The organism is Rhizobium mayense (assembly GCF_030272705.1).
Lineage (GTDB): Bacteria > Pseudomonadota > Alphaproteobacteria > Rhizobiales > Rhizobiaceae > Rhizobium > Rhizobium mayense.
The window spans coordinates 1-56,397 of the sequence record NZ_JARFYM010000009.1 but is presented as its reverse complement, the minus strand read 5'-3'; the positions used below and the strand labels follow the sequence as shown (position 1 = coordinate 56,397).

Below are 56,397 nucleotides of genomic sequence, written 5' to 3'. Positions count from 1 at the left end.
GGAGAGGGCCGCGCGATAGCGCGGGGTGAGGGGGCAAGGCACCGTAAGGAGCGTTGTCCTTTGTTCAAATGATCGTCGGTTCGCGACTAGCCCCTCATCCGCCCCCTGAGCTTGTCGAAGGGCGGGTACCTTCTCCCCGGCGGGGAGAAGGTAGGGATCGCTTACTTGGCGTTCAGGAAATCACCGACTTCGAGAATGCTGAACTCGTTGTCGTCGGCCTTGTTGACGGCACGACCGGCCGAGAAGGGCAGGTTGTTGTCGTTGCCGATGATGATGTGAGTAGCATCGACGCGGTCGACGTTTTCGATGGTGACGAAGGGCATATTGTAGAAGCCGTCGCCGCCGCCCTGGCGCCGCTTGTGATCGGGATCTTCGATGTGCAGCAGATCGATGTAGCCGATCTTGCGGACAGCCTTGCCGACATTGGCGTCGTTGAACTCGATCTTGTAGACGCGCTTCAGCTCCGCCGGGGCTTCGAAGCAATCCGGCTTTGGCTGCTTCGGATCGGTGCAGGCCTTGTCTTTGATGCCCGCGCCGTTGTCGCGCTCGATCACCATGGCGGTGCTATCGTCCAGCATGTTGAAATCACCGATGGAGACGCCCTTGTCTTCGAAGGGGTAGAGCCAGCTACGGCCGGTCCAGCTTTTCGAGGCGACGTCGAATTCGATGACGCGGATCGCGGTGTGACCGTCGACGCTCTCCATCTGGCCGTCATCCTTATAGATCGCGCCTTCCAACAGGCCATAGAGCTTGCTGCCGTCCTTGGACATGGCGAGGCCTTCGAAGCCGCCGGAGCGCTTCAGGTTGAAGGCCGGCATCTTCTGCGTCGGATTGCCGGGCAGTTGCAGCAGCGCGTTGTCGGGAGACATGACCGGCTTGCCGTTGAGCGTCGTCGGGAAGACGTCGGTGAGGTGGCCGTTCGTATCGAACTTCAGCAGGTAAGGGCCGAATTCGTCGCCGAGCCAGAAGCCGTCGGCGACCGGCTGGACCGACTCGATATCGAAGTCGGCACCGGTCAGATAACGTGTATCCGTGCCCTCGAGAACGATCGGGAAGGGCGCCTTCTTGTTCGGGTCGGACAGGAACAGGTTCTTGACGACATCGACCTTGCCGTTGTCCCAATCGAATTTGAGTTGGTGCAGGAACAGCATGGAGTCGCTGGAATTTTGCTTCGAGCCGAAGCCGTTGTCCGAAAGCGACCAGAAGGTGCCGTCAGGCATGGCCTTGATGCCGGAGAAGCCCTGTATCGGCTGGCCGTTGAAAGGCAGCTTCAGGTCGGTCACGCGGGCGCCGTCCATGCCGGGAACCGTGCCGAGGGCTTCAGTGCGTTTGCGGTCAGGCGTCGTGAACTTGCCGGAGGTCTTCAGAAAATCCGGCGCATCGGCCGGTGCCGCGACAATTGTGTTGGCCGGCAGAATGGCCTGCGAGGTCAGCTTGGCGGGAAACTGGGTCTGATCGGCCTGGGCCGCAGTGGCAATCAGAGCAAAAAGTGCCGTGGAAGCGAAAAGAATTCGGGTCATCGTGTCACCTTGTTGACGGGGATTGGCAAAAAACAATCCTCGCTTAACAGGCGAGCTATGTCGCTGAATTAACGCTTAGGTGAAGCTTTGGTGACTGTGGACAACTCATAGGGTGTAAAACTGGGCAATAGTAGCTGTCGCTATTGCCCATTGCCGATGGCCTTCCGCACATGTTCTCTCGGCATATGCAAAGCAATCACCCCAAGCGTCTGGTCGCGGCCGCGAACGGCGTGATCGCCCAGATCTTCCGTTGCGATCTCGTCCGGAAGCTCTATCCGTCTTGCAAGGTCGGCCGAGATCAGCACCTGGCGTTCCAGTGTCTTGCAGAGGGATTCCAGCCTGGCAGTGGTGTTCACCGTGTCGCCGAAATAGGCAATCTTGTGGTGGTCGACGCCGATTTCGGCGGTAACGATGCCACCGCCATGCAATGCTGCCCTGAGGCGCGGCACTCTGCCGTAGGATTTCAGCCAGGTTTCGGCATTCGCCTCGATATCGGCAAGGATGTCGAAAACGCAGCGAACGCAGCGGGCATTCTTCACGCCACGCTCAAGCGGCCAGGTGATGATGGCGGCATCGCCGATATAGTCGTCGATCGCGCCCTTGTGCCGCCGCACCGGCTCGGCAATCGCGCCAAATATGGAGCCCAGATATTGCTGTGCCTTGAGGTCGCCGCGCTCCTCGGCGAAGGCAGTCGAGCCGACGAGATCGATGAAGAGAAACACGCGCTCTTCCTGCACCGGATTGCGATAACGGCCGGTCAGCAGGCTGAGAAAGACGTCGCGGCCAAGCAGCTCCCGCACACGTGCGACGAAAACAACGATAGCGGTCACAACGACGGCGTAGATGTAGACGTCGACCTGGAGCAGCATGACGTCTGCCCAGGTGTCGGTGAGCAGGTGCAGGGATTTCAGCAGAGCGCCGGCCACAGCAAAGCCGATAGCGATCAAGGCGAAATCGGCAATCAAGGCCGACACGATAAAGGCTGGCGTGGGCAGGCGGTGCATCCAGCGGTTCAAGCGCGGCAGGATCATGCGGCGTTCGAAGGCCAGCGCCGGCATGCCGCAGAACAACGCATAGACTGCGCCGATATAGAACGGTGATGCATGGAAAAATAGCTTGCCATAGACGACGCCGCTTGCGGCGACGAAGATCATGGTCACAATCCAGTTGAGCGCCGAAGGGAACCTTCTCATGCTGCCGATCCGCCAAGAGCCGGCGCATGTCCCCAAACCGGAATTGGTTTGGCAAAAGATCCGTGCGCCATCAACTATATGATTGCGCTAAGGGCCCATCCGGGCGGATGTGCGGCACAATCGCGTTCGAAACTAACATCGCGATTTTTGGAAGATGCGCAACCGCCAAACGTTCGGGATCGCTGACGCTTAGCCAAGGCCGCGCGGTTACAGGCTGACCGTCTCGACCCGCTTGCCGACGAAGCGCAGGGCCACCTGGCCCTGGATAAGCTGCAGCGCCGTCTCGCCGAAAAGATCCCGTCGCCAGCCGGTGAGCGCGGCCACGTCGGCCTTCTCGCCTTCGGCAGCGATCTTATCCAGATCTTCGCTGTTGGCGATGACCTTCGGGGCGACGCCGTGTTTTTCAGCGATGAGCTTCAGGAGAACCTTCAGCAGTTCAGCCGCAGCCGCGGTACCCTCCGGCGCCTGCTGGTGACGCGGCACATGCGGCATCTCGGCCTTGGGCAACGCTAAGGCCTGGCTGATTGCGTCCAACACGGCCGTGCCAGAGGCGGATCGTTCCCAACCCTTCGGGATCGTCCGCAGCCGGCCAAGCGCTTCCATGTCTTTAGGCTGCTGCTGGGCGATTTCGTAGATGGCGTCGTCCTTGAGTACGCGGGCCCGAGGCACATTGCGGGCGCGAGCCTCGCGTTCGCGCCAGGCGGCGACGTATTTCAACACCGCCAGCTCCTGCGGCTTGCGCAGCCGCATCTTCAGTCGCTGCCAAGCGTCATCCGGATGCAGATCATAGGTTTCGCGCGCTTCGAGGATCGCCATTTCTTCCAGCAGCCAGGAGGCGCGGCCCTCGCGCTCGAGCTGCTCTTTCAGCGAAAGGTAGACATCGCGCAGGTGGGTAACGTCGGCGAGCGCATAGTCGAGCTGTTTCTCCGACAGCGGCCGGCGGCTCCAGTCGGTGAAGCGCGAGGACTTGTCGATATGAACGCTCTTGATGCGGCTGACGAGCTGGTCGTAGGAAACCGAATCGCCGAAGCCGCAGACCATGGCGGCGACCTGTGTGTCGAAGATCGGATGCGGGATCAGGTTGCCGCGATTGAAGATGATTTCAATGTCCTGGCGGGCCGCGTGGAACACTTTCATGACGGCGGAATTGGCCATCAGCTCAAAAAAGGGTTTCAGGTCCAAACCCTTGGCCAGCGGATCGACCAGCACTTCGGTCGTCGGGCTCGCCATCTGGATCAGGCAAAGCTCCGGCCAGAAGGTCGTCTCGCGCAGGAATTCGGTGTCGATGGTAATGAATTCTGACTTGGCCAGCTCTTGGCAGGCCGCCTCCAATTGGGCGGTAGTTTCGATCATATCAACACATTCATCGGTAAAATAGTCCGTTAACCTTCCTTCTCCTTTCGATCGGATATGTCAATACGTCGAAAGCCTAAGCCTCGGGCGGAGGCCGCTTTTAAGTGGAATCGCCCGAGGCGCATAAGTCGCCCTTAACGAGCGTGGCGCAGGTTTCTTATTCCTGCCTAGGCCACGCGCACATAGCTGGTCATGCCTGTCTTCTGATGTTCGATAATATGGCAATGGAGCACCCAGTCGCCGGGATTGTCGGCAACGAATGCGAGCTGCACCTTCTCGTTCGGCTGGATGAGGTAGGTGTCGGAGACGAAGGGCTGCACCTGACGCGTCGAAGAGGAGAGCACGGTGAAGCTCATGCCGTGCAGATGGATCGGATGCGTGTGCGGCGTGACGTTTTCCATGTCGATGACATAACTCTTGCCGAGCTTCAGTTCGGCGAGCGGCGCGGTCGGATCGGACGTGTCGCCCGGCCACGGCACCTTGTTGATCGCCCAGAAACTGTAGCCGAGCGAGCCGCAAATGCTGTTGTCTGCGGTGTTTTCCGCCGTGGCGCTGAGGATCAGCGGAATATGCTGGGCAGAGCCGATATCGGCCTTTGCGACCGGATTGTCCTCGAGAGAAGCCAGATCGCGAATATCGCGCTTGAGCGAGCTGCCGACCGACCGCAGCGTTGCGAGCACCTTCGGGTCGGTACCCCTGATATCCTTGAGCTTGACGACCGCACCTTCGTCGTCGGGCATGCGCACCGCCAACTCCAGGCGTTGACCAGGCCCTAGCTGCAGCAAATCGAGCGGAAAGCGCTGCGGCACCGGATTGCCGTCGATGGCGATCACCGTTGCCTCAGCCCCTTCCATGCGGAAAGAATAGATGCGCGTAACGTCGGTGATGGCGAGGCGCAGCCGCACCAGGCCGCCGGAAGGCGCGTCATATTGCGGCTGCTGCTGCCAGTTGGCCGTCCGCACCGTCCCGTAGGTACCGGATTTGGCGGAATCGCGCGGGCGGAACTGCGCGATGAACTGGCCGTCGCCGCCGAGCCGCCAGTCGCGCAGATTGAGGACCACTTCCGAATCGAATGTCGGATCTTTCGGATTTTCCACGACAATGACGCCGGTCATGCCGTGCCCCATCTGGATCAGAGTGTTGCAATGCGGATGGTACCAGAATGTGCCGGCGTCGGGCGGGGTGAAAGCGTAGTCGAAATGATCGCCGGTATAGACGTAAGGCTGCGTCAGGAAGGGCACGCCGTCCATCTTGTTCGGCAGGCGGATGCCGTGCCAGTGGATCGTCGTCGGATCGTCTATGCCGTTTATGAGGCGAGCGGCGAAGGGTTCGCCTTTTTTCATCCGCACAACCGGCGGCATGCCGGCGTCTCCATAGGTCAAGACATCCTTGGTCGCTCCCGCGTCCATCAAATTGGCTTGGATCTTCGTAGTCTTCAAGGTCTGCGGTTCCGGCGCCGCCATCGCGCTGCCGCCAAATCTGCCGGCGATGCCAAGCCCTACGCCATAGGCACCGGCAACTGCGGAGGCTCTCAGAAGATTGCGGCGGGTGAGGATGGGCATGCGGGGGCTCCGGAATACGGGGATATGCATGCCTGTTTAAAGTTGACTGCGATATTCAGCAATAGCATTGGGGTAGCTGAATTGGCGCATCCGCTATTGGGGGTTGCGTGAACTATTGGCTCGCAATTCCCGCGATGCTAGAAATCTGGCTGGCCTCATGCTTTTCGCGATAGTGATAACGGAAACGAGAAAACTCTTGCATCGCAATGTTCCTGATCGACATCGGCAATTCGCCAAAGCGATGCGCGGTGATGCCACCAAGGCTGAGAATTTGCTTTGGCAAGCTCTGCGGCGTAGTCAGCTTGGGGGGAAATTCAAGCCGCAGGTTCCGATCGATGGCTATATCTTGGATTTCGTATGTTTCGAGGCGCGGCTGATTGTTGAGGTCGATGGCGCACAACATGCGGAAAGCATGACTGACCGCAAAAGAGACGTGTATTTTTTAAATCAAGGCTTTCGCATTTTGCGGGTCTGGAACCACGAGGTCGTCACGAACCTTGATGGAATCTGTTTGACGATTCTGGCGGGGCTGAAAAACACTGGAGAATAGGCCGGGGAGCGCGGCACGCTCGAAGCCCATCTCGCCCTTGGCGGGCGAGAAAGCAATTTCACTGGTTTAGGAATTGCACTACAGGAAGTTCCACACTCTCAAAAGCTTGGCGCAATTTCTAAGCCATTGAAATTGCAAGAGCGGGGGTCCGTTTCTTGTTCAATCCAGTTCAAGAGCTCTGTGCGTCCCTGCCTGCCCCCTCTCTTGCAAAAACTAAGACTTAGAAGAGGGACAAGCCCTCATCTAAGCCTAAGTTTTTGCTTTCTTGCCCGCCCGGGGCGAGATAGAAGCGGCGTTCGAGCCTTGACAAATCGGGCGCACCATGCGCTTTTCCGCCCGATTTTCTCGTCGGCAGGCGAGGGGCTTTTGTCCGCATTCGCCGCCGTCCGCCAAGTCCAGGATATATACTATGCATCGCTATCGCAGCCACACATGCGCCGCCCTGCGCAAGTCCGACGTCGGTTCGACCGCCCGCATCTCCGGCTGGGTTCACCGCGTCCGAGATCATGGCGGCGTGCTGTTCATCGATCTGCGCGATCACTACGGCATCACCCAGGTTGTCGCCGACCCGGATTCACCCGCTTTCAAGCTGGCCGAGACCGTACGCGGCGAATGGGTCATCCGCATCGACGGCCTGGTGAAGGCTCGTACCGAAGACACCATCAACAAGAACATGCCGACCGGCGAGATCGAGCTTTATGCGCAGGAGATCGAAGTTCTCTCCGCCGCCAAAGAATTGCCGCTGCCGGTCTTCGGCGAGCCGGACTATCCGGAAGACGTTCGCCTGAAATTTCGCTTCCTCGATCTGCGCCGCGAAACGCTGCACAGGAACATCGTCAAGCGCACGCAGGTTATCTCCTCCATGCGCCGCCATATGGGCGAAGTAGGCTTCACCGAATATTCCACGCCGATCCTGACGGCCTCGTCACCGGAAGGTGCGCGCGACTTCCTGGTGCCGAGCCGCATTCATCCCGGCACTTTCTATGCCCTGCCGCAGGCACCGCAGCAGTATAAGCAGCTCCTGATGGTTGCCGGCTTTGACCGCTACTTCCAGATCGCGCCGTGCTTCCGTGACGAAGACCCGCGTGCCGACCGTCTGCCAGGCGAATTCTACCAGCTCGACCTCGAGATGAGCTTCGTGACACAGGAAGACGTCTGGAACACCATGGGGCCACTGATGACCCAGGTGTTCGAGGAGTTTGCGGACGGCAAGCCCGTCACCAAAGAATGGCCGCGCATCCCCTATGATGAAGCCATCCGCAAATACGGTACGGACAAGCCCGACCTGCGCAACCCGATCGTCATGGAAGCGGTGACCGATCATTTCGCCGGCTCCGGCTTCAAGGTCTTCGCCAACATGATTGCGTCGAACCCGAAGGTTCAAGTCTGGGCGATCCCGGCCAAGACCGGCGGCTCCAGAGCTTTCTGCGATCGCATGAACGCCTGGGCGCAGAGCCAGGGCCAGCCCGGCCTCGGCTATATCTTCTGGCGCAAGGAAGGCGAAAAGCTCGAAGGCGCCGGCCCGCTTGCCAAGAACATCGGCGAGGAGCGCACCGATGCGATCCGCACCCAGCTCGGCCTCGGTGATGGCGACGCCTGCTTCTTCGTCGCCGGCGATCCGGACAAGTTCTACAAGTTCGCCGGGGAGGCCCGCACCAGAGCTGGCGAGGAGCTGAACCTGGTCGACCGTGACCGTTTCGAGCTGTGCTGGATCGTCGACTTCCCGTTCTTCGAATGGAGCGAGGAAGAAAAGAAGGTCGATTTCGCCCACAACCCGTTCTCGATGCCGCAGGGCGGCCTTGAGGCGCTGCAGAGCCAGGATCCGTTGACGATCAAGGCCTTCCAGTACGACGCCGTCTGCAACGGCTTCGAAATCGCTTCCGGTTCGATCCGTAACCAATCGCCGGAGATCATGGTTGCCGCCTTCGAAAAGATCGGCCTCAGCCAGTCTGACGTCGAGGAACGCTTTGGCGGCCTCTACCGCGCCTTCCAGTACGGCGCGCCTCCGCACGGTGGTGCTGCTTTCGGTATCGACCGCATCATCATGCTGCTGGTCGGCGCCAAGAACCTGCGCGAGATCTCGCTGTTCCCGATGAACCAGCAGGCGCAGGATCTGCTGATGGGCGCTCCGTCGCCGGCAACGCCGACGCAGCTGCGTGAGCTGGCAATTCGCCCGGTGCCGCCGGTCAAGAAGGATTGAGGCTTTTCACAAGCTTCCAGCTTTCATAAAAATGCAAAACCCGGCGACCGAAATCGCCGGGTTTTTGTTAGTCTTGGGAGGGAACTAAGGGGCGGCATAAATCGCGTCGCGAAGATCGATGGTGAATTGCCCCCACATGCCCTCGATCGCCGTGTTGGTCAGCGCCACGACCGTCAGCTTTTTCTGGGGGTCGACGAACCAGCTGTGGCCATAGACGCCACCCCATTTGATCGTGCCCTTGGAGAATGGAGCCTGCGCCGCAACGGGGTCGGTGACGACGGACCAGCCATAGCCGAAGCCGAAGCCGGCCTGTTGCGTCTGCATGTGGCCGCCCGCCTGATCGGTCACCATGGTCTTCACCGTATCGGCATTCAGCAGCGGTGTGCCGTCCTTCCGTATGGCTTCCAGAATGGCAAGGATGTCACTTGCCGTTCCGGCCATGCCTGCGCCGCCGGAATGATAGGAACCAGGATTGAACATTCTGTCCGGCGCGAAACGTATGAAGTTATCGAGGATCGGAACGAGCGCCTCTTGTCCCATTGGCTGCGGCTCCGATGCACCATTCATGTAGGCGACTGCCAGGCGGCTGCGGTCGCGGACCGAGAAGGCCGTATCGGAAAGCCCGAGCGGCTTCATCACCAGCTCCGCGACGACCTCGCCGAGAGCACCGCCGGTTTCCTTTTCAAGGATGCCGCCGAGCACATCCATCGCCAGCGAATATTGCCAGCCTTCGCCGGGCGGAAAGAGAAGCGGCGCGCTGGCGACACGCTTGAGGTTATCTGCCAGCGACCGGCCGGGAGTGTCCAGGCCGTCCGATACGCCGGCGCGGTGATACGGACCATCCTGCGCCTCCGCGAATGTGTATCCTAGTCCGGACGTGTGCGTAAGAAGATGCCGGATACGGATAACGGCCTCGCCTCCATTCGGCAGCCGCGGCCGGAAGTCCGGCAGCCATTTGGTGATCGGATCTCCGAGCCCGATGCGGCCCTGCTCGACTAGCCGCATAGCGGCAATAGTGACGATCGGCTTGGTGATGGAGGCCAGGCGGAAGATGGCATCTTCCTTCATCGCCACCTTGTTTTCCCGATCCGCCAGGCCGGCAGCGCGGCTGTAGACCAGCTCTCCATTCCGGGCGATCAGGACCACGGTCCCGACCAGCCTCTTGTTCGCCAGGGCGGAATCAATCGCAGCATTGACGCCTTCAGAAAGGCTGCCGTGGCTTGGGCGCGTGGAATTTTCCAGGGGAAGACTCATGGGGCAAAACCTTCTATAATCACAATGACCATTCCTGAATAAACCAGATCGGGAAATAATTCTAGAGTGACCATTGTGAAAAATATGGAAGAGACAGAAAATTCCTCGCCGCGCAAGCGTGGGCGCCCGCCGGCCTTCGATCGCGAGACCGTTCTTGCCGCCGCGCGGGATACATTCTGGAAGCATGGCTATGATGGTTCCTCCATCGCCGATCTGACGGCTGCCATGGGGATCACACCGCAAAGCCTCTATGCGGCCTTCGGTTCCAAAGCCGAGCTCTACCGAGAAACGCTCGAGCAGTATCGGCGCATGCCACGAGCGGAGCCCGGCAATCCGTTTGCGGACAGGGTGGATACGGTGACCGCCTTCGAGCGCTTTTTGACGAATTCCGCCAAGATCTTCACGGCGCCGGAGCATCCGAAGGGCTGCATGATATCGACGGCGGTGCTGAATTGCGCGGAGGAAAACGAACCGATCGCCTATCACGTCGCTTCGATGCGCCTGCAGTCGCTGGTCATCTTCACGGCACGGATCGAGCGCGGTATCGCGGAGGGCGACATGCGGTCGGATGCCGACGCCCGATCGCTTGCACGCTTTCTGGGCGCAATCGTGCAGGGCATGTCCGTCCAGGCGCGCGATGGTGCAACCACGGATGAATTGCTTGCCCTATTATCCCATGGTCTCAGCGAGCTGAAAAAATACCAGTTGCGGCCGGAGCTCTAACCGGCGGCAACAAAAACCCGGCGACCTAATGAACAGACCCCTGAAAGTTGTCGTGCAACTTTCAGGGGTCTGTTCGCGGGATCGCCGGGTTGCTGAACAGCTTGGAGAACGGCCGCTTAGTCGTTGGACGAAACCTTGAGGCCGATGACCTGAGGGATCGACTGCGGAGCGCCCATGGCGGCGCCGATGATCATCGGCAGCGGCACCGGCTTGTCCGGCGAAGCCTTGACCGTCAGGCTTTTCGGATTGTCGAGATAGGCGCTGACGGCCGCAGAGACGGCGTTCTGCAGCTCCGGAATGTTGAGCTGAGCCATCATGATCGGCGTCATCGCCTTCAGCGTGTCGGCGAGCTGCTTGCCGGAAACACCCTGCTGCTTGCCGGCAAATTCGAGTGCGCGGGACGTGATCGAACTATCGTCGAAGCGGATTTGCGCGCTGTTGAAGGTCAACTGCTGCAGAAGACCGAGCATGGCAAGACCGGCAGATTGCTGGGCATCCTGTTGGTTCGGATTGGAGCGGACGGTCTTGAGCGTATCCTGCAGCGACTTGGCGAAGGCGGGCGTGTAGCCGGAGAGGCTGAGCGCAATGTTCAGCTTACCGACATCCTTGAAATCCAGCGAATATTCGGTGATGTCGATCTTGCCTGGAGCAATCTCCCAACTGCCCTTCATGGCGATCCTGCCGCTCAACTGCTGCAGATCGAGCTGGTTGATGGCCTCCTTGGTCTGCGGATCGTCGACCTTGCTGAGATCGGCCTTGATGCCATCGACATTGGCATTGAAGTCGAGACCGGACTTGTCGGCTCGCTTGCTCATCGTGGCGTCGGCGTTGGTGAATGAGAAGACCTGCGTGCCGTCCTTGGTGAAGGAGACGGAGCCGGCATGTGCGGTCTTATAGAGCAGCAGGGAGTCGAGATCGCCCTTGGTCGCATCGGCCGGGATTTCGACGCCGCTCAACTTGAGGTCGGAGGCTGCGATGGTAACGTCGTCCTTGGTCGTGGCAACGTTGGGAAACGCGATCTGATCGATCGTGTAGCCGCCGCCTGCTTCCGCTACGCCGGTCAAAGTGATATCGCCCACCTTAACGCCATCGGGCGTCCCAGCCGCGTTGATGGTCACGCCTTTCAGCGTCACCGTCGTGCCACTGACATCGATGCTTTGGGCTGCAACCGAGCCGCCTTGCAGAGCGTAGGCGTCATTGATCTTCTTCAGGAGGTCGTTGCCATCAAGCGCAAAGGCGGAGCTGGCAAAAGACAGAATTGCGGCGCTGGACAGCATCAGCCGTGTTGTCCGATAGAAAGTCATGGTGGCTTTTCCTCATTGAGCTGGTGTAGGCGGGGCACATATGTTGCGTGTACTGCCGCGAGTTATATTCACGTTTGCCTTAAATTCCAATGACAGTGGCGATAGCAAATAGATGCACGGAAATTGTGTCCAACGTTACGTCAGATCGTGCGTGAATTGAGGCGTCATCCACAAGTGCTTTCCACTGTTTTCCTTGCCGGGAATGGGCATCTCCGATAGTCAAGAGCCATGGGACAAAATCTTTTACCGCCTGGTGGCGGCGACGACGACAGCATCCATCCGGTCGATCTCAAGGCCGCGCTCGAAGAGCGCTACTTGGCCTATGCCTTGTCGACGATCATGCATCGCGCCCTGCCGGATGTTCGCGACGGCCTGAAGCCGGTTCACCGGCGCATCGTCTACGCGATGAGCGAGATGGGCCTGCGCCCCAACGCCGCCTTCCGCAAATGCGCCAAGATCGTCGGCGAGGTGATGGGTAACTATCACCCGCATGGCGACCAATCGATCTACGACGCGTTGGCTCGCCTGGCGCAGGATTTCTCGCAGCGCTACACGCTGGTCAACGGCCAGGGCAATTTCGGCAATATCGACGGCGATAGCCCCGCAGCCATGCGCTACACCGAATCCAAGATGACGGCGGTTTCGGAGCTGCTGCTCGAGGGCATCGACCAAGATGCAGTGGATTTCCGCGATACCTATGACGAGTCGAATTCCGAGCCCATCGTTCTGCCCGGCGCTTTCCCGAACCTGCTCGCCAATGGCTCCTCGGGCATCGCTGTCGGCATGGCGACCTCCATCCCGCCGCACAACGCCCACGAACTCTGCGATGCGGCGCTGCATCTGATCCGCGATCGGGACGCGACCGTCGAAAAGTTGGTGGAATTCATTCCCGGCCCGGATTTCCCGACGGGCGGAATCATCATCGACAATCGAGACAGCATCATCGAAAGCTATAAGACCGGCCGTGGCGGTTTTCGCGTGCGTGCTAAGTGGGAAACCGAAGATCTCGGTCGCGGCGGCTATCAGATCGTCATTACCGAAATCCCGTTCCAGGTGCAGAAGTCGCGCTTGATCGAAAAGATCGCCGAGCTGCTTCTGTCGCGCAAGCTGCCACTGCTCGAGGACGTTCGCGATGAATCCGCCGAGGACATCCGTGTCGTCCTGACACCGAAGAGCCGCACCGTCGATCCGATGATCCTGATGGAATCAATGTTCAAGTTGACGGAACTGGAAAGCCGTTTCCCACTCAACATGAACGTTCTGTCCATGGGCCGCATCCCGAAGGTCATGGCGCTGAACGACGTGCTGAAGGAGTGGCTGGACCACCGCCGCGAAGTTCTGTTGCGCCGTTCGCGCTTCCGCCTCGCCGCTATCGAAAAGCGCCTGGAAATCCTCGGCGGTTTCCTGATCGCCTACCTCAACATCGACGAGGTCATCGCCATCATCCGCGAGGAGGATGAGCCGAAGCCTGTGATGATGGAGCGGTTCGGGCTGACAGACAACCAGGTCGAGGCGATCCTCAACATGCGGCTGCGCTCCTTGCGCAAGCTCGAAGAATTCGAAATCCGCAAGGAATTCGATGGCCTGACCCAGGAGAAGGCCGATATCGAGGCCTTGCTCGCCTCCGACGACAAGCAGTGGCAGACGGTCGCCTGGGAAATCGGCGAGGTAAAGAAGAAGTTCGCCAAGGCGACCGAACTCGGCCGCCGTCGCACGCAGTTTGCCGAAGCGCCTGAGGCCGATGATGCGGCGATTCAGCAGGCGATGATCGAGAAGGAACCGATCACCGTCGTCGTCTCGGAAAAAGGCTGGATCCGCGCGCTGAAGGGCCACATCTCGGATACGTCGACGCTCACCTTCAAGGAGGGCGACGGGCTGAAGGTGGCATTCCCGGCGCAGACGACCGACAAGATCCTGATCATCACGACCGGCGGCAAGGCCTATACGCTCGGCGGCGACAAGCTGCCCGGCGGCCGTGGCCATGGCGAGCCGCTGCGTATCATGGTCGACATGGAAAATGACCAGGACGTGCTGACCGCCTTCGTCCACGATCCTCAGCGCAAGCAGTTGGTCGTCTCGACCGCTGGCAACGGCTTTATCGTGCCGGAAGTGGAACTGGTGGCCAACACCCGCAAGGGCAAGCAGATCATGAACCTGACGACGCCGGATGAGACCAAGCTGCTGGTGCCGATCTCGGGCGATCACGTCGCCATCGTCGGCGAGAACCGCAAGATGGCGGTTTTCCCGCTGGAGCAGATCCCGGAAATGTCGCGCGGCAAGGGCGTACGCCTGCAGCGCTACAAGGATGGCGGCGTCAGCGACATCAGGTGCTTCGCCATCGCCGACGGCCTGACCTGGGAAGACAGCGCTGGCCGTACCTTCACCAAGACCAAGGACGAGCTGGTCGAATGGCTCGGCGACCGCGCTGCGGCAGGCCGCAATGTGCCGAAAGGCTTCCCGAGAAGCGGCAGGTTTTCGGGGTGAGGAGCGTAGCCGACGAAACGCCCCAGTAGGGCGTTTCGAGCGACGAACGCCCTGAGCTCAAGCGAAGGGCCGGGTGGTGCGCCGGCAGGACTTGCGGTCAGTGGACCAGTGGTACGGAGAAGTCTCTGAGGAAGCGTGTCGCTCCCGTATCATCGATTTCTCCGGCGGCAATGCCTAGTACAAGAGTTACGATCATTCCATCGTCTGCATCAATCAGATAGCCGTTGATGTAGAGAAATGTAAAAGCCGCCACATATCCCGTTCTCTTATTTCCATCGGAAAAAGGATCGTTCCGAACGAGGCCATAAAGGTAGGCCGCAGCAAGAGCGAATAGATCATTCTCGCCATATGCAGCTTTGTTCAATGGACGAGCGATGGCGGCTTCCAAGGCATTTTCGTCTTTTAACCCCGGCAATCCGCCATGCTCGGCGAGCTGCTCGTGGTGCATGATCTCAATGGCTTCGCGTGACAGCCATTTGTACTCATTCATTTTGCGAGCTCGCGCAGGGCTGCACGATATTTTTGCATCCCAAGCCTTGCTGCTCGCAATTGTTCGGCGAGGTCGGCGCGCTCGGGAACCAATTCGATATTGCCGTTTACTTCGCGAATTTCCAAAGCATCGCCATTTTTCAAACCGAGCCTTTGAAGAACTTCCTTCGGAATAATCACGCCTTCGGAATTGCCAATCTTGCGGATCACGACGTTCATCGTTCTGCTCCCTATGTAATAACGGAGTTATAACATAGGGCCATTACGGTCGCAAACCGCCTCACCCCGCCGGTGCCAGTTTCGCCCTGATCCGAGCCTGCCATAGCGAATGCGCAGCGAGCGCCAGGATCAGCACCAGCCCGCCGGTAAGCGTCATGTTGCTTGGCGCTTCGGCGAAGATCAGCCAGACCCATATCGGCGCCAGGATCGTTTCCAGCAGATAGAACATCGCCACTTCTGGCGCCGACAGAAAGCGGGTGCCGGTGGCAAGGCACCAGAAGGAGAGGGGCATCAGGACCGCGCCGTCGAGCAGGATCCAGGCGGGATGATCGATGGCAATGCTTGACGGGATGACATGGTAGAGTCCGATCGCGGCAGGGATGATCGCGGACAATAGGGAAGCGAAGCCCATATCCCTGCGCGAGGCTCGGGCAATTGTGATGGCGCAGGCGATGAAAAAAGAAGCGAGAACCGACAGCGCGTCGCCGAGGAAATGGCCGCCCTCCATGCCACCCTGTACGATCAGGCCGACGCCGAAGATCATCGCGATCATGGTGACGATGGTGGAAAGAGCGGGGCGCTCCTTCAGGAAAATCCAGGAGAGGAGTGCGGCGAACATCGGATTGAGAGCGATGATGAACACCACGTTCGCTGCCGTCGTGTAGTAGATGGCGAGGAGAAAGGTAATGGTCGTCAGGCCGTAGAAGAGGCCGACGGGAAGCCCGATCCAACCCGGCAGAACGCCGCGCAGTGACCCGGTGACGCGGCGGATGACGATAAGAGCAACCAGCGACACGAAGATCGTCGCAAGACTGCGCGCCGTGAGGACGGACCAGACGTCGCCGCTCGCAAGCCGAATGAGCGGGATATCAAACGACAACGCGAGACCGCCGATCGTGGTCAGCAGCAAGCCTTTTCGGTGATGCGAGAGATGGGAGACCATTCAGCGGGAATTGTCTTCGGCATCCGCGGGATCGAAGCGCTCCCAGCCGCGCGGCGTCAGATGCTCCTGCGGCTGAAACCGTGTCTTGTAGTCCATCTTGCGCGAGCCCTTGACCCAATAGCCGAGATAGACATGCGGCAGGCCGAGCGCCTTGGTCCGCTTGATGTGATCGAGGATCATGAAGGTGCCGAGCGAGCGATGGTCGAGATCGGGATTGAAATAGGAATAAACCATCGACAATCCGTCGCTCATCACGTCGGTCAGCGCAGCCGCCAGCAGCTCGCCCTTTGGCCGCTGCTCGAGCCCTGAGCCTTCCTCGCGCCGGCGATATTCGATGATGCGGGTGTTGACGTGGGTATCTTCGACCATGATCGCATAGTCGAGCACGGTCATGTCGGACATGCCGCCTTGCTGATGACGGTCATCGAGATAGCGGCGGAAGAGGGAATATTGTTCGCTCGACGGCTGGGCCGGAAATTCGGTGGCGATGATATCGCTATTGGCCGACAGGACGCGCTTCATCGAGCGGCTGGGCACGAAGTCCTGAGCGAGAATGCGAACGGAAATACAGGCGCGGCAGGATTCGCAGGCGGGGCGGTAGGCGATATTCTGCGAGCGGCGGAAGCCGCCTTGGGTCAGAATGTCGTTCATCTCCGCCGCGCGCGGACCGACGAGATGGGTAAAGACCTTGCGCTCCATCTCGCGCGGCAGGTACGGGCAGGCAGCCGGTGCCGTCAGATAAAACTGCGGGGATGGCGTCGACTGCGTGTTCATCTGCCGCTGATTGACCTTTCGTTCGGCATTCGGATTCCCATTATCACAAGCATGGCCCAAGTTTAGAAAACGTCAACTATGTCCTTTGTGCAAGGTCACAGTTTCCCGGCTTGTTCAGAAGCAAAACGCCCTTTCGTCCGGATATGGTATTGGGTGGATATCGGCGTAATTTAGGCCGTTCGGATGATAACCGTACCGAGCAACAGGTCATGTACCAGGCGGCTGCGTTCGATGAACAGGCCCGCCAGCAGAATGAGCGGCGTCAAGACGGAGTTCAGGATCCAGAACAGTGCCAGATGCACGATGGCGGTCAGGAAATCCATCGGCCGGCCATCTAGACGCACCATGGCGATGCCCATGGCCCGCATGCCGAGCGAGGCCTGATGTGGCCCTCCGAGCGTCCAGCCGAAATAGAGACCGGCGACGATGATGCACAGGGCGGGGTAGAGCACGAAGCCCAGCCCAAGCGTCAGGATCGAGAAGAAGAACAACAGGATCGCTGCCGGGATGCAGAGCAGGCCGACGATGACATAATCGAGGATGAAGGCGAAGATGCGCCGGCTCAGCACGCCACTATAGGCGCGCCAGTCGTCCGGTGCTGCATAAAGCGGGCTAGGATTCAGGCTCATTGTCTTCCTCCTTCGCGCATAACCCCTCCAATCGTTCCGATTTCAGAAAAAGCTCATGCGCAGGTTAAAGATTCCATTGCGACTTTTACGCGTCGGGCACGACGTGCGGCGCAAGAGGGAAACATTTGCCGAACATATGGTGTGAGGTCCGGCAAATGCAATAAGCTTGTGGCCCGCGATTACCTCTTTGCCAGCAGTCTCGCCACTTCCGGCGCAAAATAGGTCAGAATGCCGTCGCAGCCGGCGCGCTTGAAGGCGAGCAGCGTTTCCAGCATCACCCGTTCGCCGTCGATCCAGCCATTCGCGGCGGCGGCCTTGATCATCGAGTATTCGCCGGACACCTGATAGGCGAAAGTCGGAAGGCCGAAGGCCTCTTTCAGCCGCCAACAGATGTCGAGATAGGGCAGGCCGGGCTTGACCATCAGCATGTCGGCGCCTTCCTCGACGTCGAGGGCAGCGTCCCGCACTGCTTCGGTGCCGTTGGCCGGGTCGATGTAGTAGGTTTTCTTGTCGCCCTTCAGCAGGCCGCCGGTCGAGATCGCCTCGCGATAGGGGCCGTAGAAGGCCGAGCTGAACTTGGTAGCATAGCTCATGATGCCGACGCTCTGGTGACCGGCGGCGTCGAGCGCATGGCGGATTGCGCCGATGCGCCCATCCATCATCTCCGAGGGCGCAATGATATCGGCGCCGGCGTCCGCCTGGTAGACGGCGGCGCGCGCCACCTGCTCGACCGTCTCGTCGTTGACGATTTCGTTGCCGCGCAGAATGCCGTCGTGCCCATGGCTGGTGAATGGATCGAGGGCGACGTCGGTGATGACACCGATATTCGGCACGGCCTTTTTGATGGCGGCGCTGGCGAGATTGATGAGGTTGTTCTTTTCCAGGCTGTTGGAGCCGGTTTCGTCGCGCAGCTCCATTTCGATGTTCGGGAAGGTGGCTAGCGCGGGAATGCCGAGGTCGGCCGCTTCCTTAGCGGCTTCGACCGCCTTGTCGACCGTCAGTCTGAAGACGCCGGGCATGGCCGGGATCGGCTCGGCGATGCCGCTGCCGGGGATCAGGAAGATCGGCCAGATCAGGTCGTCGACGGTCAGCCGGTTTTCCTGCACAAGGCGGCGCGTCCAATCGGCCTTGCGGTTGCGCCGCATGCGCCGATGCCCCGTGATCTCGTCAACAAGGTGCGTCTTGTCTTCCATGGTTCCGCCATCCTTTTTAGTCTATCTATGGCCTCAATTTGCAAGCAGCGTACCTATCACGCTGTCCCCAGGAAACAAAACCCGGCGAAAGGCCGCAGCCATTATAGCTCTGGCGAGCCAGTGGCCTCCTACGTATTGTTCGCACATGGAACCTGATTCTTCGACCTTGCCCAAGAACACGCTGACGGACATTCTATTCGTCCTGTTCCTGCGGCTGATTGCGATCGCCTGCTTCTGGCTCGGCCTGCAATATTGGTCGATGCTGGTCGGTTATTCGCTGGAAGGTCATGCCCGTTTCGATCTGCTCAATCTGCCCTGGAAAGTGGCAGGCGCTGGCCTTGCCGTCGTCTTCCCAGTCGCGGCCCTCGGCCTGTGGCTGACGGTCTCCTGGGGGCCGGTCATCTGGGTGCTGGCAGCGGGCGGTCAGGCGCTGATGTACGGGCTCTGGCCGCAGATTTTCGGCTCCAATCCGTTGATCGTGATCCTGCATGGCTGCGTCGCCGTGCTCTACTGTATTTTCCGTATTTTACTGTGGCAGGAAAAGCGCCGGCGTCGGCAACAGGTAATGGTTGATTTACCCTGAGACACCAAGACTTCCTGGTAAGGTGCTGTTAAGCCTGCAGTTTAAGTAGAATTTTATGTGTATTCGATAGGGTCTCACTCAAGGCGGGAAGAAAACGACACCGCCAAACAAAACAGTGAGGCCAAGTCATGATGAACACGAAAATCAAGCCGCAGGCAGTTGCGAATGCTCGGGACCAGCAGATCGAAGATATCCGTGGTCTGTATATGGAATCGCTCCACCTGGTGGAGCGCCTCCACCGCCGTCTCCTCGATGTTATCAAGGACGAGTTCGACCGCCAAGGCCGCGACGACGTCAACGCGGTGCAGGCGCTGCTCCTTTTCAACATCGGCAATTCCGAGCTGACCGCCGGCGAGCTGCGCTCCCGCGGCTTCTATCTCGGTTCCAACGTTTCCTACAACGTCAAGAAGCTGGTCGACCTCGGCTTCATCAACCACCAGCGCTCGCGCATCGACCGCCGCTCGGTTCGCATCAGCCTGACGGAAACCGGCCAGGACATCGCCGAAACCGTCGCCAAGCTCTACGAGCGCCACATCGCCTCCATCGACAAGGTCGGCGGCATCGGCACGGACGAGTTCACCCAGATGAACAAGCTCCTGCAGCGCCTCGACCGCTTCTGGAACGATCAGATTTTGTATCGCCTGTAAATAGCGGCGGCAGATCTGCTAAGAGACTCTCCAGTGCAATAAGCTGGATACGCTCCCTGCGTGTCCAGCTTATGCTTTGTCGGGACCAGCGTATGTGCGCTTTTTGTCACGTCCGGTCACCACCTTGCGGTGCACAACAATGTCTGCGGCATCTGCACCATTGACGCCTAAGCCTCAGGCGCTATGAACCAATCCCATGGTATTTTAGCAACGCAAAATGGTGGTTCTTCCGTTACGGCAGGCGAAAGCAAGTTTCATGCCGGGCGACACGAATTGGCCATATTGCTATGACAGCGGAAATGAACGGCAAACGGCGCTTTTCAAGTCTTGATCTTCATGCCTTAGCGCTTTGGGCTCGCAATATTGTGATGGTCCGGAGCGAAGTTTTTGTGGTGCTCTAAGGCAACGGATTGATAGTGAGCTGCGTTACTTGGCGCGAGTTGCTGTATTTACTGCTTTCTCTCTTGGCTGCGGATAAATTTGGTCGCAGCGTCGAACGGTGGGATATGTCGAAGAAAAACGGAATTGAACCTTTCTCGCGCCGCTCCTTCCTGCGGTCTGCGGCAACTTTAGGCGTCGCCGCTTTGGCAGCTCCGGCTCTTGCACAGGACCAGACGCCTCTCAGTGCGCTGATCAACAACCGGGCCCGCGGCAACTGGGACGATCAGTTCGATGCGAAGGCGGCCGCGCGTACCGCCGCAGCGGTTGTCTCCAACACGCCGATCCTCGGGCCAGATTCCGTACCGAACATCCAGCAGGCGATCGCCCAGTATCAGAGCATCGTCGCCAATGGCGGCTGGCCGCAGATCAACCCCGGCGACCAAACGCTTCAACTCGGTGTCAACGACGGCTCCGTACAGGCGCTGCGCCAGCATCTGACGATAACCGGCGACCTGCCGCGTGAAGCAGGCATGTCGACTGCCTTCGACTCCTATGTCGACGGCGCAGTCAAGCGCTTCCAGGCTCGCCACGGCCTGCCGCCGGATGGTGTTCTCGGCGAGTTCACGCTGAAGGCGATGAATATCCCCGCTGATGTCCGCCTGCAGCAGCTGAACACCAACCTCATCCGCCTGCAGACTTTCCCGGCCGATCTCGGCCGCCGTCATGTCATGGTCAATGTCCCGGCGACCTATGTCGAAGCCGTGCAGGATGGTCAGGTGGCGCTGCGCCATGAAGCGATCGTCGGCCGCCTCTCACGCCCGACGCACCTCATCAATTCAAAGATCTACGAGGTCATCCTCAACCCTTATTGGACGGCGCCACGCTCCATCATCATCAAGGACATCGTGCCGCTGATGCGGAAGGATCCGACCTACCTGAAGAAGAGCAACATCCGCCTTCTCGACGGAAAGGGCAACGAAGTTGCACCTGAGACGATCGACTGGAATTCCGACAAGGCGCCGGATCTGATGTTCCGCCAGGATCCGGGCAAGCTGAACGCCATGGCGTCCACGAAAATCAACTTCCATAACCCCAACAACGAATATATGCACGACACGCCTGAACAGGGCTTGTTCAACAAGCTGATGCGTTTCGACAGCTCGGGCTGTGTGCGCGTTCAGAACGTGCGCGACTTGGCGACCTGGCTGCTGGCTGAAACTCCGGGCTGGCCGCGCCAGCACATCGAGCAGGTCATCGCCACCCGCGTCAACACACCGATCACATTGGCGACGGAAGTTCCGGTCTACTTCGTCTATATTTCCGCCTGGGGCGCTGCCGATGGCATCGTTCAGTTCCGCGACGATATCTACCAGCTAGATGGCAATTCCGAGTTGGCCCTGGATACGACGCAGGGCATGGAGCAGCCGGTTCAATAATCGGCCTGACGTGAGCGACATTTATGGAAGCCGCATCTTCGGATGCGGCTTTTCCATTTGCCCGAAGCACTCATCGTAGAATGCCCAGCAAATGTCGCTCATCGTATTGCTCTCGGGCGACCCTGACGCTAATACCGTCTCCATTGCCGTTCCGGCCCGTTCAGGAGCTTCCACGATGACCAATGCTTCCACCGAACCCTTCTTCAATCGCTCGCTTGCCGATACCGATCCGGAGATCTTTGGCGCGATCAACAAGGAATTGGGTCGTCAGCGGCATGAGATCGAGCTGATCGCCTCGGAAAACATCGTTTCCCGCGCCGTCTTGGAAGCGCAGGGCTCGATCATGACGAACAAATATGCCGAAGGCTATCCGGGCAAGCGCTATTACGGCGGCTGCCAGTTCGTCGATATCGCCGAAGAACTCGCCATCGAACGCGCCAAGAAACTGTTCGGTGTCAACTTCGCCAATGTCCAGCCGAACTCCGGTTCGCAGATGAACCAGGCGGTCTTCCTGGCGCTGCTGCAGCCGGGCGATACCTTCATGGGTCTCGATCTCAATTCGGGCGGCCACCTCACGCATGGTTCGCCGGTCAACATGTCCGGCAAGTGGTTCAACGTCGTTTCCTACGGCGTGCGCGAAGGCGACAACCTGCTCGACATGGATGCGGTTCAGCGCAAGGCGGAAGAGCACAAGCCGAAGCTGATCATCGCCGGCGGCACGGCCTATTCCCGCATCTGGGACTGGAAGCGCTTCCGCGAGATCGCCGATAGTGTCGGCGCCTATCTGATGGTCGACATGGCCCATATTGCCGGCCTCGTTGCCGGTGGCCAGCACCCGTCGCCGTTCCCGCATTGCCATGTGGCAACGACCACGACCCACAAGTCGCTCCGCGGCCCGCGCGGCGGCATGATCCTCACCAATGAGGAGGATCTGGCGAAGAAGTTCAATTCGGCCGTCTTCCCCGGCCTCCAGGGCGGTCCGCTGATGCACGTCATCGCCGCCAAGGCAGTTGCTCTCGGCGAAGCCCTGCAGCCGGAGTTCAAGGACTATACCGCGCAGATCGTCAAGAATGCCAAGGCGCTTGCGGAAACGCTGATCGCCGGCGGTCTGGACGTCGTGTCCGGCGGCACGGACAACCACCTGATGCTGGTCGACCTGCGCAAGAAGAACGCCACCGGCAAGCGCGCCGAAGCCGCTCTCGGCCGCGCTTACGTGACCTGTAACAAGAACGGCATCCCGTTCGATCCGGAAAAGCCATTCGTCACCTCCGGCGTCCGTCTTGGTACACCGGCCGGCACGACGCGCGGTTTCAAGGAAGCCGAATTCCGCGAAATCGGCAATCTCATCATCGAAGTGCTTGACGGCCTGAAGGTCGCCAATTCCGATGAAGGCAATGCCGCTGTCGAGGCTGCTGTGCGCGAAAAGGTGGTCAATCTCACCGGCCGTTTCCCCATGTACGGCTACATGGGTTGAGGAGAGCGCATGCGCTGCCCTTACTGCGGCTCTGAAGATACCCAGGTCAAGGATTCGCGCCCGGCGGAGGATAACACCTCCATCCGCCGGCGGCGCATCTGTCCGGATTGCGGCGGCCGTTTCACGACCTTCGAGCGCGTGCAACTGCGCGAATTGATGGTCATCAAGAAGACCGGTCGAAAGGTGCCCTTCGATCGGGACAAGCTGGTGCGCTCTTTCGAGATCGCGTTGCGTAAGCGCCCGGTCGACCGCGATCGCATCGAGCGTGCCGTCTCCGGCATCGTTCGCCGCCTGGAAAGCTCCGGCGAAACGGAAATCAGTTCGGAGCAGATCGGCCTGCAGGTGCTGGAAGCTTTGAAGAGCCTCGATGACGTCGCCTTCGTGCGCTATGCTTCCGTCTATCGCGATTTCTCGCATGCGGAGGATTTCGAGCAGGTGATTACCGAGATCAACGCCAAGATCGCCCGCGATCCGCTGGACACCTGACCATGGCGCCCCGGCCTGAGGACGAACGTTTCATGGCCGCGGCGATCCGCCTGTCGCGCTGGCATTTGGGTCTCACCAACACTAATCCGTCGGTCGGTTGCCTGATCGTCAAGGACGGTGCCGTCATCGGCCGTGCCGTCACAGCGCTTGACGGCCGGCCGCATGCCGAGCCGCAAGCCCTGGCCGAGGCCGGCGAGGCGGCGAAGGGAGCGACCGCCTACGTCACGCTCGAGCCCTGTTCCCATTACGGCAAGACCCCGCCCTGCGCCGAGGCGCTCATTGCCTATGGCGTCGCTCGCGTCGTCATCAGCGTTACCGATCCCGACCAGCGTGTTTCTGGTCGCGGCATTGCAATGCTGCGGGATGCGGGGATCGAAGTCGATGCCGGCATTCTTGAGGAAGAGGGCAGGCGCTCGCTTGCCGGCTATCTCATGCGCCAGACGAGAAACCGGCCCTATGTGACTCTCAAACTTGCTGTTTCCGCAGATGGGATGATTGGCAAAACAGGCGAGGGGCAGGTACGCATCACTGGCGATGTCGCCCGTGCCCAGGTGCAGGTCGTGCGCGCCGAAAGCGACGCCATTCTTGTCGGCATCGGCACTGCGATAGCGGATGATCCGGAATTGACCAGCCGTCTGCCGGGGCTGGAAGGCCACACGCCGTTGCGGATCGTCATCGACGATCAGCTTCGGCTTCCTCTCGGCAGCAAGCTCGTGAAGACGGCACAACAATACGGGCTCATGGTCGTGGCCGGCCATCCGCCGCCCTTCGATGAAAATGCGGACAAGGCCTTCATGGGCCGCCGCGCCGCACTGGATGCCGCCGGCGCCGAAGTGTTGCAATCCAACTCCAGCGAGCCGGGAGAATTGCTTGAGGCGCTGGCGACGCGCGGCATCTCCTCTCTCTTAGTCGAAGGCGGAGCAAGGACGGCGCAGCGTTTTCTCGCCGCCGATCTCGTTGACCGCATCCTTCTGTTCCAGGGGCCGGGTACGATCGGCGAGGGCGGTATTGAATCGCCTGTCACGAAGACCAATATCCCAGCCAGTTTCAGACATATCCGCGCGAGCCGGTTTGGCGATGATCGCTGCGACGAATTTGAAAGAGGTTTTTAATGTTTACCGGAATTGTCACCGACATCGGCAAGGTCGAATCGGTCTCTCCGCTCAAGGAAGGCATCAAGCTGCGTGTCGCCACCAATTACGATCCGGCAACGATCGATATGGGGGCCTCGATCTCCCATTCCGGCATCTGCCTGACGGTGACAGGCCTGCCGGAAGCCGGCAGCAACGGCCGCTGGTTTGAGGTGGAAGCCTGGGAAGAAGCCCTGCGGCTAACCACCATCGGCACCTGGGAAGCTGGCAGCAACATCAATCTCGAGCGCTCGCTGAAGATCGGCGATGAGCTCGGCGGCCACATCGTCTCCGGTCATGTCGATGGCAAGGCGGAGATCCTGTCGGTGACGGCGGAAGGCGACGCCACCCGCTTCCGCCTGCGCGCCCCGGCGCATCTCGCAAAATTCGTCGCTCCCAAGGGCTCGATCGCGCTCGATGGCACGTCGCTGACGGTAAACGCCGTCGACGGCACGGATTTCGACGTGCTCCTCATTCGTCATACGCTGGAGGTCACCACCTGGGGTGAGCGTAAGGCCGGCGATTTCGTCAATTTCGAAGTCGACACCATGGCCCGCTATGCCGCGCGGCTGGCTGAATTTCCGGTGGCGCGGGAAAGCTGATTCGAGGCGTCAATCGCGCTCCCTGTCCGCCGCCATCGGTTTGATGGCGGCATCTTTGTGCCAGCACTTTTTCGGGCAGCTAGCGCTCAAACATGACGTTGGATTTGTCCTTGTACATCACTTCGCCGATCCGGCGGAAGCCGACTTTTTCGGCGACGCGCAACGACGGCCTGTTTTCCGGATCGACGATGCAGGTCATGCGGCGGCCGGGGAATGTGTCGTCGGCCCAGGCGATCGCCGCCTTGACGGCTTCCGTTGCATAGCCTCTGCCCTGCAGCGCCGGTGTGATCCCCCAGCCGGATTCCAGCGTCCCTTCGGTGGTGGTCGGGTGCATGTCGCGATGGAGGTCGAGGAAGCCGACTTCACCGATGAAGCGGCCGCTCTGACGTTCTTCGACGGCGAAAAAACCGAAGCCAAGGTGGTGCCACATGCCGGCATAACGCAACAGGCGCGACCAGGCCTGTTCGCGTGTCGACGGCTCGCCGCCGATGTAACGGACAAGGTCTTCTTGCGTCCAGAAGGCCGTATAATCGTCGAAATCCTCCAGCCGATGAGCGCGGAGAATGAGGCGCTCGGTTATCAATGTCGGAACCATGGTCATGGCGGGAGCAGCTTCCTTCCGGTCAACCATTTCTACATTCATGCTCATCCGTTTCATGCTCCCGTTTCGCCGTCCCAATAATCCACGGCGCCGCCCTCGCGCCCGATGAAGCTGAATCGCCGCGGCGTCTCGCCGAGGCGATTAGTCTTCGCCATGAACTTGCCGGAGTCGGGGTATTCGACAATCTCTGTTTGGGCTTTGGTCGAGATGACGAGATAGATCAGTACGCCCGGGCCAATATTGATGAGCTGATGGGCGGTTTCATGGCCACCGGCAGGTGCTCCCATTACATCGCCTTTCGCGACTAGAATACGCTCGCTTCCGAAGCGATATTCGCCTTCGCCGTCGAGAATGACGAAGAGTTCCTCTTCGACGTGATGGTTGTGAAATGGACAGCCGGATTTGCCGGACGGCACTTCGTTATAGCTGATGCCGAGATCTTTCAGCCCAAGCAGTGCGCCAAAGGAGACATCGCTGCTCGAAAAAAAATCTCCCTGCTGCCAATGATCGAGCTGTAGCTCGCCAAGGTTGACAGCGTGTCTGGTTTTCTCTGTCATCAAGTTCCTCCCTGTCAGTGCGAAATTATTAGCGAAGCGAGTGAGCTGGTGGAAGATACAATTTCTGGCACGCTTCAATGTTCCCCAAATCCGGATCAGAATCAGCCAAGGCATCCGAAAAACACTTGCCAAGCGCGGCCCGCCGTGGTTTGACCCGCCCTTATCAAGGTGCTGCCCGCCCTCCCACTCAGCAGGTGACGTATGTCCAGCTCTACCAATGCCCACATCCTCATCGTCGAAGCTCGCTTCTACGATGATATGGCCGACGCTCTTCTCGACGGCGCCAAGACCGCGCTCGAAGAGGCCGGCGCGACCTATGACGTCGTCACCGTGCCCGGCGCGCTGGAGATTCCGGCAGCTATCGCCATGGCGCTTGATGGCGCCGATAACGGCGGCACCGAATATGACGGATATGTCGCCCTCGGCATGGTCATCCGCGGCGAGACCTATCATTTCGACATCGTCTCTAATGAATCCTCGCGTGCGCTGATGGATCTCGCCGTCAGCGAATCTCTGGCGATCGGCAACGGAATCCTGACTGTCGAAAACGACGATCAGGCCTGGGTGCGCGCGCGCCGTTCGGACAAGGACAAGGGTGGTTTTGCCGCCCGCGCAGCGCTGACGATGATCGCGCTGAAACAAAAGTTGGGTGCATAAGTTCATGGGAAATCAGGATAACGAGCGACCGGCAAAGACTGCGAACCAGCGGGGCGCAGCACGTCTCGCTGCCGTTCAGGCGCTCTATCAGATGGATATTGGCGGAACCGGCGTGCTGGAGGTGGTGGCTGAATACGAAGCACACCGTCTTGGGCAGGAGCTGGACGGCGAGACCTATCTGAAGGCCGACGCATCCTGGTTCCGCTCCATCGTCTCCGGTGTCGTGCGCGAGCAGACCCGGCTCGATCCATTGATCGGCTCCGCCCTGCAGGATGATTGGGCGCTATCGCGCCTTGACAGCACCGTGCGCGCCATCCTGCGCGCCGGCACTTTCGAGCTTCTCGACCGCAAGGACGTGCCGGTTCCCGTCATCGTCACCGAATATGTCGAGATCGCTCACGCCTTCTTCGAGGAGGATGAGCCGAAGCTCGTTAACGCCGTGCTCGACCGAATCGCCAAGCAGGTCCGCGGCGAAGCCAAGAAATAAGGCCCGTCATCAGGCCGGTGCTTGATCCCTGCCGCTTTCGTTTCTTTCGCTCGCGCCCGATTTCACCGACGAATGTTCTTTTGAACCTCCATTGGTTGTTTTACCCGTGGATGGTCTTGACGCGACGTTTTCGCAAACGCAATCTCGCCCTGCACAATTGCTGCCCCTTGGAGGAGGGGCTGGCTTTTGCTGCAGGCGGCCGGACGAGGGAGTGAACCGCCGGCTTTTTTGGAGGGAAAAAGCGAAATGTCGATTCTTTTAGGTGTTATCGCGTGCGGACTGCTCTCGGTGATTTACGCCGTCTGGGCAACCCGGTCGGTGCTTGCCGCCGACCAGGGCAATGCACGCATGCAGGAAATTGCAAGTTATATTCGGGAAGGCGCGCAAGCCTACCTGGCGCGTCAATATAGAACCATTGCCATAGTCGGCGTTATCGTTTTCATCCTGGCCTGGCTGCTTCTGTCGGGCGAAGCCGCCATCGGCTTCCTGATCGGTGCTATTCTGTCGGGCTCCGCCGGGTTCATCGGCATGCATGTCTCCGTGCGCGCCAATGTCCGCACTGCGCAGGCCTCGTCGCACAGCCTGTCGGCCGGTCTCGACATTGCTTTCAAGTCGGGCGCGATCACCGGCATGCTGGTTGCCGGCCTCGCTTTGCTCGGCGTCTCCATCTATTTCTATGTGTTGACCAGCATTCTCGGTCATGAACCGGGCTCGCGCGACGTTATAGACGCGCTGGTGGCTCTAGGTTTCGGCGCTTCGCTGATTTCGATCTTCGCGCGTCTCGGCGGCGGTATCTTCACTAAAGGCGCGGATGTCGGCGGCGACCTCGTCGGCAAGGTGGAAGCCGGCATTCCCGAAGATGATCCGCGCAATCCCGCGACCATTGCCGATAACGTCGGCGACAATGTCGGCGACTGCGCAGGCATGGCCGCCGACCTCTTCGAAACCTATGCGGTCTCCGTCGTCGCCACCATGGTCCTCGCCGCGATCTTCTTTGCCGGCACGCCGGTTCTCGCCTCGGCCATGGTCTATCCGCTGGCGGTCTGCGGCGCCTGCATCATCACGTCGATCATCGGCACCTTCTTCGTCAAGCTCGGGACGAACGGCTCCATCATGGGCGCGCTCTACAAGGGCCTGATTGCGACCGGCATCCTGTCGATCATAGGTCTTGCAGCCGCCACGTCGCTGACAATCGGCTGGGGTTCGATCGGTGCGGTCGCCGGCTTCGACGTCACCGGCGCGAAGCTGTTCATCTGCGGCATTGTCGGCCTGATCGTCACCGCGCTGATCGTCGTCATCACCGAATATTATACCGGCACCAACAAGCGCCCGGTCAATTCCATTGCCCAGGCCTCGGTCACCGGCCATGGCACCAACGTCATCCAAGGCCTCGCCGTTTCTCTCGAATCGACGGCGCTGCCGGCAATCGTCATCGTCGGCGGCATTCTTGCCACCTATCAGCTTGGCGGTCTGTTCGGCACCGGCATCGCGGTCACCGCCATGCTCGGCCTTGCCGGCATGATCGTTGCGCTCGACGCCTTCGGCCCGGTCACCGACAATGCCGGCGGTATTGCTGAAATGTCGCATCTTCCGCCGGAAGTGCGCAAATCGACCGACGCTCTGGATGCGGTCGGCAACACCACCAAGGCGGTGACCAAAGGCTACGCCATCGGCTCGGCCGGCCTCGGCGCATTGGTGCTGTTCGCTGCCTATTCGAACGACCTGAAATATTTTGCGGCCCATGGCGATCAGTTCCCATATTTCACGAATGTGGGCACGATCTCCTTCGATCTCTCCAACCCGTATGTCGTGGCCGGCCTGTTGTTCGGCGGCCTGATTCCCTATCTTTTCGGCGGCATCGCCATGACGGCCGTCGGCCGTGCGGCCGGTGCGATCGTCGAGGAGGTGCGCAAGCAGTTCCGCGAAAAGCCGGGCATTATGAAGGGTACTGAGCGCCCCGATTACGGCCGGGCCGTCGACCTTCTGACCAAGGCCGCCATTCGCGAGATGATCATTCCGTCCCTGCTGCCGGTACTGGCGCCGCTCGTCGTCTATTTCGGCGTGCTGCTGATTTCGGGTTCGAAAGCTTCGGCCTTTGCCGCGCTCGGTGCTTCGTTGCTGGGCGTCATCATCAACGGACTGTTCGTCGCTATTTCCATGACGTCGGGTGGCGGCGCCTGGGACAATGCCAAGAAGAGCTTCGAAGACGGTTTCGTCGACAAGGACGGCGCGCGTCACCTGAAGGGCTCGGAGGCGCACAAGGCTTCCGTGACCGGCGACACCGTCGGCGATCCCTACAAGGACACGGCCGGCCCCGCTGTTAATCCGGCGATTAAGATCACCAATATCGTGGCGCTGCTACTGCTTGCGGTTCTCGCCGGATAAAGGCGAAGGCCGAACAAATGAAAAAACCCGCGAAGCCTGCGCTTCGCGGGTTTTTTGATGCGGTATATCCGACTTATTGGCCCGGGTTCAGATTGTTGAGGAAATTCTTCGCACCGTTGATACCGTTGCCGCCACCCTGCAGAATCTGTTGCAGGAAGGTCAGGTCGCGGCCGCCGGTCGGCGTCGTGCGGCTGATCATGTCGAAGACCTTGCCGTCCTTCAGCGTGTAGTTGGCTTGCTGCTTCACCACGCCGTCCTTGTCGAAATAGATCGCCAGGATGTTCTGGTCGACCAACCTTGGCTTCATGAAGGCCATTGAGCGCGTGCGCTTCTGTGAAATATAATAAAAGACTTCGCCATCGAAGGTCGCCGTCGTCGACGGCGTCCCGAGCGAAAGCAGCACCTGCTCGCGGCTCGAGCCGACAGGCACGAGATTGAGCGATTGCTGGTCGAAGATGTAGCCGTTGTTCATGACCTCGCTGGTCTGGCAGCCCGTGAGCCCCGCGGTCGCAATCACCAGAGCGATAGCGGCACTACTGATGAAAATTCTGTCAGACTTGAAATACCGTCTCGTCAACGACATCTCATCTCCCCTAGTGAATCAATCCGATGGCCGAGCGGCCGACATGACCTTGCTGTGCACATCATTGTGGCCTTTCCGCGATTGCGGAGGGGCCCAACAATGTTGTTCGGCACTCTTCATCACCAATCATGCACGGCGTGACGACGGCTTGGGGCGGGACCTTGAAGTGGGCACAAACGGCATTGCAATTCGCGCCTGCTTCGGTAAACCAGCTTTCAAGTGGATGCAACAAGGCGGAGCGCAACGGGGCGCTCTGAATGAGCCAATTCCGGGAATTTTCATGATTTTTGGGCTCTTCCGCAAAAGAAACCACAACCAGATCATCGTCGTCAGGCAATATGACACCCTGACCTCGATGGCGCGCCAGCCGGTTTTCTATACGGATTATGACGTGCCGGACACGGTCATGGGTCGTTTCGAGCTGCTCTCGGCGGTGATGATCCTGTTTTTCCGCCGGACGCGCTCGTCCGAGACCAGCGGACAGGAGCTGGCGCAGGAAATCGTCGATGCCTTTTTTGAGGATATCGATTATTCCATCCGCGAACTCGGAATCGGCGACAACAGCGTACCCAAGCGGATGAAGAAACTGGCCGGTATGTTTTACGGGCGGTTGGAAAGCTATGCCGCGGCTATGGACGGCATCGACCGTGACGCGCTGGCCGCCGCACTTCGGCGCAATATCCATCCCAAGGCAGGCGAGGGTGCTCCTTCGATGATCGGTCTTGCTGATTGGATGATGGCGGCAGAGGCGCATCTCGCGGGGATCACGGAAGCGGAGATCGCAACCGGCTCGGCGACGCTCCCGCAGCCGCCGCGGATTGGCGAGGCGGCGCCTCAAGTTGGCGCAGACGCACCTTAGGAGACAAAAATGAAAAGACCCTACTCCGATGAAACGCCCTTTTCCTATCCGGTGAAAGTCGGCCACATCTCCGCCAACCCCGTGGATGTGCATCTCGAAGCGGAAGGCCGCGAGCTTGCGGGCTTGGCCAAGCTTTGGGATGTGCTTTCCGTGGAAAAGCTGGAAGCGGACCTGAAGATTTCCCGCTGGAAACGCGATGGCGTCCGCGTCAAGGGCAATGTTCGCGCCAAGATCGTCCAGGCCTGTGTCGTCACGCTCGATCCGGTCGAATCGGAGATCGACGAGGATTTCGAGCATATTTTCATTCCGGAGGATTCGAAGCTCGCGCGTGCGCCCTCCATGGATGCCGGCGAAATGGTGCTCGATCCGGACGGTCCGGATCTTCCCGAAACCTTCACTGGCGATACGATCGACGCCGGCGCCGTCGTGACCGAATTTGCCGCGCTTGCCATCGATCCTTACCCGCGCAAGCCTGGTATAGAGTTCGAAGATCACATCGAAGACACCGGCGAAGATGACAAGAAACCCTCGCCGTTTGCGGTCTTGAAGGACTGGAAAAAGGAATAGACCCCCCTGGTAATTGAAGATAATTCAGTTGTAACGCGGGGAGAAACCGGTATTTTGACGCCAATTTCGCCAGGCGCGGCGGGCAAAAAGGACTAGGGACGCGTGATCAGAATTTCTCTTGACCTAATGGGTGGCGACTTCGGCCCTGAGGTTGTTATTCCTGGCGCGGCCAAGGCGCTGGATAGGCATCCCGATATCACATTCATCATGTACGGACAGAAGGAGCGCTGCGAAGCAGTCCTCGCCAAATATCCGAAGCTCCGCGAAAAATCCGTCTTTCACGAGTGCGATGTCGCGATCAGCATGGATGAAAAGCCGAGCCAGGCGTTGCGCCGCGGCCGGTACATATCCAGCATGTGGCGCTCGATCGAAGCGGTGAAGACTGGCGACGCCGATGTCGTCGTTTCCGCCGGCAATACCGGTGCGCTGATGGCCATGGCGAAGTTCTGCCTGCGGACAATGGCCAACATCGAACGTCCCGCGATCGCCGCGATCTGGCCGACATTGCGAGGTGAAAGCATTGTGCTCGATGTCGGCGCGACGATCGGCGCTGATTCGCAGCAATTGCTCGATTTCGCCTTGATGGGCGGCGCCATGGCGCGCGCGCTCTTCGAGATCGAACGGCCGACCATCGGCCTCCTGAATGTCGGCGTCGAGGAAATCAAGGGCCAGGAAGACGTCAAGGAAGCCGGCCGACTGATCCGTGAAGCCAATCTTGAATCGCTCGAATATTCCGGTTTCGTCGAGGGCGACGATATCGGCAAGGGCACGGTCGATGTGGTGGTGACGGAGGGCTTTTCCGGCAATATCGCGCTGAAGGCGGCCGAGGGCACGGCGAAGCAGATCGGCACTTATCTCCGCGCCGCCATGACGCGCACGCTGCTCGCCCGCATCGGTTACATCTTCGCCAAGGGCGCCTTCGACCTGTTGCGCGAGAAACTCGATCCGAGCAAGGTCAATGGCGGCGTCTTCCTCGGCCTCAACGGTATCGTCATCAAGAGCCATGGCGGCGCCAACGCCGAGGCCTTTGCGGCTGCCGTCGATGTCGGCTATGACATGGCCAAAAATGGCCTTACTCAAAAAATTGAAAACGATCTGAAAAAATATCATGCCAAACGGCAGCCGCCGATCGGACCGGAAGCGGCATGAGCGACGGGGTATAACAAGAATGATCCGTTCAGTTGTTCGCGGATTTGGGTCGGCGCTCCCCAAGCGCGCCATGACCAATCGCGAGATGGAGCAAGTCGTCGACACCAGTGACGATTGGATTATGCAGCGCACTGGCATTCGCCAGCGCTATATTGCCGGCGAAGGCGAAACGACCGCCTCGCTCGGCGAACAGGCGGCGCGGGCTGCACTTACCAATGCCGGCCTAACGGCTGACGATATCGACCTCGTCATCGTCGCCACCTCCACGCCGGACAACACCTTTCCTGCTACCGCGGTGAACATCCAGAACCGTCTCGGCATGCATCATGGTTTCGCCTTCGATGTCCAGGCCGTGTGCTCCGGCTTTGTCTATGCGGTGACGACAGCCGACGCTTATATTCGGGGCGGGCTCGCCAAGCGCGCGCTCATCATCGGCGCCGAAACATTCTCCCGCATTCTCGACTGGACCGACCGCACGACCTGCGTCCTCTTTGGCGACGGCGCCGGCGCGCTGATCCTGGAAGCAGGCGAAGGGACCGGCGCGAGCACCGACCGCGGCGTGCTGACGGCCAGCCTGCGCTCCGATGGGGCGCATAAGGACAAACTCTATGTCGACGGTGGCCCTTCCACGACAGGAACGGTCGGCGTGCTGCACATGGCGGGCCGGGAGGTATTCAAACACGCCGTCGGCATGATCACCGACGTCATCCAGGCCACCTTCGATGCGGCAGGTGTGAGGGCCGACGATCTCGACTGGTTGGTGCCGCATCAGGCGAACCGCCGCATCATCGACGGTTCGGCAAAAAAGCTCGGAATTGCTCCCGAGAAGGTTGTGGTAACCGTGGACCTTCATGGCAATACTTCGGCGGCGTCGATCCCGCTCGCGCTTGCCGTAGCGGCAGGCGACGGCCGAATCAAGAAGGGCGATCTGGTGATGCTGGAAGCGATGGGCGGCGGCTTCACCTGGGGCGCCGTCCTGCTGCGCTGGTAGGCTGCATCTCTAAAATCCGATTCCTAACAAGAGCTTGACCGTTTGGTGCAAGGGCAATAGTCTCTTGCAGCTTGGATAAAATTACGTAGCAATATGGGCGGGGAACTATGACGGGCAAGACAGTGACGCGCGCGGACTTGGCGGAGTCGGTATTTCGGAAAGTCGGCCTCTCCCGGACCGAGTCGGCGGAACTCGTCGAGACGGTGATCGATGAAATTTGCAACGCCATCGTGCGTGGCGAGACAGTGAAACTCTCCTCCTTCGCGACGTTTCAAGTGCGCGATAAGAATGAACGCATTGGTCGTAATCCGAAGACCGGCGAAGAGGTGCCCATCTCTCCGCGCAGGGTCATGACGTTCAAGGCGTCCAATGTCCTGAAGACACGCATTCTGAAGGCTCATGCCAGCCGCAAGGCAAAAGCCCGGCCGGTAAACCCCGTTTCCTGATCCGCGCGTGACGGACATCGACGGCGGCCGCGGTACGCACGCTGGCACGCCGTTTTCCAAGTCTTTTGCGGTTATTTTTCTGCTTGCTTGTGAAAGAGCCGCAGAGACGACTTGAATTTCTCCTCGCAAACCGTTGAAATATGATGAGTCGTATCGCGATGAGCCGCGGTGCGGATATCCGGTTTCGCATGGTCCGGCCTGAGTGGCGCTGGAGTCATGCTGTGGGAGTATGACGATGGACAAGAGCCCGGATGCATTTCGCACGATCAGCGAAGTCGCGGAAGACCTTGATCTGCCGCAGCATGTCCTGCGTTTCTGGGAAACCCGCTTCCCGCAGATCAAGCCGATGAAGCGCGGCGGCGGCCGGCGCTACTATCGTCCGGAAGACGTCGACCTGCTGAACGGTATCCGCCATCTGCTCTATGACCACGGTTATACGATCAAGGGTGTTCAGAAGCTTCTGAAAACCAATGGCAACAAATTCGTCATTGCCGTCGGCCATGGCGATCTGGCGAGCGTCGAGGCGCTCGCCTCCGCCGCACAAGAGCCGGCTGCGGCCGAGCCACGCGTCGGCTCTCCCGATGACGATCAAATCGTCGGCCGCGCCAAAGCGCCGATCAGCCGCCGCTTCTTTAATTTCGTCAGTGGTGAAGACGACGTCCCTGATGTTTCCATCGGTAAGTCGAGCGTCGGCAAGGAGGATAGGGCGCTGCTGCAGGAGACGCTTTATGATCTGCTGGAATGCAAGCGACTGCTTGATCAGGTGCGGTAGGGCAACGGCCGTATCCTGAAAAATGCTTCTGCTTTATCTGACTCCGCCGTCTTGAGGCGGGCGATAATTCGTCGAGATACCCGCCTGTATACGAATTTGGGAATCAGTTGCACCTGCGCGGAACGACGGGATTGGCCTGGCTCGGCGCGACGATCGATTTGCCGTCGGCAGAGCGGGGCAGCGTCCAGCACGCGTTCGGGTCCTTTTCCTCTGTGTCGCTCGCGTTCCTATCGCCGATAATGGTGTTGCGATAGTTGCTGTAGTCTTCCGCGCCAGGACTGTCGCCCCAGCCGCCACGATCGCCGCGAGCTCCGCTACTGCTAGATGCAGCCATGGCCGTCGTGGCCATGCCGACAGTGAAGAGAGATATGCTGAGCGCTTTGAGAAACATGGGCTTTTCCCGCTGACTTGGTCATCTGCACCGTTCCGGTTGCCGCAGACGATCGTAATTCGACCGGCGGATTGTATTTATTTATTGCTGTTATTCAATATGACTAAAATACGCGTCCGATGAAAGGCGGATAGTTTTTGGTGTTCATATTGAGCAAATGCTATTAATGGTGGCAAATGCAAGTGTCATTTTTATCACTTATAAGATTCTACATTAATGTGACGATTAGCTTACTTTGTTTATTAACTTGCAACGTCGCGGTGCCGGGTTCAGCTTCAACGGGGAAGCTTCGCTGCTTCGCCCTCGATACGAGGGGGACTTAAATCAGGATATGGCGCGACCCGATATGATCCGCCGCAAAGCCAATCCTGATGGATATTCGAATGGAGACACCATGAACATTAAGAGCCTTTTTCTCGGCTCCGTCGCCGCCTTGGCGACGGTGAGCGGCGCCCATGCGGCAGACGCCATTGTCGCGGCGGAGCCTGAGCCGCTGCAATATGTGCGCATTTGCGACGGCTACGGCACCGGTTATTTCTTTATTCCGGGCACGGAAACCTGCCTTAAGATCGGCGGTAAGGTCCGCACGGAAGGCGAATGGTACGATGCCTATAATCCGAAGAGCAAGGTCGGCACGCTCTGGCATGACCGCACCGAGCTTAAGGTCGATACGGCGACCGACACGGAATATGGTGCCCTGAAGACCAACGTCATCTTCCGCTGGGAATGGAATGATGGAGGGGACACAACTTCGAAGCTGTTGTTTGCCAATATCAGCCTCGGCGGTTTTACTGTCGGCAAGCTCGACTCGCAGTACAATCTCTATGTAGGTTATGCTGGCGATGTCATTAACGACGACGCGATCTATGACGGCCCATACGAACTCAATCAGTTGACCTACAATTATGAGGGCAGCAACGGCTTTAGTGCCGTCGTCTCGCTGGAAGACACCAACTCTGCGTCGGACTCCGACAGTTACGGCGGCGCCTGGGTTACCTCGAAGGAAAACCATTACGCACCGAACGTCGTCGCCGGCTTCGGCTACACGACCGGCACGCTCGGCTTCAAGGTCGTCGGTGGCTATGACTCCATCGTCGAGGAAGGCGCCATCAAGGCCCGCATCGATGCCAAGTTCGGCGGCGTGGAAGCTTTCTTGATGGGCGGTTGGAACACGGATGGCGACAAGCTCAACCAGTATGCCGGCTCCTATCAGGATGAATCGGCTTGCACGACCTCCGATGGTGTTGTCCATGGGGCGAAGTGCGGCTGGGGTGACTGGGCCGTATGGGGAGGCGTTGGTGTTCCGATCAATGACAAGTTGAAGTGGAACCTGCAGCTTGCCTACACCGACTCGAAGATTTTCGAGGCCACCACCAACGTCAAGTTCAATCCGGTCAAGGATCTGCTCATCGAGCCGGAATTGACCTACATGCACTATGACTTCATCAATGATGATACGGTTGCCGGCATCCTTCGTTTCGAGCGGAATTTCTGATCGGATCCGATTGGATCGGTCTTCGATTGCCGGTGCATGATCTCTTAAATCGCCGCCATTTCACGCGACAGATATGAGATCCGAAATTGGGAAAAAAGGGGCCGGCCGCGATGCCGGCCTCTTTGTTTTTAAAGTTATTTTTGATGGCGCCGGCTCGTTCGATCGGCCCTCGGCCGCGACGTCACGCTGCATGGAAAAATGCTAGAGCGATAGTGTCATCTGGTTAACCAGCGGGTAAGTGGATACTTGCATACGCTTACTCTTGGCTGTATCTCTCTGCGTAGAAACAATACTTTAAATTGATTTATTGCCGGAGAGTAATATGCGCATACGTGCTGCCATGGCGATCAGCCTTTTCGCCATATCGTCCATTTTAGCCAGCTGCCAGACGCCGGAGCAATCCGCTGCCAATGCCGAAATGACCTGTCAGGCTCAGGGTCTGCGTCCGGGTACGCAGCGCTACGGCCGCTGCGTCGGCACCACCTACCAGGCCAACCGTGCTCAGGCGCAACAGGCCGAAAATCAGGCTGCCGCAGGTATTGCCGCCGGCATCATCGGCGGCGTCCTCGTCGGCGCTGCGGTCAGCGACAATCATTACCACCACGGCTATTACGGCCATCCCTATTATCATCGTTGCTATCGCTGCTGGTAAACGGGGCCGATCAGCTCGGTTCAAAAATGAAAACTCCGCCTCGGCGCAGTTTTTGTGGCTCGGGTCATCGCCAGCGCAATTCCGTGAGGAAGGCGAAGCAGTTGTTCGTCAGCGATTTGCTAAAAAACTGAACCCTCCTAGAACGGCCGGGTCATCTCTTCCCTGCTGACGAGCTTCAGGCTGCGATCGGGCTGGATAATATAGGTTTCGTAGACATCCTGGCCCCACTGATTGACGAAATGGTGCGGCAGCCGCGTGCCTGGGGGCGATTGCGTCAGCTTCATTCGCGGCTGGCCGCCATAGGTGATGCTACCGGGAATGGGCTGCAGGGACTGTTCGGTTGTCGTGCATGCGGCAAGCAGCGGTGCGCATAGCAAAATGGCAATAAGTGGTTTCATCGCCGTAACTTTCTAATCACTTCTTATTCAAAGAAAAACCGCCTTCGAAGAAAGACGGAAGGGCATCTGTGAGCGCGGCTGGAAGCCACTATATAAACGTAATGCCGGAGTGGTTGGCGGCAAGGTTTTTCACGCAGATGTGCTTGGATCTGCCGCCATTGGAATTCGAAGGAGCAACACATGCGAACGATCAACAGGTCGATGGTGGCGGTGGGTTTCGGTGCATTGCTGGCGGCAGGCGCCGCCATGCCTGCGGGCGCCATCACCATGCCGACACTCACGGTACCGGAACAATCCAACATCATCCAGGTCCACGGCCACAACCACAACCGTATTCGCGGCGGACACAACAACAACCATGGCTTCGACGGCTATTATGACGATGACACTGACAGCGGCGTGCTGTTCAAGTCCTTCGTGACCGGTACGCTCTTCAACAGACAGGGCACGGAAGGCTATTACGACAGCCACGCACGGGCCTGCGCCGACCGCTACCAATCCTACCGCGCATCGGACAACACCTATCAGCCGAGCCATGGGCCGAGGCGGCAATGCCGGTGAGCCAGCTGGCGGTCAGCAAATGCTGTCGCTCGTATCGTTAGCGGTCTCCAAAGAATATTCGTATGGAGCCAAGCAGCGATATCAATGAGATAGGTAGCCGGGGGCTATTCGTCTCCGTACAGAACGCTGCCGCAGGTTTTCTCCGCCCTAGGGCTATCAGGGCTGTTTTTTGATCGCCTCTATTATGGCCTCAAGTTCACCCGTCGTGATGAGATCCAGCATATGACGATCGGCCAGATCGACGAGAGCCGCGGCAACTTCACGCTCGTCCCATCCGGCCTTGACCGCGCGTTTAGCCACTTCCGCAAACGCGGAATACAGTGCGAATTTGCACCAGGAGTAGCGGTCAGGGTCGGTTTGCTCGACAGGTGGTGGCGGAATGTCAATCATACCTAAAATATTGTGATGACATCCATAAACATCAAGGGACCTGACGCGCTGAACCTTCATGTAAAGCCCGCCAATGCCAGCGGCCCTTTCCTTATTACTGCGCAGGCGCTTGCTGTGCGGGTGCTGTCGCAGGCGGCGTCGACGTTGCTGGCGGCTGCGTCGTGGTGGTCTCAGCCGGTGGAGCTGTTGTATTCATCGGGCTTGTGCGAGGCCAGAGGCTCCACGCCAGTGCGGCTAGAATAATCGCCGCCAAGATAACCAGCCATTGCGCCCAAGGAGGGCGGCGCGAGAGTGGTGTCGTTCTCAGGTCTGGGCTTGGCCCATTGGGGTCGTTGCTCATGGTAATACTCCTCCACACGATAAACCTTTGGCTGCACCAAAGGTTCCGGTGATGAAAATGTGGTGTAGTGTTTGCGGGTGTCTTGCCGTTAACGCCCAGCCAATCCCGTGAGACATGGCGGCCACAGAGCCAACGACCTCGGTGATACTCTTTTTTGACGATTTTTTCGATGGTGGCCAGTAGAGGTTGGGTTTCCTAAGGCTCGCATAATTTTCGTCTGGCAGTGTGGGAACTGCCGCAGCCCTCGCGGTGCCCAGGCGGTCAGGTCTAGTGCCCAATATGATCTGGCCGCCCACTTTCGCCTTTTCCAGTGCCGGATGTTCTGTTGCCAGGCGAATCGAACACTGTGTTCGGTGCGCTTACCAATCTTACGCAAATTCGAAACGAGGAGTTCATCCGTGGTTTGAGCCAGCCGCTCACAGCACAGTGCAAGCTGCTGCCCACAGCTTGATGGAATGGTCAGGCAGCTTTTATGTGATTTCTGGAGGTTCGCTTCTGGCCACAATGACTTTAGCCAAATCACTTATCTGGGGCTAAGTGATTGATTTTAATGGTCGGGGCGACTGGACTCGAACCAGCGACCCCTTGACCCCCAGTCAAGTGCGCTACCGGGCTGCGCTACGCCCCGACCTGCCGAAAAGGCTTGTTTCGTTTATGGTTTCAGCTTTCAGGATGCAAGTGGAAAATGCGATCGCCGGAATAAAAATGGGACAAGTCGCGCGGGAAGGCTGCTGCCATGTCCCTTCTCGCCAGGTTTCACATGACGATCGAGGGCTGAACTTTTGTGGCCTCGATCATTGACTCAGCCGCACCACGACGCCGTCTGCCCCGTCCAGCGGCGGGCCAGCCCCTCGGCCACCAACCGATCGCCGATGGACCGGCCGGCACGCATCGCGATGCGGTATACGCCGCCATGCTGATCGTCACCGCGCCCGCTGGCGGAGAGGACGAAAGTGTCGTCGTTAAGAAGGGCTTGCAGCCGCAGTTTCGCGGCGGCGGCTTTTTGCCGTTCGACGGCGCAATGCGACGGCTCGATATCAGGCACATCGATGTCCGCCAGGCGGATTTTGATCCCATTCTGCCAGAAAGTGTTGCCGTCGACGACACAGTTCATGCCGGTTTCGCCGCCGCACAGGCCGAATCGCCCTGCGCTCTCAGGCGGGGCAGCCGCGAGCGTCCGGTCCGCCGGCACGGCAACGGGAATGATTTTGGGAGGGACCGGCAGCGTTGAAGGCGCCCGTTCGGGAGCGGCGGCCGCCGTTCTTATTTTCGGCTTGGCAGTCGGCACCGGAGCATCCTGCGCCACATGCCGACCGCCGATGGAGCCGGTGTATGCCTGCAATGACGGCATTTCCCGGCGATGTTGATAGGCGAAAATGCCCCCCACGGCTGCCAGACCGACTATGCCCCATAGCCACATCGAATTGCCCGCATTGGACTGTGGCTTGCGCCGCGTGCGCCGTTTCGCTTTTGCCATGGCTTCATCCCTCGATTACGCGGGAATTATCGCCAAGATTTCTTACCGATCCGTTGGCTTTCAGGTTGCCGGTGTCGCGTCGGACTCTTGTTTCACTTCGTGGCGGCTGCCGGAGCCTTCAGCTTGACCGCCATTGTCACCTGGCCGCGCACCGTCAGCTTCGGCCCGCGGCCGTCGATATTGATGACATCGGTATTGCTGGAGAGGCCGTTGAGCTGGCAATCGTCCGCGATCGTGTCGAGCAGCGCCGTGCAGTTGCTGGCCGCAATTCGATAGAAGGATTTGATCGCATCCCGCTGCTGTTGTTCATCGTTGCCATCGGCGATCGGGATGGAAAGCGATATCCCGGATTGCACAGAAATATAGCCTTCGGGAAGCTGGTGGGGATTGCGCAACGGCAGTGCCGAGAGAGACTGTGAAAAGGTCGGCGCCGCCGCGCCGAGCAAGAGCAGTGCGGCCCATATCATCTGTTTGTTCATCGAGAGGTCTCCGTATCCGCGGCCTCTTATGCCAGGCTCCGATGAAGGCTTGGTGATCGGGTAACTTAAAATTGTAGTGTCGTGAAGATTGTGGCGTGAATTCCTGGGAAGCAGCAATGCTTCAAGATTAAAGGCCGCACCTACAAAACCTTCCTTGCCAAGCTCCGGTGCGAAGCGCATAGTCACTTTATGTTTCGTCGGTTTAAATGCGGGCACCGGCGAGCCTGTTTGCGTCTGCCCGACGGACGAGGCGGCGCCTATGTTGGAAACCTCCATCCATCCACAGGATTTACCCTTGTTTTCAGACGATTTGGATCGTTTGGAAAAGGTGTTGGATGCTGTGTGCGAGGATCGGGGCATCAATTTCCGCAGCCCTGAAGCGGAGCGTCTCGGCGCGCTGATTATCCAGCTCTATCGCCAGGGCGTGAAGGAAGACGCGAAGCTTCTCGCGCTGGCGAGAGCCTATCTCTGACGCGTTTCGCCGTCAGCCCTCTAATCGATTTAGGCCGATTTCACATAGCAGCAATGATGCATTGTGACTGTTCGAACTCATTTCGCTGCCTTATATTTGCTGCATCGCACAAACAGAGTCGATTGCTCGATTTGCTTACCCCTGCGGGTTGATGTGCGGCCGTGGCCCACCAAACAAAATCAACAACGGCGGGCGCGGATAATTTGAAAGGTCCAAGATGAATTTCAAAGTTCCGAGCCGGCTTCGCCGTTTGCTCGTTGATTCCGTCGAGTTCCCACAGCTCAAATTCCCCATGACGCGGCCGCAATCGCAGCCGGCCCGCCGGCGCGTATCCACGCAACTGGTACCGCAGCGTCTGACGGAGGTCTTGTGGTTCGGCCGCAATCCTGGCGACCTGCGCATGCTGGAATACGTGCCGCCGGGTGTCGAAGGCCCGATGCCTCTGGTTGTCGTCCTGCACGGCTGTCACCAGAATGCCGAGGATTTCGATCGCGCCAGCGGTTGGACTGCCTTGGCGCGCCAACATGGCTTCGCCGTGCTCTACGCCGTGCAGAAGCGCTCCAACAACGCCAATCTCTGTTTCAATTGGTTCCGCCCCAGCCTGGTGACGCGTGACCGCGGTGAACTGGGTTCGATCCGCGAGATGATCGATTTCAGCCGCCAGCTACACAAAATCGACAATAGCAAGATCTTCGTCATGGGCCTGTCGGCCGGCGGCGCCATGGCTTCTGCTCTGCTTGCCACCTATCCGGAGCTGTTTGCAGCCGGTGCCGTCATCGGTGGCCTGCCTTTCGGCGCCGCCCGCGATGCCATGGCCGCCCTGGATGTGATGAAGAGAGCCGCCGTGCGTCCGGCCGAAAAATGGGCGGAACTCGTCCGCGAAGTGTCGCCGGATGCCGCCCGTTTCCCGGCAATCTCCGTCTGGCACGGGACCGATGACGACCTCGTGTCGTTTGGCAATGCCGAAGCGTCGGTGGCGCAGTGGCTGGCCGTACACGAGCGTCCGCAGACCAAGGGTCGGTTGCGCCTATTCGAAGGCGGAGAGCGTCGCGAATGGCGTAACGACTACGGCGACAAAGTGCTGGAATTGGTGACCCTAAACGACTTCGGCCACGGCTTGCCGATCGGTCCTGTCGTCGAAGGCAGGGAGCCGGCCAACGATACCGAACGCTTCATTTTGCCCGCCGCAATCTCTGCGCCGGCGGAATTGGTTCGGAGCTGGGGATTGGCTAAAATCTAACGCTGAGACCTTCAGGCTAGATCGGTTTGGGCAAAATCCTGGCTTTCAATGCAGGGGATTTCAATCGTCGTTGGTGGCGTTCAGGTTTTCCGGTCGGATGCCGCCGTCTTCGGCCCAATGCTTGAAGCGGATGCCGGCGCCGCCGGCTTCGTCGCTTCCGCTGGCAATGAACGATATGCCAAGGGATTCCAAAACGGAGCGAACTGCAACAAGCGCTTTCGCTTCCACCGAACTGACGTCCGTTTCCAGCGCTTCAATGGTTGTTACGGGCAGCTTGCTCTCAGTGGCAAGCGTTTCTGTTGTCAGTCCGAGCATGGCGCGTGCGCCACGTAATTGCGCTGATGTAATCATGACTTAAATTTAGCGCATAAACCTGAAAATCGGAACCGATTTTCGGATAGGGATCATGTGCGAACTTAAAATGGTGCTGCATTCTTCCCTTATCCCTTAGGAGGCGCTGCGCAGGACCATTTTTTCCGGTGCTCTCAGGATGTTAGGAGCGCGATAGCCAAGCAATTCGAAGTAGATTTCCTCGGTCGCATCGGCCATGCCAACGAGCGTATAGCCGTCCTTGCGCCGCCGCGCCTCGGCGGTGAAGCTTCGCAGCAATTTGGGGTCGGCAAAGCGCATCATCGCTGCGGCCAGTTCCGACGAATCGTCACTGTTGGCGACGATAAAGCCGTTCTTGCCGGGCTCGATCACCGTGCGCGCGCCGCCGACATCGGTCAGAAGCAGCGGCTTGCCGCCGGCAGCAGCTTCCAGCATGACATAGGACATGGCCTCGTAGCGGCTCGGCATGACGACGACGTCGAAGGCGTCGACCGCGGTGGCGCCGGGAATAACGCCATCGAGGTGGGCGCGGTCTTCGAGCCCGGCGGCCTTGATCATGTCGCTGACGGTCTCGGCCAGTTCGCCGACCCCGATCATCAGCAGGTGCGCTTGTGGCAGCTGCTTCGCTACGAGGGCAAAAGCTTCAACGAGCCGCTCCGGTGCCTTTTGCGGGGTCAGCCGGCCGACAAAACCGAAAAGCAGCGCGTCCTGCGGTATTCCGTAGCGCGCACGAATGGCGGCGCGCTGACCGGATGGCGGCGCGCTGACGCCGTTGACGACGATACGGAGCCGAGCCTCCGGAATGCCGAGCAACAGCGCGTGATTATATTCATCGCGGGACACGCAGATCAGGCGGTCGGACAGCCAGGTGCCAAGCAGTCTCTCGATGCCGCCATAGATCATCCGACCTTTGGAACCGAGCGTCGGATCCATGGTGCGGAAAGCGTGCGGCGTATAAATCACGGGGATATGCGGGCCTGGCAATCTCAGCCGCGTCAGCGCTCCCGCCTTGGAACTGTGGCCGTGAATTAGATGGAACGGCCCGTGCCGGGCAACGATCTTGCGAATTTGCCACCAGGCGGTGATATCCCATGGCCCGGGCGCGCGCCGCATGGCGAGAGGGAGGACACTGTCGAGGCCCATGCCCTCCAACTCTGCTACGAAAGCCGCTTCGGCACGCACCGGAGAATAGATTGCCGTCACCGAATGGCCGCGGCGCTGCATGGCACGGCAGAGATCGAGGAAATGACGCCCGGAACCGCCGCCGCTTGGTTCGAGAACTTGCAGCAGCGACAGGCGTTTGATGCCGACATTCATATTCACGGTGCGGCTCCCCTTCGGGTCAAGCTACGCTGATACTGTTGCTCGAGTGCGCCGCAGCCCCAGACGATGCCGATCAGCATGTAGAGATGGCGCCAATGGTCGGTGTCGATGACGTTGCCGATGCCGACATGGCCGAGAATGACGATCCAGGCGATCATCAGGTAAGGCTGCCAGGGCCGCTCCTTCAAAAGGTTGCGGAAGCCGATATAGACCGTCCAGCAGATCATGCTGACCCAGCAGAAGAAGCCGAGCCAGCCATAAGTGGTCAGCGTTTTCAGCCAGATATTGTGCTCGTCCTCGCGAAAGAGGGTGGAGAAGACGAGCGGGCCGATGCCGAGCGGCCGTTCCATCGACAGCATGAAGCCGATGCGATGACGTTCGAAACGGCCGAGATGACCGCCATCATAGTCCTGCACGAGTTGTGTGCGCGTCGAGAACAGGTCGCTCACCTGATGGAACTGCAGCGCGACGACCAGGAGGACGACCATGAGGATGATCGCCGTCAGCGACATGACCAGAATGCGCAGCCGGAAAGCATTGCTGCGGTGTTTCAGCAGCATGCAGAAGATCAGCATCACCGAGGCGAAGGAGAACAATCCCCAGGCGGCGCGCGAGAAGGAGAGGAAGATGCCGAAGGCCAGAACGAACAGGCCGATCCCTTTGATCGGCGCCTTCTTCAAGTCACCGATCAGGATGCCGTGCATCAGGTAGATGGTCGGTGTCACCAGGTAGGGACCAAAGACGTTGGGGTCTTGGAACGCCCCCATGGCGCGATCGTACCGGGTGAAGATTTCGGCGCCCGAAAAGGCGTGGAAGTAGCCGAGAATGCCAAGGCTCGCCGTGATCAGCGCGGCGATCACCCAGGTATTGAAGATCAGCTTCAAGCGCTTTTCGCTGTCTTCGATGATCGCGGCATAGAAGACCGAACTCAGCGCCAGGAAGGTGGAGACGGCGACATAGATCGGCCCGTCGAGATGAGCGTTTGCGCCGAGATCGCGCATCTGCGTCAGCGACAGCATGCCGCCGACGTTGAACGTCAGGAACAGCGCCAGGAGCGGCGCGACATTGCGCGAGATTTTCAACCCGAGGATGAACCAGACGCCAATGAGAAAGGCGACCCACAGCTCATAGGGCGCCGGTTCGGCAATGACGAAGCCCGACAGAAAGACCCCGAAGGCGACGCAAGCGGTGCCGATCAGCCGCATCGCTGCGAGCTGCGGCCGGTCGACGCGCCGATAGGAGAGATCGATCGCGGTCAATAGGCGTTTTCCGTGTTGAGAAGACGGAAGGGCGTCAGAAAAAGGATCTTCAGATCGAAGAACAGCGACCAGTTCTCGATGTAGTAGAGATCGTAAGCCGTGCGGAACTTGATCTTGTCGTCGCTGTCGATCTCGCCGCGCCAGCCATTGATCTGCGCCCAGCCGGTGACGCCGGGTTTGACGCGATGACGGGCGAAATAGCCTTCGACCACGTCGGCGTAAACGCGATTGTGGCTTGCCGCCAACACGGCATGCGGGCGCGGGCCGACGAGCGAGAGGCTGCCGAGCAGCACGTTGAACAGCTGCGGCAATTCGTCGATCGAGGTCTTGCGGATGAAACGTCCGACCGGCGTAACACGCGGATCGTTCTTCGTTACCGCATTGCGGGCCGTCGGGTCGCTCATGTTGGTGTACATGGAGCGGAATTTGAAGACTTTGATGATCTCGTTGTTGAAGCCGTGGCGCTTCTGCATGAAGAAGATCGGCCCCTTGGACGTCGTCTTCACGGCGATCGCCGCGCCGAGCATGATCGGCCAGAGCAGGCAAAGCGCGAGCAGGCTGAAGAAGACATCGAAAACGCGCTTGGCGACGCCATCCCAATCGCGGATCGGCTTGTTGAAGATGTCGAGCATCGGCACCGCGCCGACATGCGAATAGGCGCGGGGGCGGAAGCGCAACTTGTTGGCATGCGCCGCCAGGCGGATATCGACGGGTAGCACCCAAAGCTTTCGAAGGAGCTGCAGAATGCGGTCCTCGGCGCTGATGGGCAGCGCGATGATCAGCATATCGACGCGCGTCAGCCGGGCGAATTCGACCAGCTCGGCGACGGTGCCGAGTTTCGGGTAGCCGGCGACCATCACGGGCGAGCGCTTTTCGCCGCGGTCGTCGAAGATCCCGCAGATGCGGATGTCGTTGTCGGGCTGATGTTCGAGCGCGCGGATCAGTTCCTTGGCCGGTTCACCACCACCGACGATGACGGCGCGTCTTTCCATCACGCCATTGCGCGCCCAGTTGCGGATGCCGTAGGCAAACACGCCGCGGGCGACGGCGAGGAAGATTGCGCCGACGGCGAACCAGATCCCCAGGACACGGATCGAATAGATATGGTCGAGATTGAATGGAAATAGGGCGAGGGCCATCACAGCAAATGCGGCCACCCATGACGCCAGGATGCGGTGCGGGAAACGGTGTGGCGCGCGCAGTATCGGGATCTGGTAGGCGTCAGCCACTTGCAGGAGGACGATGGCGAGACCGGAGAGCGCGATCGTCACGGCCGCTTCCGTCAGGAAGGGATGGGCGCCGGGCGTGGTCTGGAAGAAAAGAACCGCAAGCCCGACAGCGAGCAGCGACAGGAATTCGAAAAGCCGGTATTGCCCGAGGATGATTGCCGGCGTCTGATTGTCCTCACGGAATTGTTCGGCGATCTGACGGGCGTAAGCGTTGATGTCGCCGGCCTGATGATCGTCGCTTTGTTCCTCAGCGCTGCGGGTGCGTATTTCCGAAACCTGCTTGCGAATATTGTCCAAGTTAAATTGCTCGGACTTCTCAATATGGCTCATGGCAATTCATCCGGTCGTTACCGGACATGGCCTAGCAGATATGAGCTAAAAAACGCTTACAACACTTGTTTGTATTCTAATGTTCGTCGCTGTATTCAAGTATATCGTAATATAACTCTATAGTATCTCTGGCCATTACCGCGGCCGAAAATGTCGATCGGATTGTCTCGCTGTCGGGCATGGTCTGTTGGCGCCAAGTCGGCTCGGTAATCGCGACTGCCATGATGCGCGCAAGGTCGTCGGCATTGCCTGCCTCGGCAAGGGCAGGGCTATGTTCGCCAAGCGCTTCGGCGATCCCTCCGACACGCGAAGCGATCACCGTCTTTTCGGCGGCCAGGGCTTCGAGCACAATGTAGGGCATAGCCTCGGCGCGCGAGGGGACGACGACATTCTGCGACATGGCAAAGGCTTCATGCACGCGCATGGCCGGAAGCATGCCTATTCGGTGGCCAAGGCCCCGCTGGATCATCATCGTGCGGTATTTGTCTTTGTCCGGCCCATCGCCGATCATGAGCGCAGACAGAGGCCGGCCGACCCGCCGTTCGGTCTTGGCGAAGGCGTCCACAAACAGATCGGGACCTTTTAGGTCCCGCAGCATGCCGATGTAGACGAAGTGCACCGAGTCCGATCGTGTGGGTACGCTCCGGAAATCGCGCTCGCTGATGCCGTTATAGATCATCGCAGTGCGCGTCCGCGGCTTGCCGATCTTGCTCTCGTAAGTTCGGCGCTCGAATTCACAGATGAAGATTAGCCCGTCGGTGAAAAATTCCAACAGCCGTTCCAGGCTGTGGACCAGCAGGCCCTGTGGCGAGGCGCGCGAGAAATGCAGGCTGCCGCCATGCGCGGTATAGAGGCGGGCTACGCGATACCTGTTCACCCGCAGGGCTGAGCCGAGGATGCGCGCAAGCAGGCCGCCCTTGGCGCCGTGCCCATGCAGCACATCCGGCCGCAAACTTTTGACTTTCTTATAGCTGCTCCAAAGCGTCGTGGCGTCGGACAGGCTAATCTGACGCCTGATCGGCAGGCGCGTTACGCCGAGCGAGAGGAAAGGCCTGACGTCGTCGAACAGCCGGTCCTCATGCTCCCCACCGGTGAGGCTATCGCAGAGAATACCGACCTCATGTCCTGCTTTGCTCTGTTCCTCCGCCAGATCGCGGACATGCCGGAATATCCCGCCGACCGGAGACCTGAAGCAATGAAGGATGCGGAGCGGTTTTGCCATGGTCGGGAACGGTCAGAATAGCCGTTCGCGGACATAGATCGTATCGCCCGCCAGGACTGGATCGGAGATGCCGACCCGCCCGGTCATGACATGACCATTGATCTTGCGCGTAACGTCGGCATTGGATTGGTTCGCGCGACTGCTGAAGCCGCCGGCAACGGCGATGGCGTTCTGTATCGTCATACCGGGCACGTAAGAATACTGACCTGGCTGGCCGACTTCGCCCATGATGTAGACCGAGCGGTAGCGATCGATGTCGATGGTAACGTCCGGATCGCGGATATAGCCTTGGCGAAGTTTCTGCGCGATCTGGCCGGAGAGCTGCTGCAGCGTGCGGCCGCGGGCAGGGACCTGGCCGATCAGCGGGAAGGCGATGTAACCGGCCTGATCGATCGTATAGGTATTCGTCAAACCTTCCTGGTCGAAGACCGTGATGCGCAGGTGGTCGCCGCTGTCCAACGTATAGGGCTGGATGGTTGCTTCACTGAAGGCTCTCGGCGCCGGCTGATAGGTGTTGCAGCCGCTGAGCGCGGCGCTCACGGCAGCCATGCCGAGTGCCAGGACAATCTTTGGCTTTGCGAAGGGCATTTCGCGCTCACAGGACAGGAAAATCATTGACGTCGTTATCGATCCGTTAGGGTTAACGGCCGGTAAAGACCAAAGAAAATTCTATAGTCTTTATTAGATTGTTCGAAAGCAAAACGTAGAAATTACTATTAACGCTTGGGTTACCATAGTCGTTTACGCTTAATTTTGGCTTTATATTACGGAGTTCTTGTATATGCCCGGCGTCAACAATGGCCAGCAGGATGTCGATATCGACCTCGCACAGCTTTTTCGCGCCGTCTGGCAGCGCCGGCTGCGCGTCATCGCCATCACGCTCGTGGGTGCTTGTCTGGCATTTGCCGTCGCCAAGGTCGTCTCACCCGAATATCGAAGTGAAACGCGCATCCTGATCGAGCAGCGCGCGCCCGCTTTCGCGACAACGACGCAGAACAACGATGCCAGCTCCGGTCCGCTGCTCGATGAACTCAACATCGCAAGCCAAGTGCAGATCCTGCAATCGGCCGATCTCATCAAGCAGGTGATTACCAACCTAAAGCTTTACGAGCGTCCGGAATTTGCCGCCGCTAGCAAGAGCTCAGCCCTTTCCGACATTCTCGTCATGCTGCATCTGAAAAAGAGCTCGCTCGACAAGGCGCCGGAAGAGCGGATGCTCGACGCCTTCACAAATCAGCTTCAGGTCTACCAGATCAACAGCTCGCGCGTCATCGGCATCAGCTTCACGTCCCGCGATCCGGATTTGGCGGCAAGCGTCCCGAACGCTATGGCTCAGGTCTATCTGTCGATGCAAAGCGGCGCCAAGCTCGATTCCAACACCGAGGCTACGCGCTGGCTGGAGCCTGAGATCGCCAATCTGCGCGAGAAGGTGAACGAGGCCGAGAAGAAGGTTGCGGACTATCGCTCCGCCAACGGTCTCCTGCAGACCAGCGACAATAATACCTTCGCCACACAGCAGCTTGCCGATATTTCCGGTCAACTGGCGCAGGTGCGTGGCGAGAGGGCTAACGCAGAGGCACGGGCTGAGGCCGTGCGCAACGCGCTCGCCACCGGCCGCTCCACCGATACGCTCGCTGACGTTTCGGGCTCGCAGACCATTCAGCGGCTGAAGGCGACGGAGTCCAATCTGGAATCGCAGATCTCGGATCTTTCGACGACACTGATGGATGGTCATCCCAAGCTGAAGAGCTTGCGCGCTCAGCTCGCCGATATCCGTCAGCAGGTCGACCGTGAAACAAAGAAGATCCTTGCCAGCATCGAGAATGAAGCCAAGGTGGCACAATTGCGCGAGCAGCAGCTCGTGGCACAGTCAAACACGCTGAAGGCCGATAGCGCCCGGGCGGGGGAGGATGCAGTCGGCCTCAATGCCCTGGAACGCGAAGCGGCCGCTGAACGTCAATTGCTGGAAACTTATCTCGCCCGCTACCGCGAAGCCGCGTCCCGCATCGATAAGAATTCGAGCCCGGCGGATGCCCGCGTAGTCTCCAAGGCTGTCGAACCGGTCGATCCCTATTTCCCGAAGATCGGGCCGATCGTCGTCGTCGCCACGCTTGCGACCTTTATTCTGACCTCCATCGTCATCATGCTTGCCGAACTCTTCAGTGGCCGCGCCTTGCGTCCGGTCGGCCCGGTCGAGCGTGAAACTCCGGTCCGAAGGGAAACGCCTGCTCATTCGGAGACTGTGATCGAAGCTGTCCCTGCGAAAGTCGCCGCCACGCCGCGCCAAGGCGAAGTGCCGGCGAGCATGCTCTCCGTCGTCGCCGATGAGACGTTGGCGCACGAAATGGAGGGAGTAATCGATCTTGGCCATCGGCCAGACGAGGCTGTCGAGGCGGCGGAAGACGAAGAGGATTTTTCCATCCAATCTGTCGCCGATTATCTGATCGAACGCGACTCCCGTCTTGCCATCGCCATATCACCGACCGGAGACAATGGTTCCACGGCGACCGTGATGCTGGCTCGCACTGTCGCCGACGCAGGACGCCGCATCGTCCTGGTCGATATGACCGGAACCGGCTGCCCGTCGCGGCTGATGGCTGAAACCGCCGGTCTTTCCGGAGTGACCGATCTGCTCTGCGGCGAGGCTGCCTTTGCGGATACCATTCATCCCGACCGTCTTTCCGATGCCCACCTCGTGCCGCAAGGCACCAGTGACGTCGCCCGCGCCATGCGCGGCGCCGACCGCCTGTCGCTGATCCTCGATGCGCTCGGCTCGGCCTATGATATCGTCCTGGTCGAATGCGGCGCAGCCGACGTCTCAGGCGTGGCCAGACTGACGCGCAGCAAGGATACGGAAATCATCCTCTCCATGCCGGAGCCGGACGAGAACCAGTTCATTACGGCAATGACGGAATTCCAGAAGGCCGGCTATGAGCACATCATCCTGATGTCCGGCTGGCGCGAGGAGCAGGGCCCCGACGCTCGTCAGCACGCGGCCTGATCAATCCTTCTCGGCCTCTTCCGCCGAGGCATCGCTGCCACCTTGCCGCGCCCGCAGCCGCTGAATGAAACCGTAGAGCCGGGGATTGGCTTTGATGGCCGTTTTGGCGCGCGTTACCCCGCGCTGGGCGAAGGCCGCCATATGGCCGATCCGCGAAATCGGCAGGATCAGGTCGTGCTGCGTCGTTTCCATCGGGCACCAGGAGCGCTTGTAGCCCTGGTCGCCAATGCCGAAATCGAAGAGGGCAACACCCTCGCGGTGGAGCCGCTCGATCATCAGCCAGAACAGCAGTTCGCCCGGACTGGCCTCGGGAACCAGTGCCTCGTCGATCGAGGCAAACTGGCAGATGACGTGATCGCTCTTGCGCGACAGAGCGGCGACTGCGGGAATATGCCCCTCATGCTCGCCCTTCAGCCGCAAGGCGTGCATCTCCAGCGCGGCATAGGACTGCCCGTCATCTCGAAGCGCCAGCAACCGGTGCAGCGCCGTTTGGGTGGGCGCATCGTGAAATACATCCGGCAGGCCAGCCGTTTCGAAGCGAACCGCTTTCTGCCGGAAGAACAGATCGAGTAGCGTGTCCCGCTGATCAGGCGCGGCGATCACGTACTCATAACCGCCCTTCTCGTTGAGAATGCGAGTCTGATGTTTGAATTTCTTGCGCCGCCGCTTGGCATTCACCTGCTTCAGCGTCGCCTCGAAGGTACCGAGGAAGGGTAATTGAAAGGCATGGTTCTGGTTCTCGACGGCGGGCATAGAGGCGAGGGGGCTTTCGCGGCCGCGCCAGTCCAGCGGCACGTTGCGCAAAACCATCAGATCGGCCTTGCCCCGCAATGCCTGCGCGATCTCTGCCTGCTGTGATGCCGAAAGGACATTGTCCGCTGTTTCCAGATATTCGGCGGAGAACAGGCCGGTATTGATGTTGCTATGACGCGTGCCGATGAATTCAGCGCGCCGGACACCCTGCGTGCGGATGATTTCAAGCGGCAGGATAAAGGCGGTGCGGCCATTGAAGGAGCCGTGGACGATGGCTAGCGGATGCCGAAAGGTTTCCGTCCAGGCGGTGCACCAGTCGTAGCTCTGATGAAGGGAGGCAAGATCGTCCTGCTCCAGCGCCCGCCATTCGGCCTCCAGCGGAGCCATGCTGTCGAAGATTTCGACGCGGATGCCGGCACCCGCCACGGACCGCGCGGAGGCAGTAGATGCTGTGTCTCTATGCGTCGCAGCCGCAACGGCCATGCCTGCAACGTCGAGCTTCTGTGTTTGCACCTTTTGCGCCTGCATTTGCGCGTCTCCGATCAGACAGCATTCGCATGCAGTCTTCGCGGCAGGCGGCTTATATTTGGTTTAAGGCGAAGTGGCCCGGCAGATTTCCCGTTGATCACGGTTATCTCTACGTAAATCCGAAATCACTTGAATATGACGGCCTCTATTGCGGACGAGGCCCGGCCATCCACTTGATGATCCCCATAGCCGGCAGTACCCAGATAAGGCCGCTGAAGAGGAAATAGAGGAAATGCACCCAGCTCGGCTGGTCGCCCAGCGTGCGCACCGCCACGATCATCGCCACGATCGCATAGATGACGACCAGCAGCACGAGCAGGATCATGCCAATGAATTTGCGCAGGCGAAGGGGCAAGGGTGGTCTCTCCTCTCTCGGCGGCATGCCGCGACGGCATGCCGCAAAGTCTCGGGACTTGTTTTGCACGCCCCTATCGGGCAAATCAACAGCCGGATTGAAGGGAGATCCCATGGTTGTCGCTAATTTCACGCAGGAACAGGCCGTTTTGAACGAAGTGGCCCGCCAGGACCGCAATCGCCGCGCCATCCGCATCTGGCTTGCCTGCGTGCTTTTGGCACTTTTTGGTCTGGTGCTGGTCGGGGGAGCGACGCGTCTGACCAATTCCGGCCTGTCGATCACCGAATGGCAGCCGATCCATGGTGCCATCCCGCCGCTCAATGCACAGGAATGGCAAGAGGAGTTTGATCTTTACAAACGCATCCCACAGTTCCAGCAGCTGAACCAGGACATGACGGTCGATGAGTTCAAGGGCATCTTCTGGTGGGAGTGGGCGCATAGGTTGCTTGCCCGCGCCATGGGTGTCATTTTCGGCCTGCCCTTGCTGTTCTTCGTCCTGACCGGCCGCGTCGAGCGCAAGCTATGGCTGCCGCTCGGCGGCATCTTCGTTCTCGGCGGCCTACAGGGCGCGATCGGCTGGTGGATGGTGTCATCCGGCCTCGAAGCGCGCACCGACGTCAGCCAGTATCGTCTCGCCACTCACCTCGTTACCGCTTGTCTGATCTTTGCCGCCTGCATGTGGTTCATGCGCGCGCTGGCGCCGCATTCCAACGACCCGGCGCCGACGCGTTATTCGGCAAAGCTTGCTGGCCTCATCGCCTTCATGGCGCTGTTCCAGATCTATCTCGGCGCACTGGTTGCCGGCCTCGACGCCGGCCTCTCCTACAATACCTGGCCGCTGATGGACGGTGCTGTGGTGCCAGGAGGGCTGTTTGCGCAATCGCCGGCCTGGATCAACTTCTTCGAAAACCCGAAGATGGTGCAATATGTCCACCGCCTCGGCGCCTATGCGCTCTTCACCGTGGTTGCGATCAACATGATCATCTCGTTGCGCGCAGCCGCGCAGACGACGCATGCCCGCCGCTCGGTGGTATTGTTCGTGCTGGTGCTGATCCAGGCGATCCTGGGCATTTCGACGCTGCTCTTGCAGGTGCCGCTGCATCTGGCGCTGACTCATCAAGCCGGCGCCCTCATCGTCTTCGGCTTTGCCATCGCCAACTGGCGCGGTTTCTATGGCGAATATCCGCACCAGACGGTCATTGCTGTGAGGGATTGAGGCGGATGATTGCCTCGCCCTCCTGTTTCGCAAAACTCAGCGCGACGCGACATTGCTGTTGCTGGGCGCCGACGACAGACGTGCCACCACCTGTATGCGCTTGATTTCGCCGCGCTTGAAAGCGGCTAGGAAGCGGCGGTAATCCTTAAAGACCACGCAGCCATTCGATTCGGCACGGCCTCCTCTGAGCATGTAGGTGTGAGCCAGCAACCCGTCGCGGCCATAGACGCGGGCGCCGTTTGCAGGTGTCAGGCGGAGCGCCTGCACGCCATGGAACAGGCTTTCCCTATATGTCAGGTTATAAGTTTCAGGCGGCGTCGGGCCGGTGTTTTTGCGGTCGACATAGCGGGGATTGTCACGCATGTAGCCAAGGCCGGAATGCGCCTCGAGGCGTTCGCCGCTCGGCAAGTAGACGGTTCCGGCCGAGATATCGTAGATGGCGGTTCCGCCCCGCGGGCTAAGGGCCGCGAACGGATTGAGGAACTGCCGCGACCGCTTGACCTCTTCGTCCGGCTTGGCATAGGCCAGCACGGGCGCAGGCGACGTGTCAGCAGCGTCCGGCGTGCTTGCGCTGTCCGAGCCGGCGGCCCTTGCGACGACATGGGCCGGACGTGGCAGCGGCACGACGGTAGGTAGTTCCTCCGCAGATGACGCGTCTTCTGCTTCTGCAAGAGCGATGGTTTCTGCGTCCGGCGACGCGGCGCTATCCATGGCGGGCGTCTGGCCCGGACGCGGCATCGGGATGATGTCGAAAGGCTGCTGCGACGCGGGATCGATGGAAGCGGCCGTCGCGAGGCTCTCCGCAACCGCGCGGTCGATCGTTCCGGCCGGTGGAGCGGCCGACGCCATCTCGATGGGCGTTGCATCGCTTGCGGATGCTGGGACCGGCAGACTGTCCTTGCCCGGATGATCCATGGCGGCCGTATTTGGCCCTGTGGCTTGAGTGGCGGGTTTGCTCACTGCAATCTCCGCCGGCTGCGGTATGGAATTGGCGGGGGTCGTGATCGAGACTGCCGTGCCAGAGATATTGCTCTGGGCGTCGTTCTTGGCAACGGCTGAAGCGGTCTGAGCCCGCGCGAGATCCGAGGCCTGTTGCGACAGTGCGCTCGCCAATTGCTGCTTGACCAGCGCACGCGCCAGGATCGTTTTGGAACGTGCGATGGCCTCTCGCTTGTCCGCATCGGGGGACGTACCGCTTGCCCGTATTCTCCCGCCCATGGGCACGGTCTGACTTGCAAGGCGCGCCGGATGCAGGATACGCCCCTGCGGCACGATGAAGGCAGACGCTCTCGGCGTCAGCAAATCCGCTGATGATATATCTGAGCGGGGGAGGGACAGGACCATCGATTGCGTGGTGATCAGCGTCGCTGCCACCCATGCGAACATCGCCACTGCGACGCCGGTGATGACGGTACCGGTACTGATCCCTAGAGATTTTTTCCGGCGCGAAGAATATCCGGAACGGGAATTGATGTTACCGAAAGTCTCGGTCGCAAACGCCATGATACTCGTTATCCAACTATATACGCACCCCACCGGCTCACAAAAGCGCCTACGCCGGGACGCAGAACTGCGTCCGGCCGTCACTTTGCCGGCTGTCGGAAAGCATGCCGAATTATGGTAACCAATTCCTTTACGCCGACCCGATCTTGGAATTGGTATTGTGATGACCGCGAATATTGCGGCGGGGAAAGCCGAAACAGGCGATAAGGGCTGATTTGTGACAAAAATTTAATATTAGCTAATAAAGGTTCATAAAATACATATGAAAGC

Annotated in this window: 56 protein-coding genes and 1 tRNA gene; 27 read left to right on the top strand and 30 right to left on the bottom strand. The window is 59.5% G+C overall.

All coding sequences use genetic code 11. From position 1 onward, the window contains the following. Positions 1-161: 161 nt before the first annotated feature. From PY649_RS13390 to PY649_RS13375, 4 genes are all read right to left on the bottom strand, one after another. On the bottom strand, positions 162-1,520 hold the full coding sequence (locus PY649_RS13390) for an esterase-like activity of phytase family protein (protein WP_285868933.1): 1,359 nt from the start codon (positions 1,518-1,520) through the stop codon (positions 162-164). Between the two features lie 140 nt (positions 1,521-1,660). Further along, positions 1,661-2,713, bottom strand: a complete 1,053-nt coding sequence (locus tag PY649_RS13385; protein WP_285868932.1) for an adenylate/guanylate cyclase domain-containing protein — start codon at positions 2,711-2,713, stop codon at positions 1,661-1,663. Positions 2,714-2,920: 207 nt separating this feature from the next. Beyond that, a complete protein-coding gene (gene rnd, locus PY649_RS13380) occupies positions 2,921-4,066 on the bottom strand; it encodes a ribonuclease D (protein ID WP_285868931.1) in 1,146 nt (381 codons plus the stop codon). A 167-nt stretch (positions 4,067-4,233) separates the two neighbouring features. Then, positions 4,234-5,628 (bottom strand): multicopper oxidase family protein, encoded by a 1,395-nt coding sequence (locus PY649_RS13375; RefSeq protein WP_285868930.1) that lies wholly within the window; start codon positions 5,626-5,628, stop codon positions 4,234-4,236. Between the two features lie 196 nt (positions 5,629-5,824). Here PY649_RS13375 and PY649_RS13370 point away from each other — a divergent pair, with 196 nt between their 5' ends. Further along, a complete protein-coding gene (locus tag PY649_RS13370; RefSeq protein WP_285868929.1) occupies positions 5,825-6,178 on the top strand; it encodes an endonuclease domain-containing protein in 354 nt (117 codons plus the stop codon). 409 nt (positions 6,179-6,587) lie between these two features. Then, positions 6,588-8,378, top strand: a complete 1,791-nt coding sequence (gene aspS / locus PY649_RS13365; RefSeq protein ID WP_285868926.1) for an aspartate--tRNA ligase — start codon at positions 6,588-6,590, stop codon at positions 8,376-8,378. 84 nt (positions 8,379-8,462) lie between these two features. Here the strand turns inward: aspS and PY649_RS13360 are convergent, their stop codons facing one another. Then, a complete protein-coding gene (locus tag PY649_RS13360; protein ID WP_285868924.1) occupies positions 8,463-9,632 on the bottom strand; it encodes a serine hydrolase domain-containing protein in 1,170 nt (389 codons plus the stop codon). 66 nt (positions 9,633-9,698) lie between these two features. Here PY649_RS13360 and PY649_RS13355 point away from each other — a divergent pair, with 66 nt between their 5' ends. Further along, on the top strand, positions 9,699-10,355 hold the full coding sequence (locus tag PY649_RS13355) for a TetR/AcrR family transcriptional regulator (protein ID WP_285868923.1): 657 nt from the start codon (positions 9,699-9,701) through the stop codon (positions 10,353-10,355). Between the two features lie 116 nt (positions 10,356-10,471). On the opposite strand, the gene PY649_RS13350 is transcribed toward PY649_RS13355, so the two are convergent. Further along, positions 10,472-11,659: an aq_1923 C-terminal domain gene (locus PY649_RS13350; protein ID WP_285868921.1), complete on the bottom strand. Its 1,188-nt coding sequence runs from the start codon at positions 11,657-11,659 to the stop codon at positions 10,472-10,474. A gap of 228 nt (positions 11,660-11,887) precedes the next feature. On the opposite strand from PY649_RS13350, the gene parC reads away from it, so the two are divergent. Further along, positions 11,888-14,143, top strand: coding sequence for a DNA topoisomerase IV subunit A (parC, locus tag PY649_RS13345; protein WP_285868920.1), 2,256 nt, complete (start codon positions 11,888-11,890; stop codon positions 14,141-14,143). Positions 14,144-14,240: 97 nt separating this feature from the next. On the opposite strand, the gene PY649_RS13340 is transcribed toward parC, so the two are convergent. The 6 genes from PY649_RS13340 to hemB all read right to left on the bottom strand — a co-directional run bounded on the left by PY649_RS13340 (position 14,241) and on the right by hemB (position 18,390). Further along, positions 14,241-14,633 (bottom strand): type II toxin-antitoxin system death-on-curing family toxin, encoded by a 393-nt coding sequence (locus tag PY649_RS13340; RefSeq protein WP_285868918.1) that lies wholly within the window; start codon positions 14,631-14,633, stop codon positions 14,241-14,243. Further along, a complete protein-coding gene (locus PY649_RS13335; protein WP_034487322.1) occupies positions 14,630-14,851 on the bottom strand; it encodes an AbrB/MazE/SpoVT family DNA-binding domain-containing protein in 222 nt (73 codons plus the stop codon). Before PY649_RS13335 ends, PY649_RS13340 begins: the two co-directional genes overlap by 4 nt. 61 nt (positions 14,852-14,912) lie before the next feature. Then, positions 14,913-15,794, bottom strand: coding sequence for a DMT family transporter (locus tag PY649_RS13330; RefSeq protein WP_285868917.1), 882 nt, complete (start codon positions 15,792-15,794; stop codon positions 14,913-14,915). Continuing rightward, entirely contained in the window at positions 15,795-16,568 is a 774-nt protein-coding gene (locus tag PY649_RS13325; protein WP_285868916.1) for an arginyltransferase, read from the bottom strand. A gap of 170 nt (positions 16,569-16,738) precedes the next feature. Then, positions 16,739-17,197, bottom strand: a complete 459-nt coding sequence (locus PY649_RS13320; RefSeq protein WP_285868915.1) for an RDD family protein — start codon at positions 17,195-17,197, stop codon at positions 16,739-16,741. A gap of 179 nt (positions 17,198-17,376) precedes the next feature. Next, positions 17,377-18,390, bottom strand: a complete 1,014-nt coding sequence (gene hemB, locus PY649_RS13315) for a porphobilinogen synthase (RefSeq protein WP_285868914.1) — start codon at positions 18,388-18,390, stop codon at positions 17,377-17,379. Between the two features lie 145 nt (positions 18,391-18,535). Here hemB and PY649_RS13310 point away from each other — a divergent pair, with 145 nt between their 5' ends. The 7 genes from PY649_RS13310 to PY649_RS13280 all read left to right on the top strand — a co-directional run bounded on the left by PY649_RS13310 (position 18,536) and on the right by PY649_RS13280 (position 25,129). After that, positions 18,536-18,973, top strand: coding sequence for a DUF6163 family protein (locus PY649_RS13310; RefSeq protein ID WP_285868913.1), 438 nt, complete (start codon positions 18,536-18,538; stop codon positions 18,971-18,973). Between the two features lie 131 nt (positions 18,974-19,104). Further along, positions 19,105-19,620: a transcriptional regulator LdtR gene (ldtR, locus tag PY649_RS13305; protein ID WP_028753315.1), complete on the top strand. Its 516-nt coding sequence runs from the start codon at positions 19,105-19,107 to the stop codon at positions 19,618-19,620. 506 nt (positions 19,621-20,126) lie between these two features. After that, the gene (locus tag PY649_RS13300) at positions 20,127-21,437 is read left to right on the top strand and encodes a L,D-transpeptidase family protein (RefSeq protein WP_285868912.1); all 1,311 of its coding nucleotides are present in this window, start codon (positions 20,127-20,129) and stop codon (positions 21,435-21,437) included. Between the two features lie 175 nt (positions 21,438-21,612). Beyond that, complete coding sequence (gene glyA, locus PY649_RS13295; RefSeq protein WP_285868911.1) at positions 21,613-22,911, top strand: serine hydroxymethyltransferase; 1,299 nt, start codon at positions 21,613-21,615, stop codon at positions 22,909-22,911. Between the two features lie 9 nt (positions 22,912-22,920). Further along, positions 22,921-23,397, top strand: coding sequence for a transcriptional regulator NrdR (gene nrdR, locus PY649_RS13290; RefSeq protein WP_120703770.1), 477 nt, complete (start codon positions 22,921-22,923; stop codon positions 23,395-23,397). A 2-nt stretch (positions 23,398-23,399) separates the two neighbouring features. Continuing rightward, positions 23,400-24,509, top strand: coding sequence for a bifunctional diaminohydroxyphosphoribosylaminopyrimidine deaminase/5-amino-6-(5-phosphoribosylamino)uracil reductase RibD (ribD, locus tag PY649_RS13285; RefSeq protein ID WP_285868910.1), 1,110 nt, complete (start codon positions 23,400-23,402; stop codon positions 24,507-24,509). Continuing rightward, a complete protein-coding gene (locus PY649_RS13280) occupies positions 24,509-25,129 on the top strand; it encodes a riboflavin synthase (RefSeq protein ID WP_285868909.1) in 621 nt (206 codons plus the stop codon). The genes ribD and PY649_RS13280 overlap by 1 nt, the downstream gene beginning before the upstream one ends. Positions 25,130-25,208: 79 nt before the next feature. Here PY649_RS13280 and PY649_RS13275 read toward each other — a convergent pair whose 3' ends face one another. Next, positions 25,209-25,778 (bottom strand): GNAT family N-acetyltransferase, encoded by a 570-nt coding sequence (locus PY649_RS13275; protein WP_285868908.1) that lies wholly within the window; start codon positions 25,776-25,778, stop codon positions 25,209-25,211. 5 nt (positions 25,779-25,783) lie between these two features. Next, a complete protein-coding gene (locus PY649_RS13270; RefSeq protein ID WP_285868907.1) occupies positions 25,784-26,287 on the bottom strand; it encodes a cupin domain-containing protein in 504 nt (167 codons plus the stop codon). 201 nt (positions 26,288-26,488) lie between these two features. Here PY649_RS13270 and PY649_RS13265 point away from each other — a divergent pair, with 201 nt between their 5' ends. The 3 genes from PY649_RS13265 (at position 26,489) to PY649_RS13255 (ending at position 29,816) form a co-directional block, all read left to right on the top strand. Then, the gene (locus tag PY649_RS13265) at positions 26,489-26,944 is read left to right on the top strand and encodes a 6,7-dimethyl-8-ribityllumazine synthase (protein WP_028753307.1); all 456 of its coding nucleotides are present in this window, start codon (positions 26,489-26,491) and stop codon (positions 26,942-26,944) included. A gap of 4 nt (positions 26,945-26,948) precedes the next feature. Continuing rightward, on the top strand, positions 26,949-27,431 hold the full coding sequence (gene nusB / locus PY649_RS13260) for a transcription antitermination factor NusB (protein WP_285868906.1): 483 nt from the start codon (positions 26,949-26,951) through the stop codon (positions 27,429-27,431). A 246-nt stretch (positions 27,432-27,677) separates the two neighbouring features. Beyond that, the gene (locus PY649_RS13255; protein WP_285868905.1) at positions 27,678-29,816 is read left to right on the top strand and encodes a sodium-translocating pyrophosphatase; all 2,139 of its coding nucleotides are present in this window, start codon (positions 27,678-27,680) and stop codon (positions 29,814-29,816) included. Positions 29,817-29,889: 73 nt separating this feature from the next. On the opposite strand, the gene PY649_RS13250 is transcribed toward PY649_RS13255, so the two are convergent. Continuing rightward, entirely contained in the window at positions 29,890-30,399 is a 510-nt protein-coding gene (locus PY649_RS13250; protein ID WP_285868904.1) for an outer membrane protein assembly factor BamE, read from the bottom strand. Positions 30,400-30,622: 223 nt separating this feature from the next. On the opposite strand from PY649_RS13250, the gene PY649_RS13245 reads away from it, so the two are divergent. From PY649_RS13245 to PY649_RS13220, 6 genes are all read left to right on the top strand, one after another. Continuing rightward, a complete protein-coding gene (locus PY649_RS13245; RefSeq protein WP_285869064.1) occupies positions 30,623-31,258 on the top strand; it encodes a ubiquinol-cytochrome C chaperone family protein in 636 nt (211 codons plus the stop codon). 9 nt (positions 31,259-31,267) lie between these two features. Then, positions 31,268-31,825: a YceD family protein gene (locus tag PY649_RS13240; RefSeq protein WP_285868903.1), complete on the top strand. Its 558-nt coding sequence runs from the start codon at positions 31,268-31,270 to the stop codon at positions 31,823-31,825. Positions 31,826-31,927: 102 nt separating this feature from the next. Next, on the top strand, positions 31,928-32,974 hold the full coding sequence (plsX, locus tag PY649_RS13235; RefSeq protein ID WP_285868902.1) for a phosphate acyltransferase PlsX: 1,047 nt from the start codon (positions 31,928-31,930) through the stop codon (positions 32,972-32,974). A gap of 19 nt (positions 32,975-32,993) precedes the next feature. Next, positions 32,994-33,965, top strand: coding sequence for a beta-ketoacyl-ACP synthase III (locus tag PY649_RS13230; RefSeq protein WP_285868901.1), 972 nt, complete (start codon positions 32,994-32,996; stop codon positions 33,963-33,965). Between the two features lie 107 nt (positions 33,966-34,072). Further along, on the top strand, positions 34,073-34,411 hold the full coding sequence (locus PY649_RS13225) for an integration host factor subunit alpha (RefSeq protein WP_107107687.1): 339 nt from the start codon (positions 34,073-34,075) through the stop codon (positions 34,409-34,411). 229 nt (positions 34,412-34,640) lie between these two features. Then, positions 34,641-35,183 carry a MerR family transcriptional regulator gene (locus PY649_RS13220; RefSeq protein ID WP_285868900.1) on the top strand — a complete coding sequence of 181 codons (543 nt, stop codon included), beginning with the start codon at positions 34,641-34,643 and terminating at the stop codon, positions 35,181-35,183. Between the two features lie 103 nt (positions 35,184-35,286). On the opposite strand, the gene PY649_RS13215 is transcribed toward PY649_RS13220, so the two are convergent. After that, on the bottom strand, positions 35,287-35,574 hold the full coding sequence (locus PY649_RS13215) for a hypothetical protein (RefSeq protein WP_285868898.1): 288 nt from the start codon (positions 35,572-35,574) through the stop codon (positions 35,287-35,289). Positions 35,575-35,968: 394 nt separating this feature from the next. On the opposite strand from PY649_RS13215, the gene PY649_RS13210 reads away from it, so the two are divergent. Then, positions 35,969-37,069, top strand: coding sequence for a porin (locus PY649_RS13210; RefSeq protein WP_285868897.1), 1,101 nt, complete (start codon positions 35,969-35,971; stop codon positions 37,067-37,069). A gap of 322 nt (positions 37,070-37,391) precedes the next feature. Beyond that, positions 37,392-37,721 carry a hypothetical protein gene (locus PY649_RS13205; RefSeq protein ID WP_285868895.1) on the top strand — a complete coding sequence of 110 codons (330 nt, stop codon included), beginning with the start codon at positions 37,392-37,394 and terminating at the stop codon, positions 37,719-37,721. Between the two features lie 137 nt (positions 37,722-37,858). Here PY649_RS13205 and PY649_RS13200 read toward each other — a convergent pair whose 3' ends face one another. Then, positions 37,859-38,119 carry a hypothetical protein gene (locus PY649_RS13200; RefSeq protein WP_285868894.1) on the bottom strand — a complete coding sequence of 87 codons (261 nt, stop codon included), beginning with the start codon at positions 38,117-38,119 and terminating at the stop codon, positions 37,859-37,861. Positions 38,120-38,299: 180 nt separating this feature from the next. Here PY649_RS13200 and PY649_RS13195 point away from each other — a divergent pair, with 180 nt between their 5' ends. Beyond that, positions 38,300-38,680 (top strand): BA14K family protein, encoded by a 381-nt coding sequence (locus PY649_RS13195; protein ID WP_285868893.1) that lies wholly within the window; start codon positions 38,300-38,302, stop codon positions 38,678-38,680. 156 nt (positions 38,681-38,836) lie between these two features. On the opposite strand, the gene PY649_RS13190 is transcribed toward PY649_RS13195, so the two are convergent. The 4 genes from PY649_RS13190 to PY649_RS13175 form a co-directional block, all read right to left on the bottom strand. Next, positions 38,837-39,130 carry a hypothetical protein gene (locus PY649_RS13190; RefSeq protein ID WP_285868892.1) on the bottom strand — a complete coding sequence of 98 codons (294 nt, stop codon included), beginning with the start codon at positions 39,128-39,130 and terminating at the stop codon, positions 38,837-38,839. Positions 39,131-39,961: 831 nt separating this feature from the next. Further along, a tRNA-Pro gene (locus tag PY649_RS13185) sits at positions 39,962-40,038 on the bottom strand. A gap of 174 nt (positions 40,039-40,212) precedes the next feature. Next, positions 40,213-40,887, bottom strand: a complete 675-nt coding sequence (locus PY649_RS13180) for a thermonuclease family protein (RefSeq protein WP_285868891.1) — start codon at positions 40,885-40,887, stop codon at positions 40,213-40,215. A 92-nt stretch (positions 40,888-40,979) separates the two neighbouring features. Then, complete coding sequence (locus tag PY649_RS13175) at positions 40,980-41,642, bottom strand: hypothetical protein (RefSeq protein ID WP_285868890.1); 663 nt, start codon at positions 41,640-41,642, stop codon at positions 40,980-40,982. Between PY649_RS13175 and PY649_RS13170 the strand changes: the two genes are divergently transcribed. Then, positions 41,626-41,838, top strand: a complete 213-nt coding sequence (locus PY649_RS13170; protein WP_285868889.1) for a hypothetical protein — start codon at positions 41,626-41,628, stop codon at positions 41,836-41,838. The two genes, PY649_RS13175 and PY649_RS13170, sit on opposite strands and share 17 nt — an antisense overlap. Before the next feature lie 217 nt (positions 41,839-42,055). Next, entirely contained in the window at positions 42,056-43,078 is a 1,023-nt protein-coding gene (locus PY649_RS13165) for an extracellular catalytic domain type 1 short-chain-length polyhydroxyalkanoate depolymerase (RefSeq protein ID WP_285868888.1), read from the top strand. 60 nt (positions 43,079-43,138) lie between these two features. Here PY649_RS13165 and PY649_RS13160 read toward each other — a convergent pair whose 3' ends face one another. From PY649_RS13160 to PY649_RS13135, 6 genes are all read right to left on the bottom strand, one after another. Then, a complete protein-coding gene (locus PY649_RS13160; RefSeq protein ID WP_285868886.1) occupies positions 43,139-43,429 on the bottom strand; it encodes a helix-turn-helix domain-containing protein in 291 nt (96 codons plus the stop codon). 96 nt (positions 43,430-43,525) lie between these two features. Continuing rightward, complete coding sequence (locus PY649_RS13155) at positions 43,526-44,725, bottom strand: glycosyltransferase (protein ID WP_285869063.1); 1,200 nt, start codon at positions 44,723-44,725, stop codon at positions 43,526-43,528. 2 nt (positions 44,726-44,727) lie between these two features. Further along, a complete protein-coding gene (locus PY649_RS13150; RefSeq protein WP_285868885.1) occupies positions 44,728-45,990 on the bottom strand; it encodes an O-antigen ligase family protein in 1,263 nt (420 codons plus the stop codon). Continuing rightward, complete coding sequence (locus PY649_RS13145) at positions 45,987-47,549, bottom strand: undecaprenyl-phosphate glucose phosphotransferase (protein WP_285868884.1); 1,563 nt, start codon at positions 47,547-47,549, stop codon at positions 45,987-45,989. Before PY649_RS13145 ends, PY649_RS13150 begins: the two co-directional genes overlap by 4 nt. Before the next feature lie 76 nt (positions 47,550-47,625). Beyond that, positions 47,626-48,771: a glycosyltransferase gene (locus PY649_RS13140; RefSeq protein WP_285868883.1), complete on the bottom strand. Its 1,146-nt coding sequence runs from the start codon at positions 48,769-48,771 to the stop codon at positions 47,626-47,628. 12 nt (positions 48,772-48,783) lie between these two features. Further along, complete coding sequence (locus tag PY649_RS13135) at positions 48,784-49,359, bottom strand: polysaccharide biosynthesis/export family protein (RefSeq protein ID WP_285868882.1); 576 nt, start codon at positions 49,357-49,359, stop codon at positions 48,784-48,786. Positions 49,360-49,552: 193 nt separating this feature from the next. Between PY649_RS13135 and PY649_RS13130 the strand changes: the two genes are divergently transcribed. After that, positions 49,553-51,772 (top strand): GumC family protein, encoded by a 2,220-nt coding sequence (locus PY649_RS13130; RefSeq protein WP_285868880.1) that lies wholly within the window; start codon positions 49,553-49,555, stop codon positions 51,770-51,772. On the opposite strand, the gene PY649_RS13125 is transcribed toward PY649_RS13130, so the two are convergent. Continuing rightward, positions 51,773-53,038 carry a GNAT family N-acetyltransferase gene (locus tag PY649_RS13125; RefSeq protein WP_432761355.1) on the bottom strand — a complete coding sequence of 422 codons (1,266 nt, stop codon included), beginning with the start codon at positions 53,036-53,038 and terminating at the stop codon, positions 51,773-51,775. It abuts the gene before it with no gap. A gap of 160 nt (positions 53,039-53,198) precedes the next feature. Further along, positions 53,199-53,408, bottom strand: a complete 210-nt coding sequence (locus tag PY649_RS13120) for a DUF2842 domain-containing protein (protein ID WP_285868878.1) — start codon at positions 53,406-53,408, stop codon at positions 53,199-53,201. Positions 53,409-53,520: 112 nt separating this feature from the next. On the opposite strand from PY649_RS13120, the gene PY649_RS13115 reads away from it, so the two are divergent. Continuing rightward, positions 53,521-54,624: a COX15/CtaA family protein gene (locus PY649_RS13115; protein ID WP_285868877.1), complete on the top strand. Its 1,104-nt coding sequence runs from the start codon at positions 53,521-53,523 to the stop codon at positions 54,622-54,624. Between the two features lie 36 nt (positions 54,625-54,660). Here PY649_RS13115 and PY649_RS13110 read toward each other — a convergent pair whose 3' ends face one another. Continuing rightward, a complete protein-coding gene (locus PY649_RS13110) occupies positions 54,661-56,127 on the bottom strand; it encodes a tlde1 domain-containing protein (RefSeq protein WP_285868876.1) in 1,467 nt (488 codons plus the stop codon). Positions 56,128-56,397: the final 270 nt, after the last annotated feature.

Bases quoted from the DNA above. Each gene is read 5' to 3' on its own strand.
- PY649_RS13390 (WP_285868933.1), bottom strand. From the start codon at position 1,520: ATGACCCGAATTCTTTTCGCTTCCACGGCACTTTTTGCTCTGATTGCC.
- PY649_RS13385 (WP_285868932.1), bottom strand. From the start codon at position 2,713: ATGAGAAGGTTCCCTTCGGCGCTCAACTGGATTGTGACCATGATCTTC.
- rnd (WP_285868931.1), bottom strand. From the start codon at position 4,066: ATGATCGAAACTACCGCCCAATTGGAGGCGGCCTGCCAAGAGCTGGCC.
- PY649_RS13375 (WP_285868930.1), bottom strand. From the start codon at position 5,628: ATGCCCATCCTCACCCGCCGCAATCTTCTGAGAGCCTCCGCAGTTGCC.
- aspS (WP_285868926.1), top strand. From the start codon at position 6,588: ATGCATCGCTATCGCAGCCACACATGCGCCGCCCTGCGCAAGTCCGAC.
- PY649_RS13360 (WP_285868924.1), bottom strand. From the start codon at position 9,632: ATGAGTCTTCCCCTGGAAAATTCCACGCGCCCAAGCCACGGCAGCCTT.
- PY649_RS13350 (WP_285868921.1), bottom strand. From the start codon at position 11,659: ATGACTTTCTATCGGACAACACGGCTGATGCTGTCCAGCGCCGCAATT.
- parC (WP_285868920.1), top strand. From the start codon at position 11,888: ATGGGACAAAATCTTTTACCGCCTGGTGGCGGCGACGACGACAGCATC.
- PY649_RS13340 (WP_285868918.1), bottom strand. From the start codon at position 14,633: ATGAATGAGTACAAATGGCTGTCACGCGAAGCCATTGAGATCATGCAC.
- PY649_RS13335 (WP_034487322.1), bottom strand. From the start codon at position 14,851: ATGAACGTCGTGATCCGCAAGATTGGCAATTCCGAAGGCGTGATTATT.
- PY649_RS13330 (WP_285868917.1), bottom strand. From the start codon at position 15,794: ATGGTCTCCCATCTCTCGCATCACCGAAAAGGCTTGCTGCTGACCACG.
- PY649_RS13325 (WP_285868916.1), bottom strand. From the start codon at position 16,568: ATGAACACGCAGTCGACGCCATCCCCGCAGTTTTATCTGACGGCACCG.
- PY649_RS13320 (WP_285868915.1), bottom strand. From the start codon at position 17,197: ATGAGCCTGAATCCTAGCCCGCTTTATGCAGCACCGGACGACTGGCGC.
- hemB (WP_285868914.1), bottom strand. From the start codon at position 18,390: ATGGAAGACAAGACGCACCTTGTTGACGAGATCACGGGGCATCGGCGC.
- PY649_RS13310 (WP_285868913.1), top strand. From the start codon at position 18,536: ATGGAACCTGATTCTTCGACCTTGCCCAAGAACACGCTGACGGACATT.
- ldtR (WP_028753315.1), top strand. From the start codon at position 19,105: ATGAACACGAAAATCAAGCCGCAGGCAGTTGCGAATGCTCGGGACCAG.
- PY649_RS13300 (WP_285868912.1), top strand. From the start codon at position 20,127: ATGTCGAAGAAAAACGGAATTGAACCTTTCTCGCGCCGCTCCTTCCTG.
- glyA (WP_285868911.1), top strand. From the start codon at position 21,613: ATGACCAATGCTTCCACCGAACCCTTCTTCAATCGCTCGCTTGCCGAT.
- nrdR (WP_120703770.1), top strand. From the start codon at position 22,921: ATGCGCTGCCCTTACTGCGGCTCTGAAGATACCCAGGTCAAGGATTCG.
- ribD (WP_285868910.1), top strand. From the start codon at position 23,400: ATGGCGCCCCGGCCTGAGGACGAACGTTTCATGGCCGCGGCGATCCGC.
- PY649_RS13280 (WP_285868909.1), top strand. From the start codon at position 24,509: ATGTTTACCGGAATTGTCACCGACATCGGCAAGGTCGAATCGGTCTCT.
- PY649_RS13275 (WP_285868908.1), bottom strand. From the start codon at position 25,778: ATGAGCATGAATGTAGAAATGGTTGACCGGAAGGAAGCTGCTCCCGCC.
- PY649_RS13270 (WP_285868907.1), bottom strand. From the start codon at position 26,287: ATGACAGAGAAAACCAGACACGCTGTCAACCTTGGCGAGCTACAGCTC.
- PY649_RS13265 (WP_028753307.1), top strand. From the start codon at position 26,489: ATGTCCAGCTCTACCAATGCCCACATCCTCATCGTCGAAGCTCGCTTC.
- nusB (WP_285868906.1), top strand. From the start codon at position 26,949: ATGGGAAATCAGGATAACGAGCGACCGGCAAAGACTGCGAACCAGCGG.
- PY649_RS13255 (WP_285868905.1), top strand. From the start codon at position 27,678: ATGTCGATTCTTTTAGGTGTTATCGCGTGCGGACTGCTCTCGGTGATT.
- PY649_RS13250 (WP_285868904.1), bottom strand. From the start codon at position 30,399: ATGTCGTTGACGAGACGGTATTTCAAGTCTGACAGAATTTTCATCAGT.
- PY649_RS13245 (WP_285869064.1), top strand. From the start codon at position 30,623: ATGCAACAAGGCGGAGCGCAACGGGGCGCTCTGAATGAGCCAATTCCG.
- PY649_RS13240 (WP_285868903.1), top strand. From the start codon at position 31,268: ATGAAAAGACCCTACTCCGATGAAACGCCCTTTTCCTATCCGGTGAAA.
- PY649_RS13230 (WP_285868901.1), top strand. From the start codon at position 32,994: ATGATCCGTTCAGTTGTTCGCGGATTTGGGTCGGCGCTCCCCAAGCGC.
- PY649_RS13225 (WP_107107687.1), top strand. From the start codon at position 34,073: ATGACGGGCAAGACAGTGACGCGCGCGGACTTGGCGGAGTCGGTATTT.
- PY649_RS13220 (WP_285868900.1), top strand. From the start codon at position 34,641: ATGACGATGGACAAGAGCCCGGATGCATTTCGCACGATCAGCGAAGTC.
- PY649_RS13215 (WP_285868898.1), bottom strand. From the start codon at position 35,574: ATGTTTCTCAAAGCGCTCAGCATATCTCTCTTCACTGTCGGCATGGCC.
- PY649_RS13210 (WP_285868897.1), top strand. From the start codon at position 35,969: ATGAACATTAAGAGCCTTTTTCTCGGCTCCGTCGCCGCCTTGGCGACG.
- PY649_RS13205 (WP_285868895.1), top strand. From the start codon at position 37,392: ATGCGCATACGTGCTGCCATGGCGATCAGCCTTTTCGCCATATCGTCC.
- PY649_RS13200 (WP_285868894.1), bottom strand. From the start codon at position 38,119: ATGAAACCACTTATTGCCATTTTGCTATGCGCACCGCTGCTTGCCGCA.
- PY649_RS13195 (WP_285868893.1), top strand. From the start codon at position 38,300: ATGCGAACGATCAACAGGTCGATGGTGGCGGTGGGTTTCGGTGCATTG.
- PY649_RS13190 (WP_285868892.1), bottom strand. From the start codon at position 39,130: ATGAAGGTTCAGCGCGTCAGGTCCCTTGATGTTTATGGATGTCATCAC.
- PY649_RS13180 (WP_285868891.1), bottom strand. From the start codon at position 40,887: ATGGCAAAAGCGAAACGGCGCACGCGGCGCAAGCCACAGTCCAATGCG.
- PY649_RS13170 (WP_285868889.1), top strand. From the start codon at position 41,626: ATGTTGGAAACCTCCATCCATCCACAGGATTTACCCTTGTTTTCAGAC.
- PY649_RS13175 (WP_285868890.1), bottom strand. From the start codon at position 41,642: ATGGAGGTTTCCAACATAGGCGCCGCCTCGTCCGTCGGGCAGACGCAA.
- PY649_RS13165 (WP_285868888.1), top strand. From the start codon at position 42,056: ATGAATTTCAAAGTTCCGAGCCGGCTTCGCCGTTTGCTCGTTGATTCC.
- PY649_RS13160 (WP_285868886.1), bottom strand. From the start codon at position 43,429: ATGATTACATCAGCGCAATTACGTGGCGCACGCGCCATGCTCGGACTG.
- PY649_RS13155 (WP_285869063.1), bottom strand. From the start codon at position 44,725: ATGAATGTCGGCATCAAACGCCTGTCGCTGCTGCAAGTTCTCGAACCA.
- PY649_RS13145 (WP_285868884.1), bottom strand. From the start codon at position 47,549: ATGAGCCATATTGAGAAGTCCGAGCAATTTAACTTGGACAATATTCGC.
- PY649_RS13140 (WP_285868883.1), bottom strand. From the start codon at position 48,771: ATGGCAAAACCGCTCCGCATCCTTCATTGCTTCAGGTCTCCGGTCGGC.
- PY649_RS13135 (WP_285868882.1), bottom strand. From the start codon at position 49,359: ATGCCCTTCGCAAAGCCAAAGATTGTCCTGGCACTCGGCATGGCTGCC.
- PY649_RS13130 (WP_285868880.1), top strand. From the start codon at position 49,553: ATGCCCGGCGTCAACAATGGCCAGCAGGATGTCGATATCGACCTCGCA.
- PY649_RS13115 (WP_285868877.1), top strand. From the start codon at position 53,521: ATGGTTGTCGCTAATTTCACGCAGGAACAGGCCGTTTTGAACGAAGTG.
- PY649_RS13110 (WP_285868876.1), bottom strand. From the start codon at position 56,127: ATGGCGTTTGCGACCGAGACTTTCGGTAACATCAATTCCCGTTCCGGA.